56 protein-coding genes (2 of these 56 running past the window's edge) are annotated in these 56,375 nt (G+C 60.7%); 26 read left to right on the top strand and 30 right to left on the bottom strand.

Going from position 1 to position 56,375, the window contains the following annotated elements; all coding sequences use genetic code 11:
• The 9 genes from OH720_RS21135 to OH720_RS21095 form a co-directional block, all read right to left on the bottom strand.
• A protein-coding gene (locus tag OH720_RS21135) for a ChaN family lipoprotein (protein ID WP_272602783.1) crosses the window boundary here: on the bottom strand, positions 1-463 show its 5' portion. It extends 422 nt beyond the left edge of the window; 463 of the gene's 885 nt are visible here — the first part of the coding sequence; the start codon lies at positions 461-463; the stop codon falls past the left edge of the window.
• Between the two features lie 25 nt (positions 464-488).
• Entirely contained in the window at positions 489-1,256 is a 768-nt protein-coding gene (locus OH720_RS21130) for a heme ABC transporter ATP-binding protein (protein ID WP_272602782.1), read from the bottom strand.
• Positions 1,256-2,239: a FecCD family ABC transporter permease gene (locus tag OH720_RS21125; RefSeq protein ID WP_180205430.1), complete on the bottom strand. Its 984-nt coding sequence runs from the start codon at positions 2,237-2,239 to the stop codon at positions 1,256-1,258. The genes OH720_RS21130 and OH720_RS21125 overlap by 1 nt, the downstream gene beginning before the upstream one ends.
• 50 nt (positions 2,240-2,289) lie before the next feature.
• Complete coding sequence (locus OH720_RS21120; RefSeq protein ID WP_272602781.1) at positions 2,290-3,189, bottom strand: heme/hemin ABC transporter substrate-binding protein; 900 nt, start codon at positions 3,187-3,189, stop codon at positions 2,290-2,292.
• Positions 3,190-3,548: 359 nt separating this feature from the next.
• On the bottom strand, positions 3,549-4,751 hold the full coding sequence (locus OH720_RS21115; RefSeq protein WP_272602780.1) for an NAD(P)/FAD-dependent oxidoreductase: 1,203 nt from the start codon (positions 4,749-4,751) through the stop codon (positions 3,549-3,551).
• Positions 4,752-4,881: 130 nt separating this feature from the next.
• Complete coding sequence (locus tag OH720_RS21110; protein ID WP_272602779.1) at positions 4,882-5,247, bottom strand: response regulator transcription factor; 366 nt, start codon at positions 5,245-5,247, stop codon at positions 4,882-4,884.
• A 98-nt stretch (positions 5,248-5,345) separates the two neighbouring features.
• Complete coding sequence (locus OH720_RS21105; protein ID WP_272602778.1) at positions 5,346-5,999, bottom strand: response regulator transcription factor; 654 nt, start codon at positions 5,997-5,999, stop codon at positions 5,346-5,348.
• Positions 5,996-6,973, bottom strand: a complete 978-nt coding sequence (locus tag OH720_RS21100) for a sensor histidine kinase (RefSeq protein ID WP_336299055.1) — start codon at positions 6,971-6,973, stop codon at positions 5,996-5,998. The genes OH720_RS21105 and OH720_RS21100 overlap by 4 nt, the downstream gene beginning before the upstream one ends.
• 162 nt (positions 6,974-7,135) lie before the next feature.
• The gene (locus tag OH720_RS21095; protein ID WP_272606498.1) at positions 7,136-8,455 is read right to left on the bottom strand and encodes an NAD(P)/FAD-dependent oxidoreductase; all 1,320 of its coding nucleotides are present in this window, start codon (positions 8,453-8,455) and stop codon (positions 7,136-7,138) included.
• 520 nt (positions 8,456-8,975) lie between these two features.
• On the opposite strand from OH720_RS21095, the gene OH720_RS21090 reads away from it, so the two are divergent.
• The 6 genes from OH720_RS21090 (at position 8,976) to OH720_RS21065 (ending at position 17,833) form a co-directional block, all read left to right on the top strand.
• Positions 8,976-10,280, top strand: coding sequence for an ABC transporter substrate-binding protein (locus OH720_RS21090; RefSeq protein ID WP_272602777.1), 1,305 nt, complete (start codon positions 8,976-8,978; stop codon positions 10,278-10,280).
• An 83-nt stretch (positions 10,281-10,363) separates the two neighbouring features.
• On the top strand, positions 10,364-12,247 hold the full coding sequence (locus OH720_RS21085; RefSeq protein WP_272602776.1) for a hydantoinase B/oxoprolinase family protein: 1,884 nt from the start codon (positions 10,364-10,366) through the stop codon (positions 12,245-12,247).
• A 19-nt stretch (positions 12,248-12,266) separates the two neighbouring features.
• Positions 12,267-14,396 (top strand): hydantoinase/oxoprolinase family protein, encoded by a 2,130-nt coding sequence (locus tag OH720_RS21080; protein ID WP_272602775.1) that lies wholly within the window; start codon positions 12,267-12,269, stop codon positions 14,394-14,396.
• Positions 14,397-14,467: 71 nt separating this feature from the next.
• Positions 14,468-16,384 (top strand): ABC transporter permease, encoded by a 1,917-nt coding sequence (locus OH720_RS21075; RefSeq protein ID WP_272602774.1) that lies wholly within the window; start codon positions 14,468-14,470, stop codon positions 16,382-16,384.
• Positions 16,368-17,126 (top strand): ABC transporter ATP-binding protein, encoded by a 759-nt coding sequence (locus tag OH720_RS21070; protein ID WP_272602773.1) that lies wholly within the window; start codon positions 16,368-16,370, stop codon positions 17,124-17,126. Before OH720_RS21075 ends, OH720_RS21070 begins: the two co-directional genes overlap by 17 nt.
• Complete coding sequence (locus tag OH720_RS21065; protein ID WP_272602772.1) at positions 17,126-17,833, top strand: ABC transporter ATP-binding protein; 708 nt, start codon at positions 17,126-17,128, stop codon at positions 17,831-17,833. Before OH720_RS21070 ends, OH720_RS21065 begins: the two co-directional genes overlap by 1 nt.
• Positions 17,834-17,888: 55 nt before the next feature.
• Here the strand turns inward: OH720_RS21065 and OH720_RS21060 are convergent, their stop codons facing one another.
• From OH720_RS21060 to OH720_RS21030, 7 genes are all read right to left on the bottom strand, one after another.
• Positions 17,889-19,022 carry an ABC transporter ATP-binding protein gene (locus OH720_RS21060; RefSeq protein WP_272602771.1) on the bottom strand — a complete coding sequence of 378 codons (1,134 nt, stop codon included), beginning with the start codon at positions 19,020-19,022 and terminating at the stop codon, positions 17,889-17,891.
• Between the two features lie 18 nt (positions 19,023-19,040).
• Positions 19,041-19,838 (bottom strand): ABC transporter permease, encoded by a 798-nt coding sequence (locus OH720_RS21055; protein ID WP_272602770.1) that lies wholly within the window; start codon positions 19,836-19,838, stop codon positions 19,041-19,043.
• A 3-nt stretch (positions 19,839-19,841) separates the two neighbouring features.
• Positions 19,842-20,762 carry an ABC transporter permease gene (locus OH720_RS21050; protein WP_272602769.1) on the bottom strand — a complete coding sequence of 307 codons (921 nt, stop codon included), beginning with the start codon at positions 20,760-20,762 and terminating at the stop codon, positions 19,842-19,844.
• Positions 20,747-21,775 (bottom strand): ABC transporter substrate-binding protein, encoded by a 1,029-nt coding sequence (locus OH720_RS21045; protein WP_272602768.1) that lies wholly within the window; start codon positions 21,773-21,775, stop codon positions 20,747-20,749. Before OH720_RS21045 ends, OH720_RS21050 begins: the two co-directional genes overlap by 16 nt.
• Before the next feature lie 155 nt (positions 21,776-21,930).
• Entirely contained in the window at positions 21,931-22,362 is a 432-nt protein-coding gene (locus OH720_RS21040; protein WP_272602767.1) for an acyl-CoA thioesterase, read from the bottom strand.
• Between the two features lie 2 nt (positions 22,363-22,364).
• Entirely contained in the window at positions 22,365-23,270 is a 906-nt protein-coding gene (locus tag OH720_RS21035; protein WP_272602766.1) for a 3-keto-5-aminohexanoate cleavage protein, read from the bottom strand.
• Between the two features lie 53 nt (positions 23,271-23,323).
• Positions 23,324-24,307, bottom strand: coding sequence for a 3-hydroxyacyl-CoA dehydrogenase family protein (locus OH720_RS21030; RefSeq protein ID WP_272602765.1), 984 nt, complete (start codon positions 24,305-24,307; stop codon positions 23,324-23,326).
• A gap of 190 nt (positions 24,308-24,497) precedes the next feature.
• Here OH720_RS21030 and OH720_RS21025 point away from each other — a divergent pair, with 190 nt between their 5' ends.
• From OH720_RS21025 to gabP, 8 genes are all read left to right on the top strand, one after another.
• Complete coding sequence (locus tag OH720_RS21025) at positions 24,498-25,187, top strand: GntR family transcriptional regulator (RefSeq protein ID WP_272602764.1); 690 nt, start codon at positions 24,498-24,500, stop codon at positions 25,185-25,187.
• A gap of 262 nt (positions 25,188-25,449) precedes the next feature.
• Positions 25,450-26,172: a GntR family transcriptional regulator gene (locus OH720_RS21020; protein WP_272602763.1), complete on the top strand. Its 723-nt coding sequence runs from the start codon at positions 25,450-25,452 to the stop codon at positions 26,170-26,172.
• 106 nt (positions 26,173-26,278) lie between these two features.
• Positions 26,279-27,598, top strand: a complete 1,320-nt coding sequence (locus tag OH720_RS21015; protein WP_272602762.1) for an NAD(P)/FAD-dependent oxidoreductase — start codon at positions 26,279-26,281, stop codon at positions 27,596-27,598.
• A gap of 169 nt (positions 27,599-27,767) precedes the next feature.
• Positions 27,768-29,099, top strand: a complete 1,332-nt coding sequence (locus tag OH720_RS21010; protein ID WP_272602761.1) for an MFS transporter — start codon at positions 27,768-27,770, stop codon at positions 29,097-29,099.
• 79 nt (positions 29,100-29,178) lie between these two features.
• Positions 29,179-30,084: a dihydrodipicolinate synthase family protein gene (locus OH720_RS21005; RefSeq protein ID WP_272602760.1), complete on the top strand. Its 906-nt coding sequence runs from the start codon at positions 29,179-29,181 to the stop codon at positions 30,082-30,084.
• Positions 30,081-31,574: an aldehyde dehydrogenase gene (locus OH720_RS21000; RefSeq protein WP_272602759.1), complete on the top strand. Its 1,494-nt coding sequence runs from the start codon at positions 30,081-30,083 to the stop codon at positions 31,572-31,574. Before OH720_RS21005 ends, OH720_RS21000 begins: the two co-directional genes overlap by 4 nt.
• A 333-nt stretch (positions 31,575-31,907) precedes the next feature.
• Positions 31,908-32,786, top strand: coding sequence for a DMT family transporter (locus OH720_RS20995; RefSeq protein WP_272602758.1), 879 nt, complete (start codon positions 31,908-31,910; stop codon positions 32,784-32,786).
• 370 nt (positions 32,787-33,156) lie between these two features.
• Positions 33,157-34,566, top strand: coding sequence for a GABA permease (gabP, locus tag OH720_RS20990; protein ID WP_008066441.1), 1,410 nt, complete (start codon positions 33,157-33,159; stop codon positions 34,564-34,566).
• 66 nt (positions 34,567-34,632) lie between these two features.
• Here gabP and OH720_RS20985 read toward each other — a convergent pair whose 3' ends face one another.
• The 7 genes from OH720_RS20985 to OH720_RS20955 all read right to left on the bottom strand — a co-directional run bounded on the left by OH720_RS20985 (position 34,633) and on the right by OH720_RS20955 (position 38,130).
• Positions 34,633-35,061: a nuclear transport factor 2 family protein gene (locus tag OH720_RS20985; RefSeq protein WP_272602757.1), complete on the bottom strand. Its 429-nt coding sequence runs from the start codon at positions 35,059-35,061 to the stop codon at positions 34,633-34,635.
• 54 nt (positions 35,062-35,115) lie between these two features.
• Positions 35,116-35,316: a helix-turn-helix transcriptional regulator gene (locus OH720_RS20980; RefSeq protein ID WP_272602756.1), complete on the bottom strand. Its 201-nt coding sequence runs from the start codon at positions 35,314-35,316 to the stop codon at positions 35,116-35,118.
• On the bottom strand, positions 35,313-35,687 hold the full coding sequence (locus OH720_RS20975) for a hypothetical protein (RefSeq protein WP_180203327.1): 375 nt from the start codon (positions 35,685-35,687) through the stop codon (positions 35,313-35,315). The genes OH720_RS20980 and OH720_RS20975 overlap by 4 nt, the downstream gene beginning before the upstream one ends.
• Positions 35,688-36,186: 499 nt before the next feature.
• The gene (locus OH720_RS20970; RefSeq protein WP_272602755.1) at positions 36,187-36,540 is read right to left on the bottom strand and encodes a hypothetical protein; all 354 of its coding nucleotides are present in this window, start codon (positions 36,538-36,540) and stop codon (positions 36,187-36,189) included.
• Between the two features lie 112 nt (positions 36,541-36,652).
• Complete coding sequence (locus tag OH720_RS20965; RefSeq protein ID WP_272602754.1) at positions 36,653-37,222, bottom strand: chorismate mutase; 570 nt, start codon at positions 37,220-37,222, stop codon at positions 36,653-36,655.
• A 69-nt stretch (positions 37,223-37,291) separates the two neighbouring features.
• On the bottom strand, positions 37,292-37,591 hold the full coding sequence (locus OH720_RS20960) for a DUF7693 family protein (protein ID WP_272602753.1): 300 nt from the start codon (positions 37,589-37,591) through the stop codon (positions 37,292-37,294).
• A gap of 137 nt (positions 37,592-37,728) precedes the next feature.
• Positions 37,729-38,130: a hypothetical protein gene (locus tag OH720_RS20955; protein WP_083349355.1), complete on the bottom strand. Its 402-nt coding sequence runs from the start codon at positions 38,128-38,130 to the stop codon at positions 37,729-37,731.
• Positions 38,131-38,366: 236 nt separating this feature from the next.
• Between OH720_RS20955 and OH720_RS20950 the strand changes: the two genes are divergently transcribed.
• The 3 genes from OH720_RS20950 to OH720_RS20940 all read left to right on the top strand — a co-directional run bounded on the left by OH720_RS20950 (position 38,367) and on the right by OH720_RS20940 (position 41,911).
• Positions 38,367-40,040: a tetratricopeptide repeat protein gene (locus tag OH720_RS20950; protein ID WP_272602752.1), complete on the top strand. Its 1,674-nt coding sequence runs from the start codon at positions 38,367-38,369 to the stop codon at positions 40,038-40,040.
• Positions 40,041-40,197: 157 nt separating this feature from the next.
• A complete protein-coding gene (locus OH720_RS20945) occupies positions 40,198-41,133 on the top strand; it encodes a Ppx/GppA family phosphatase (RefSeq protein WP_272602751.1) in 936 nt (311 codons plus the stop codon).
• A gap of 334 nt (positions 41,134-41,467) precedes the next feature.
• A complete protein-coding gene (locus OH720_RS20940; RefSeq protein WP_272602750.1) occupies positions 41,468-41,911 on the top strand; it encodes a hypothetical protein in 444 nt (147 codons plus the stop codon).
• 67 nt (positions 41,912-41,978) lie between these two features.
• On the opposite strand, the gene OH720_RS20935 is transcribed toward OH720_RS20940, so the two are convergent.
• Together OH720_RS20935 and OH720_RS20930 are read right to left on the bottom strand one after the other, a co-directional pair.
• Positions 41,979-42,401: an MAPEG family protein gene (locus OH720_RS20935; protein ID WP_272602749.1), complete on the bottom strand. Its 423-nt coding sequence runs from the start codon at positions 42,399-42,401 to the stop codon at positions 41,979-41,981.
• Between the two features lie 15 nt (positions 42,402-42,416).
• Positions 42,417-43,370: a diiron oxygenase gene (locus OH720_RS20930; RefSeq protein ID WP_272602748.1), complete on the bottom strand. Its 954-nt coding sequence runs from the start codon at positions 43,368-43,370 to the stop codon at positions 42,417-42,419.
• Between the two features lie 183 nt (positions 43,371-43,553).
• On the opposite strand from OH720_RS20930, the gene OH720_RS20925 reads away from it, so the two are divergent.
• Both OH720_RS20925 and OH720_RS20920 read left to right on the top strand, forming a co-directional pair.
• Positions 43,554-44,510, top strand: a complete 957-nt coding sequence (locus tag OH720_RS20925) for an AraC family transcriptional regulator (protein WP_272602747.1) — start codon at positions 43,554-43,556, stop codon at positions 44,508-44,510.
• Between the two features lie 70 nt (positions 44,511-44,580).
• Positions 44,581-45,444: a sensor domain-containing diguanylate cyclase gene (locus tag OH720_RS20920; RefSeq protein ID WP_272602746.1), complete on the top strand. Its 864-nt coding sequence runs from the start codon at positions 44,581-44,583 to the stop codon at positions 45,442-45,444.
• A 1-nt stretch (position 45,445) separates the two neighbouring features.
• On the opposite strand, the gene OH720_RS20915 is transcribed toward OH720_RS20920, so the two are convergent.
• Complete coding sequence (locus tag OH720_RS20915) at positions 45,446-46,363, bottom strand: LysR family transcriptional regulator (protein WP_272602745.1); 918 nt, start codon at positions 46,361-46,363, stop codon at positions 45,446-45,448.
• 125 nt (positions 46,364-46,488) lie between these two features.
• Between OH720_RS20915 and OH720_RS20910 the strand changes: the two genes are divergently transcribed.
• From OH720_RS20910 to OH720_RS20885, 6 genes are all read left to right on the top strand, one after another.
• Complete coding sequence (locus OH720_RS20910) at positions 46,489-47,247, top strand: 5-oxoprolinase subunit PxpA (RefSeq protein ID WP_272602744.1); 759 nt, start codon at positions 46,489-46,491, stop codon at positions 47,245-47,247.
• A gap of 102 nt (positions 47,248-47,349) precedes the next feature.
• A complete protein-coding gene (locus tag OH720_RS20905; protein WP_008059700.1) occupies positions 47,350-47,595 on the top strand; it encodes an acetyl-CoA carboxylase in 246 nt (81 codons plus the stop codon).
• Positions 47,596-47,605: 10 nt separating this feature from the next.
• Complete coding sequence (locus tag OH720_RS20900) at positions 47,606-48,979, top strand: acetyl-CoA carboxylase biotin carboxylase subunit (protein WP_272602743.1); 1,374 nt, start codon at positions 47,606-47,608, stop codon at positions 48,977-48,979.
• A complete protein-coding gene (locus OH720_RS20895) occupies positions 48,976-49,848 on the top strand; it encodes a 5-oxoprolinase subunit B family protein (RefSeq protein WP_272602742.1) in 873 nt (290 codons plus the stop codon). The genes OH720_RS20900 and OH720_RS20895 overlap by 4 nt, the downstream gene beginning before the upstream one ends.
• The gene (locus OH720_RS20890) at positions 49,845-50,819 is read left to right on the top strand and encodes a biotin-dependent carboxyltransferase family protein (protein ID WP_272602741.1); all 975 of its coding nucleotides are present in this window, start codon (positions 49,845-49,847) and stop codon (positions 50,817-50,819) included. The genes OH720_RS20895 and OH720_RS20890 overlap by 4 nt, the downstream gene beginning before the upstream one ends.
• A gap of 111 nt (positions 50,820-50,930) precedes the next feature.
• On the top strand, positions 50,931-52,253 hold the full coding sequence (locus OH720_RS20885) for a purine-cytosine permease family protein (protein WP_272602740.1): 1,323 nt from the start codon (positions 50,931-50,933) through the stop codon (positions 52,251-52,253).
• Positions 52,254-52,315: 62 nt separating this feature from the next.
• Here the strand turns inward: OH720_RS20885 and OH720_RS20880 are convergent, their stop codons facing one another.
• Positions 52,316-52,741 carry a hypothetical protein gene (locus tag OH720_RS20880; RefSeq protein ID WP_272602739.1) on the bottom strand — a complete coding sequence of 142 codons (426 nt, stop codon included), beginning with the start codon at positions 52,739-52,741 and terminating at the stop codon, positions 52,316-52,318.
• 158 nt (positions 52,742-52,899) lie between these two features.
• On the opposite strand from OH720_RS20880, the gene OH720_RS20875 reads away from it, so the two are divergent.
• Entirely contained in the window at positions 52,900-53,538 is a 639-nt protein-coding gene (locus tag OH720_RS20875; protein WP_272602738.1) for a TetR/AcrR family transcriptional regulator, read from the top strand.
• A 97-nt stretch (positions 53,539-53,635) separates the two neighbouring features.
• Here the strand turns inward: OH720_RS20875 and OH720_RS20870 are convergent, their stop codons facing one another.
• From OH720_RS20870 to OH720_RS20860, 3 genes are all read right to left on the bottom strand, one after another.
• Positions 53,636-54,478 carry a DUF2950 domain-containing protein gene (locus tag OH720_RS20870; protein ID WP_272606497.1) on the bottom strand — a complete coding sequence of 281 codons (843 nt, stop codon included), beginning with the start codon at positions 54,476-54,478 and terminating at the stop codon, positions 53,636-53,638.
• Between the two features lie 80 nt (positions 54,479-54,558).
• Positions 54,559-56,079, bottom strand: coding sequence for a DUF3300 domain-containing protein (locus tag OH720_RS20865; protein ID WP_272602737.1), 1,521 nt, complete (start codon positions 56,077-56,079; stop codon positions 54,559-54,561).
• Positions 56,080-56,326: 247 nt separating this feature from the next.
• Positions 56,327-56,375 carry the final stretch of a hypothetical protein gene (locus tag OH720_RS20860; RefSeq protein WP_272602736.1) on the bottom strand. It continues 431 nt past the right edge of the window, so the window shows 49 of its 480 coding nt (coding positions 432-480); its start codon lies off the right edge, out of view; it ends in the stop codon at positions 56,327-56,329.

Here is a 56,375-nt window from a genome sequence, read left to right as displayed (position 1 = left end):
ACAGCAGCGGGTAGGGTTGGCGCAGGGCGTAGGTCATCAGTGCGCCGTAGACACCCCAATCCCAATTGGCTTGCCAGGACAGTGCCTGATACGGGTCGGCCGGCGGTTGGCCGGCCCGGCTGGCGGCCTGGGCTGCATCGACGCTTGCCTGTTGGTCGGGGTTGAGCATTTCCATCAGCAGGCTGCCTTGCGGACGTTGCGCCGCCAGCTGGCGCAGCAGCCACAGTTGCAAGGCATGGTGATCGGGATTGTCGTGTTGCTCGCCGACCAGCACCCGCGGCGCAACGGCCAGGCGCTCTACCAGCTCTTTCGGGGTCAGGGTGCGCCCGCTGGCGAGCTCGCGGATCACGCCCAGGTCGGCATGATCGCGGCCTTGCGGAGAAATCACTGCCGGGGGCGGCGATACGGAGTGGGATTGGCACGCAGCCAGCAGGCTGATCAGGCATAACAGCACAATGCGCATCGGTTTTCCTCTTAGACGGCGGGTATCAACGCGCGATGATCAACGGATGACCGCGCTCCGGGTGCCGGTGAATCAACACTTGCAGTCCGTACACCGCTTCCACGGCCTGGGCAGTCAGGACTTCATCCGGCGGACCGTAGGCGTGCGGGCGACCCTCTTGCAACAGCAACAACTGATCGCAGTAACGGGCGGCCAGGTTCAGGTCGTGCAGGATCACCAGCACCGCCGCACCGCGCCCGGCGAAATCGCGCACCGCTTGCAGGATGGTGTGCTGGTGCAGCGGATCGAGCATCGAGGTCGGCTCGTCGAGCAACAGGGTCTGCCCCTCGGCCCCCGGCCACAATTGCGCGAGCACCCGCGCCAGGTGCACGCGCTGACGTTCGCCACCGGACAAGGCCAGATAACTGCGCCCCGCCAGGTGCAGGGCGTCGGCGGCACTCAGCGCCTCGGCGACGATTTCGGTATCGCGCACGCGACCACTGGCATGGGGCAGGCGGCCCATGCCCACCACATCATTGACCGAGAAGGCAAAATTCAGGCTCGAGCTCTGCGGCAACACCGCCAGGCGCCGCGCCCGCTCCTGGCCCGGCCAGTCGGCCAGGGGGCGTTCGTCGAGGCTGACCGTGCCTTGGTTGGCCGGCAACTCATCGCACAAGGCGGCGAGCAGGGTGCTTTTACCCGCGCCGTTGGGCCCCAGCACGCCGAGGACCTGGCCCGGATGCAACTGGATATCGATGTCCGCCAGCACGGTGCGACTGCCGCGCCGCACCAGCAAATTATTGGCCCGCAGCATCAGGAGCGCCCCCGTACCAGCAGATAAAGGAAGAAGGGTGCGCCGATGAGCGCGGTGACGATGCCGATCGGTAACTCGGCCGGTGCCAGCAGCAAACGGGCGACCAGATCGGCCAGCAACAACAGGCTGGCACCGGCCAGCAATGAAGCCGGCAGCAACACCCGATGATCCGGGCCGACCAGCAGCCGCATCAGGTGCGGCACCACCAGGCCGATGAAACCGATCAGGCCGGCCGCCGCCACTGCGGCCCCGACACCCAGCGCGGTGCACAGCACCAGTTCAAGCTTGATCCGCTCGACATTGAAGCCCAGGTGACGGGCTTCGGACTCCCCCAGCAGCATCGCATTGAGCGCCGCCGCGCGCCGCGGCAACCACAGCGCCACGCCCACCGCCACGATCAGCAACGGCCACAGGCGCGGGTAGCTGGCGCCGTTGAGGCTGCCCAGGTTCCAGAAGGTCAGGGTGCGCAGGGTGGCGTCATCGGCCAGGTAAGTGAACAGGCCAACCCCGGCCCCGGCCATGGCCGTCATCGCGACGCCTGCCAGGAGCATGGTGGCGACGTTGGTCTGGCCGTCGCTGCGGCCGAAGCGATAGACCACCGCCGTGACGATCAGTCCACCGGCGAAGGCGCACACCGACAACAGGTACGGTTCGATGGCAGGCGGCAAACCACCCAGCAGGCTGCCACCGACAATGGCCACCGCCGCGCCCAGTGCCGCGCCGCCGGACACGCCGACCAGCCCCGGGTCCGCCAGCGGATTGCGAAACAACCCTTGCATGGCCACCCCGGACAACGCGAGCACCGAGCCGACCGCGATCCCCAGCAAACTGCGCGGCAGGCGGATCTGACCGAGGATCAGCTGCGCCTGTTGGTTGTCGCCACCATCCACCGGCAATCCAAGCAGCCGCAGCCCGGCCAGCAGCGTATCGCCCAGCGGCAGGCTGACCGGCCCCAGGGCCAGGGACAGCCAGAACACCAGCAGCAATAACAGGCCCAGGGTAATCAGCATCGGCCGTGGCCGAACGATGGCCGTCATCGGGTGCTCTCTGTTGCCTGAAGCTCGGCAGTCTGCAGCGGTGCCGACGGATAGAACGCCTTCGACAGCGTGCCCAGGGCATCCGGCAGTCGCGGACCCAGGCCGCCGACCAGCAGCGTCGGGTCGATCACCAGCACCCGGCCTTCGCGACCGGCCGCGGTTTGCGCCAGGATCGGATTCTGCTCGAGCAGCGCTGCCCGCGCGGCATCGCCTTCCAGCTTGCTACTGGCGAAAACGATCACCTGTGGGTCCAGGGCCAACATCGCCTCGTTGGACACCGGCTTGTAGCCATTGTGTTCGGTAAGGTTTTTCCCGCCGGCCTGATCGATCATCCAGGCGGCCAGGGTGTCCTTGCCGGCGGCCTGGAGGTTGGCGCCGGCATGGTTGAGCAGCATCAACACCCGAGGAGCGGGGGTGTGCTGTTGCACCTGCCGGACCCACGCCGCCTGTTGTTCCAGGCGCTGCTGATAACCGGCCATCAGCGCCTGTGCTTGCGCCGGTTTGCCGAGCAGTTGCCCGAGCTCGGTCAGGTTATGTTGCAACGAGGGCAAGTCGGCCCTGGCCGACAGCAGCTCGATGCGCACCCCGGCAGCCTTGAGTTGCGCCAGAACCGGCGGCGGGCCCATTTCATCGCTGCCCACCAGGATGTCCGGCTTCAACGCCAGGATGCCTTCGGCGGCCAGCGCCCGCTGGTAGCCGATGCTTGGCAGGCTGTGCAATGAGCGCGGGTGCTGGCTGGTGCTGTCGACACCCACCAGCTTGCTTTCGCCACCGAGGGCGACCACCCATTCGCTGAACGCGCCACCGGCGCTGACCCAGCGCTGGGGCAGGGAGTCGGCCACGGCCATTTGGCTCAGGAGCACGCCAGCGCAGGCCAGCAATGATTTGATACGCATCAGGACGCTTCCTTAGTCGATCAGGACGGTGGTGGTTTCGGCCAGGGCACGTCGAACAGCGGGATGATCCGTTCACCGTCGACATCGAAACCTTCGAAGCGGGTGATGATGCCATCGACGTCCGGTTTGCGCACACGCCACTGTTAAGTTCTGCGCCGTGAACCTGAGATGACGAGGGGTAGCAGATAGACCGTGGCGCCTGATTCGCCGGCAAGCTCGGCTCCTACAGGGCTGGAGAAAAAACGCCCGCCAGAAAACCAGTGGCGGGCGCTTGGGAAAGGCCCCGGTCAGCAAGGAGGGGGCTGGCCGGGATGAGGATGAATGGTGAGGGCCGTGCGCGCCACGGCCGTCGATCGTCTTCAGGCCACCGGGATCAACGGGTCGGCCGCCGCCAGTGCCACGGCACGATCAGCCGCCGGCGGATAGATCCACAGGGTGTTGATCTGGGTCTTGAGTTCCTTGGCTTCGTGCCGGATCAGCTTGACCTGGCGATCCCAGCCCTCGGTGAACACCGCGCCCCAAGCGCCCAGGTCCAGGCAGGTCACGTATTTGGGTTGGCTGTAGGGCATCGGCTCCACACCCAGCAGCTCGGCGGCGACGTTGTTGCCCGCATAGCGCCCCAGGGCGATGGCGTGCTGGCAGGACATTGCCGCGAAGTTGCCCAGGTCATCGGTGGCGGCATAGGCCACGTCGCCGCTGGCGTACACATCGGCGTGACCGCGCACCTTGAGGTGCTGATCGACATGCAGGCGGCCCTGATGATCGCGGGTGCCTTGCACTTGCTCGGTCAGTGAGTGGGCACGGAAACCGACAGTCCAGATCACCGTGTTGGACTCGATGCGCTGGCCATCGGCGAGGGTGACGCCGTTGGCATCCACCGCGGCAACGGTGGCGTTGAGCACCCACTCGATGCCCAGGTGCTGCGAAGCTTCGACGATCGAGGGGCGAATGCCATCGCCCAGGGCGGCGGCCACTTGCGGGGCACGGTCAACCACGATGACCCGGATGTCGGCGTTTTCTCCGAGCACGGCACGCAGGCGCGCCGGCATTTCGGTCGCGGTTTCGATCCCGGTGAAACCACCGCCGGCCACCACCACGGTGTTGCGGGCGGCACTCACCGGCTTGTCTTTCAGGGATTTGATGTGAGCTTCCAGGCGCGTGGCGGATTCGATCTCGTCGACATCGAAAGCGTGCTCCAGCATGCCATCCACCGGCGGACGCATCAGCTTGCTGCCGGCGGCCAGCACCAGGCGGTCGTAGCTCAGCGTGCCCCGGATGCCCGCGGCGTTGGTGTAGCGGACCTGTTTGCTGTTTTCGTCGATGACCTCGGCCGAACCCTTGACGAATTTCACCCCCACGGCGTCGAACAGATCGTTCAGCGGTGCCTTCATGGTGTGCACGTCAGGCTCGTAGAAGCGCGGACGAATCCGCAGCTCGGCCTGAGGCGCCAACACGGTGATCTCGACGTCGTTTCGATCGTGCTTGTCCAGCAGGCGGGCCGCGCTCAATGCGCTCCAGACCCCACCGAACCCTGCACCAATAATCAAGATTTGCTGTTTCATTGTTTAGCTCCTGAAGAACAATCGAGGGCGGCTTGATCAGGCACTGATGTTATTCGAGGGGTTAAACGCTGGCACTGCTACATAGGGTCAGTTCGGGTATGACCAGGTATTAACGGGCTATACCAAGGTGTTAGCTGAGCACCGTTTCGATACAGGCGAGCAACTTTTCGATGGAGTAGGGCTTGGGGAAAAAGGCAATCGGCTTCATGGCTTGATGGCCCGGCATGCGCTGCGCAGAGGGGTTGCCGGTGATGAAGATGACCGGGATATGCATGCCCCTGGCCGCCAGTTCTTCATACATCGTGATTCCGTCCATTTCCGGCATTTGTATATCGCAGATCAGACACGAGGTAATAAGCGGGCCATCGGAATTGAGATATTCATGCGTCCCCGAATAAGTTCGCACTGTGTATCCACTGGATCGCAATAAACTGTCCAGGGCCAATCGAACCGACTCATCGTTATCGACTACGGCAATCATTGCCTCGTTGTGCATGGTGATGTCCTGCGTCGTCACGCAGAGCACTTAGAGGCACTGCGCCATTATTGCAAGATACGCCGTCCTCGAAGGCTGCACAGTATACGTGGGTATGGTTATCGGCTGGCGGGCCGGGCCGAGATTGCCTCGGCCATGCGCACCAGATCGGCAAAGGAACGCGCGCCCATCTTGCGCATGGCCTGGCCGCGGTGGATCTTCACGGTGATTTCGCTCAGGCCGATTTCCCCAGCGATCTGCTTGTTCATCAAGCCCGAGGTCGCCAGCGCCATCACCGTTTGTTCCCGCGGGGTCAACGTCTGGTGTCGCGCCTGCAATTGTTCGGCCTGGCGCTCGGACTCGCGACGCTGTTTGTCCCGGCCATGGGCGGCACACACCGCATCGATCAGGTCCTGCTCACGAAACGGCTTGGTCAGGAAATCCACCGCGCCGGCTTTCATCGCCCGCACCGTCATGGCGATGTCGCCGTAGCCGGTGATGAACACGATGGGCACCTTGATGCCGGCGGCGGCCAGTTCGTTTTGAAAGTCCAGGCCGCTGCTGCCTTGCAATCGCACATCCAGCACCAGGCAACTGGCCGTGTCCGGGCGCGTGTGCTTCATGAAGTCGGCGACCGAGCCGAACAGCTCGACCCGCAGGCCGATGGAGCGCAGCAGGCTGCCGAGGGATTCGCGTAGCGGCGCATCGTCGTCGACGATGAACACCATGCACTCGGTGTGATTGATCTGGTTGAGCGGGTGTCGTTCGTTCATGGTGGGTTCCCAGGGGGCTGGATGGCGACCCGGATCGGTAGGGCAAACACAAACGAACTGCCCTGGCCCGCTGTGCTGGTGGCCCAGATCCGGCCATCGTGGAAATCGATGATCGAACGGCAAATGCAAAGCCCCATGCCCAGGCCGTTTTCCTTGGTGGTGAAGAACGGCGTGAACAACTGCGGCAAGACCTCGGCGGCAATGCCTGGGCCCTGGTCGGCCACTTCCAGCACGGCCTCGTTGTCCTTCACCCAGGTGCGGATCAGCAGAAACCGTTGTGCAGGGTCGACGGCGTCCATGGCCTGGCAGGCGTTGATGATCAGGTTGATGATGACTTGCTGCAGTTGCACGCGATCGGCACTGACCTGACCGCCGAATGCGCCGAGCTCGATTTTCGGATTGATCCTGTGATGGGCAAGTTCGCAGCGGAGCAGGCTCAAGGTCTCGCTGACGATATCGTTGAGCGATTCGTCCTGGCGCAGCGGGTCGCATTTGCGCGACAAGGCCCAGACATGGCGGGTGATCTCGCTGGCTCGATGGGCGCTAGCGATGATGCGCTGCAGTGCCTGGTGTGCTTCGACCAGATCGGGCTGCGGGCGGCTGAGCCAGTTGCGACAGGCTTCGCCATTGCTGACGATCGCCGCCAGCGGTTGATTGACTTCATGGGCGATGGACGCCGCCAGTTCACCCAGGGTGGTCACGCGGGTGACATGGGCCAGTTGGGCCTGGGCGCGGCACAGTGCTTCTTCGGCCTGTTTGCTGCGCAGTACCACAAAGATGATCGCCGCCAGCACAGTCAGGCTGTGCAGCAAGTCCGCGGTCGATTCCCCGCGGTAAAAGCCACCCTGGTGCAGGCACATCGACGTCAGCACCAGCAGGCAGAACAGCGCGACTACGATCTTGCTGCCGGTGAATGTTAGAAGGGGATGCGGGCTACGGGCGTGGGCAGGATTGTTTGTCCGGGGATCGGGCATGCGCGCCTCGGTTTTTTGGTCGGGCTGGGAACGGAGAATCGGTGCGGTATCCTAGAAGCACGCGATCTCATTCCGTTAGGACAAAAAACACGAGAAAACGGCCAAGGCGTCAGCCTTGGCGTTTGTCGCAAACAGGTGGAACTGGTTCCGGTTGTCGGCGCTTCAGGCTTCGAGGCCGGCAGCGTACTGACCTTTTCGCAGAGTGAAGTTCACGCCGATCGACAGCATCGGCTGGGGCGGATTCCAGTTTGGCTTCGGTGCGGCCAGGAGGTACTCGGTCAGGCTTTCGCGTTTGCCTGCCAACAGGTTGGCCAGCAGCGTTCCGGTGGCGGTGCCGCGCACTGTCCCCAGTCCATTGCAGCCCAGTGCGCCGTAGACGTTGGGCCTTAGCTCACCGAAGAAGCCCGCACCGTTGCGCGTCATTGCCAATCCACCGCCCCACGTATGCTCGAACTCGACGTTTACCAGTGTCGGGAAGCGTCGCTCGAACGAAAGCCGGTGGGCCGGGCGAACTTTGTTGGTGTAGTTGGTCTTGGCGCGCCCATCGGGGTTGAAGCTGAAGCTGTTGCGCACGAGGATCCGGTTGTCATGGGTACGGCGCAGTGTCGTGCCAAACGGGTCGGCCGGGATCACGCCCCAGAACTCCTTGCCGCCGATGCTGGCCTGCTCGGCTTGCGTCAAGGGTCGGGTCAGGCTGCCATAGGTGAAGATCGGCAACATCTTCCCTTGCAGGAAGCCGAAGTAGGCGCCGAAGGCGTTGTTCGCCAACACGAGCCTGTCAGCCGTGATTCGGCCGGTAGGATGATGCAGGACGGTTTTTTCGCCATAGTCGACCGCTGTGATCGGCGTATCTTCGTACAGTTTCACATTCTCGGGCAGGGAATCGGCCAGGCCTTTCACCAGCGCCGACGGCTGCACCAGTATGGTGTTGGGGGTGTATAGCGCCTTGCGATAGAAGGAGGTGCCAATGTGATCTCGCAGCTCCGAACCCTCGATCAACTCACAAGGTTGCCCCAGCTTTTCCAGGCCGCCACGGTAGGCATTGAGCACGGCAATGCCTTTGTCCTCGACTGCCGCCTGGTACTTGCCCGAGTGACGAAGCTGGGCGTCGACGATGTGGTGTTGTTCAACCAGGTCACGAAGTATGCCTTGCCCCCGTTGATTGAGCGCCAGGACATTCCTGGCATTTGTCGGATCCCCGATGTAGTCCGGTGCGCCGATGTCATGGGGCACGTCGATAAGGAAGCCGGCATTACGACCGGAGGTACCGAAACCGACCTGTTGCGCCTCCACGAGAATGACTGTGTCGTCAGGGAAGTTCAGCGCCAGCTGACGGGCTGCCGCCAACCCGGTGAACCCGGCACCGACCACCACCCAGGGGGCCTTGGCATCACCGACCAGGGGCGGTTGTGGTTGACGAAGGCGGCTCGTGTGGAACCAGCCAGGCGTTGCATCATCCAAAGGAAGCGAGCCGATTCGCAGTAATGAATCAGGTTCTTTCGGCACGCCGTCGCGCAGCAATGCTGTCGCGCCTCCGGCAGCAATGATTCCAGCACCTGCACCTGCACCAATGAGTACGTTTCTTCTTGAAACTGCCATGCAAACTCAACTCTTTTCAACGGGTGTTTGAATAAGACACAAGCTGGACATCCCCGCTCGACCTCTTCGGTGATGCACTAAAACTTAGCGTCTTCATTTGAAATAATTTATGTATACACAATGTATAATTGTTTCTGCGCATCGTCAATTTGCTTCCTACGAGTGATTTGGCGGTCATGAGGCTCCTCTTTTGGTAAAAAATGTTTGATCAAATATCAGCTATGACCTAAGGTTGATTTCAGATCTCTGATCAGATGTCAAAAAGTGACTCTTAATAACAACAATACAGGTGGCCGGTACGCCACCGGCTGCACTCCCCGTGACTGATCGATTCCGGCTCGCGCCTTTTCAGGTGATGGCGAGGAATCGGCAGCAGGCAAGTGCGGCTACCAGGGAGCACCAAATGAGTGAATTTTCTGATGTGAGGCTGAGCCGGCGGCAAATTCTCAAGGCCGGTGCCGTTGCAGCGGTGGGTGCCGTGGCCCCCGCGTTCATTTCGTCGCGCGGCATGGCCGCCGAGGCGAGCAAAATCACGCTCGGAATGGTCACCCCCCTGGAAGGCGAATGTGCGCAGTGGGGTGTTCCGATCATGCGTGCGGGGCAGATCTGGGCTGATGAGCACAACAGCCAAGGCGGAATTCTGTGTGGCGACGGGGCACGGCACCTGATCGATTACAAGGCCTACACCAACGTGTGCTTTTACCCCAAGGAAGAGTTGCGCGCGTTTCGCAGTGCCATCCAGCAGGATGACTGCAAATACATGTTCCAGACCTACACGCCAGCCTCGCGCAAGGCGATTGCGCGTATTGCCAGCGAAAGCCAGGTGCTGACCAATTCATATGGCGGCGGCTTCATGAGCAGTGATTACCCGTACCTGATGGGAGGGCTGACAGGATCGCCCACGGCATTTCTCGGGCTGGTTTCACATGTCATGAGCCAGCATCCGACAATCAAGCGTGTCGCGCTGCTGTTCACGGACAACTCCTTCGGCCATTCCGGGCGCGCCTACAGTGAGGCCGGATGCGCGCCGTTCATGGGGCAGGGTGGTCTGGAGATTGTCTATAACGAAGTATTCGATCCCAGTACCACTGACTATTTTCCGTTGCTCGGCGCCGTATTGAAAAACCGGCCCGACGCGATCTTCTTCTCGGATCTACCACCCGGCAAACAGGCCATTCTTCTGGAAACCGCGCAGGCGCTGAAGTTCGACGGAGTGTGGATGTCCCACTCCTGGGACCTTCCGCAGATCGGTCAGAGGGTGAACCTGAACGACCTGGAAGGGCGCCTGTATTGCGGCTTTGGCGTGGATGCCTCGGAGCCGACCTTTTCGCCCAAGGCCCACGCCATGTACCAGACATACGTGCAACGCCACGGCAAGGACGAATGGATCGGTTTTGCCGGGCTCACCTACTCGGCAATGGCCACCCTTGACCAGGCATTCCGGGAAAGCCCCTCGATAGAACCGCAAGCGGTGATGAACACGCTTTATGGCATTCGCGCCATGGACCATCCCATCTACGGCACATCGGCCTGGTCGGGCAAGGACATCTTCGGTGCCGACCATCACTTGCTGACGCCTACCCCCAAGTACGTGCTCAAGCAGGGAAGTTTCGCGCTCTCTGGCGTGGTCAACGACCACGACTGGTGGGCGCAGCACCGCGACATCGCCCTGCCGGTACTGAAAAAGTATTCGATGACCCAAGCCTGATAGTTGTTCTTTTCGCATGCCCGCAAAAGTCAGTGCGTGTTAATCGGCGCGCCTGGCCCTTTTGAAAAACGTGGAGAAAAACGATGACGAGAGACGATATCCTGATTCCGCCCTTCAAGCCCGAGCTATACGCTTCGCCGATTCGTGACGAGGAAATCGCCGGACTGCCCGGTGCACTCGACACAGGCGCGGAACAGGTCGACCCGGTCACCTTCTCGGTGGTCCATGCCCGCGTCGAGGGCATCATGACCGAGATGACCGAGACTATCCTGGCCACGGCCCGCAACCCGATCCTGCATGGGGCCAAAGACTTTACCTGCTGTCTGCTCGACACCCATGGCGCGTCCATCCTGTCGATGGTCGATTGTATCCCGGTACACGTCGGCACCATGAGCCCGCCGCTGCGTTTCGTTATCCGGGCATTCGGCAATGACATCAAGGAAGGTGACGTCTTCGTCAATAACGCCCCCTATGCCGGCAACTCGCACGTGGGTGATTTCACCATGTTCGCGCCGATCTTCTATGAGGGAAAACTGGTGGCGTGGGCTTGTTCCAAATGTCACTTGCTCGACATTGGCGCGCATATCCCCACCAGCATGGACCCCTTCGCCAAGGACATTTACGAAGAGGGCTTCCACTTTCCCGGCGTGCGTCTTTGCCGTGATCACAAGCCCATCGATGACCTGGTGCGCTTCATTGCCTACAACTTCCGTTACTCCCAGCAATGGCACGGCGACTTCCTGGCGCAACTGAGTTCCCTGTGGGTGGCTGAGGCGCGCATGATCGAGCTGTGCAAGCGCTTCGGCTACGAGACATTCAAGGGCTGCCTGAGTGAATGCCTGCGCCATGGCGAACGGGCCATGCGCGAGGAAATCGCCAAGCTGCCGAAGATCACCGTCACCGAAACGCTCATGTCCGAATGCTTCAAGGGTTATATCGACGAGCCGCTGGAACTGAAGATGACGCTGAGCATCGATCCGGAGGAGGGCACGATCGATTTCGACTACACCGAAATGCCCGACCAGATCGACTTCAGCTACAACCTCAGTTACGCCACCTGCCTGTGCACTGCCATTCAGGGCACGCTGCCGGTGCTGTCGCCCGACCTTCCTTATAACAGTGGCGCGCTGGAGCGCATTCGCGTCAAGCAACGCGTGGGTTCGATTGCCGGTATTCCGCAATGGCCGGTCGGTACTGAAGTGGCCACGGTCGGCCTGAGCGACGAAGTGACCAACCTGGTGTTCAAGACCTGGGCCAAGGTGTTGCCGCACCGTGCCCTGGCGGGGATGGGGGAGCACCCGGCAGCCAACCATACCGGCACCGGCGTGGACCCGCGTAAAAACAACGAACCCTATGGTCACCTGCATTACCTGGCGGCCAGTGCCGCGGGAGCGACGGAAGGGTTTGACGGCCTGCCTCACATGTTCGGCCACTGCATCATGGGCAACATGGGTTACGAATCGATCGAGATCCACGAGCAATCCTTGCCGCACATTGTCTGGGAAGTGAAGGCCGAGCCCAATTCCGGTGGCGCCGGCAAGTGGCGTGGCGGGATATCCATGTCGCACCGCCAGCAGCCGATCGGTCATGACATGCAATTGATCTATTGCGGGACGGGCCACACCCATCCGGCGTTCGGCCTGTTCGGCGGCGAGGGCGGCACCGTGGCCGATCACTGGTTGGTCAACGCCCAGAGCCAGGCGATCGAAGAACATCTGGAAAACATGGGAGAGGCCATCTGCCGGCATGACCAGCACTGGTACGCCAAGACCGGGGGTGGAGGTGGCTTCGGCAACCCGCTTGAGCGGGATCCGCAAAAGGTCCGTGACGACGCCCGCGATGGGTTCATTACGCTCGATGCCGCGCGTGAGCTGTACGGCGTCGTGCTCGACACCGTGCCGGAGCTTTTCGCCGTCGACACGCAGGCCACCGCGGCCCTGCGCGCACAGATGAGTCGCCCATCCTGAGACCACGAGGTTAGCAAACATGACATTTCGCATCAGTGTTGACGTAGGCGGCACCTTTACCGACTTGACCATCGCCGAGTCCGAGACTTTCAGCCAATTGGGCCGGCACAAGTCGCCGACCACACCGCAGGACCGTTCCATCGGCATCCTCAATGCCATGACCCTGGCGGCCGACGAGCTTGGTCTGACCCTGGAGCAGTTGCTCGCAAAGACCTCGGTGTTCTGCCATGGCTCGACCACGGCGACCAACACCATCCTGGAAATGAGCGGCGCCAAGACCGGGCTGATCTGTACGCGCGGCACCAAATACAATCTGTGGCGCGGCGAAGGCCGTCGCCAGACGATGTTCGACTACAAGATGGACGCCAATACCCCGTTGCTGCGCCCTTACCTGTGCCGCGAAGTGACCGAGCGGATCAACGCCGAAGGTGAGGTCCTGCTGGCCTTGGACGAAGACGAAGTGCGCGCGGAAATTCGCCAGCTCAAGGCCTGGGGTGTCGAAGCCATCGCCGTGTGCACCCTCTGGTCGATCGTCAATGAGGTTCACGAACGGCGCATCGGCCAGATCATCGAAGAAGAGTGGCCCGGTGTGGATTACTGCCTGAGCTGCGACATCCAGCCGATCATTCGCGAATACCATCGCACCAGCTGCGTGGTACTCAATGCGATGCTGCAACCGAAGGTCAGCCGCTACCTCAACAACCTGCAAGGTGAGCTCGAAGCACGTGGCTTTACCGGTGAAACACTGATCGTGGTGTCCAACGGGGGCGTGGTGCCGATTTCGGAAGTGGCCAAAAAGCCCGTGTTCATGCTGTTCTCCGGCCCGTCCATGGCGCCGGCGGCCGGGTATTACTTCAGCAGGATCGAAGGTGTCGACAACTGCATTACTGTTGATATGGGCGGTACCAGCTTCGATGTGTCCACCGTGCTCGAAGGACAGATCACCACGACCAAGGACGGCCGCATCCTCAACTACCCCACGGGCGTGGCTTCTATCGAGATTGCCACCCTGGGTGCCGGCGGCGGTTCGATCGCCAGCATTGCCAGCGGCTTGATCAGCGTTGGCCCGCGCAGCGCCGAAGCGATCCCGGGCCCTGCGTGCTACATGCGCGGCGGTGTGGAGCCGACGGTGACCGACGCCTATGTGGTACTGGGCTACATCAGCCCGAAATACTTCCTCAACGGGCGCATGGAAATTGACCGCGACCTGGCCTACAAGGCCGTGAAGGACTATATCGCCGACCCGCTGGGCATCAGTGTCGAAGAAGCCGCGTTCGGCATCACCCAGGTGGTCAACGAGAACATGATCGGCGGGATCCTCGACATGACGATCCGCCGCGGCGTCGACCCGCGCGAATTCGCCCTGGTCACCGGCGGCGGTGCCACCTCCATTCCGGTCTCGTTCCTGGCGCGGGAAATGGACATCAAGAAAATCGTGATCCCGCGCGAGACGTCCGTGCTGTGCGCCTTCGGTGCCAACAATGCGCCGATTGCCATGAGCGACGTGGTGACCAAGTACAGCGACACCGGCAATTTCGATTACGAGGGGGTCAACCAGGCCATTGCCGGCATCACCCGCAAGGGCACTGCCTTCCTTACCCGCATGGGTGTCGCAGAGCAGGACCAGTGCTTCGAGCTGTTCGTTTCGGCACGCTATCCGCTGCAGACCACCGAGCTAGAAATTCCCTTCACGCTCGACGAGGGCAAGATCAGCGCGGCCACCATCGAGCAGATTACCCAACAGTTCCACGAGGCTTACCTGGCTCGCTATAAAACCAACGATCCCGCTTCGGCCATCGAGTTCGTCATGTGGCGCAACATGGCCACCTTCAATCGTCCTGAAATCCAGCTCACCGTACAGCCGCGCGCTACCGACTGTTCCCTGGACGCCGCGCTGCTGAGCACCGGCCAGGCCTATTTTGGTGACTACGGTAGCGTCGAAACCCCGGTGTATTCCGGTGACAGGCTGCAGTTCGGCATGAGCGTGCCGGGGCCGGCTCTGGTGGTGTTGCCCGACACTACGATTCTGGTGCCGCCGTTTGCCTCGCTGGAGACCCGCGAAAATGGCTACTTCGTGATGAACGTCGACACCAGTGGCAAGCAGAGCAAACCCAAGGCCAGGGCCAGGGAAGTGGCTGTAGCCCCTTAACTGCCTGCGATGCCTCGCGCCGGGACGAGCCTGGCGCGAGGTAGCCCTGTTGTCCGGACTTCGAGGTGCTCATGCTCGACATCAACGTATCTCAATTGCTGATCAACTTCTTTTCCTTGAGCGCCTTCTACGGCTTGTTTGCGGTAGGCCTGGCGCTGGTCTTCGGCGTGATGAAAACCGTGAACTTCGCTCACGGAGAGTTCTTCATGCTCGGTGGTTATGCCCTGTGGTTGATGCTGGCGACCTTTGCCGGGCTGCCACCTTGGGCGATATTCGTGCTGGCCCTGGTCGTGGGGCCGATACTGGTCAGCTTGTTCGGCGCGCTGCTGGAACGGTTGATCTTCGGCCCGACTGCCCACGATGCATTTGCCGGTTTCATTGCCTCGCTCGGGCTTTCCTACGTACTGCAGGCCTTGGCAGCCCTGACGTTCGGGGTGGTCGCCAAGAGCCTGCCAGTGTTGATTCCCGGCGCGCTGCACATCGGTGCCGGGGTGCTCACGTATCAGCGCCTGCTGATCATCGGCGGCGCGGTGTTGATGCTCGCCGGCCTCTGGTATTTCCTCAATCGCACGCGCGCGGGCCGCTCGCTGCGAGCCGCCTCGCAAGATCGCAATGCCGCGCAGCTGCAGGGCATCAACCTGCGTCGTGTGCGCTGGGTCACCATGGGCATCGGCGCAGGCATGGCCGCGGTGGCGGGCGTGCTGATGGCCAGTGTGATCAACGTCGGCCCGTACATGGGGCTGGAAGCCATCTGGAAAGCCTTCATCGTGGTCATTGTCGGCGGGCTGGGCAGCGTGCCAGGCGCGATTGTCGCGGCCTTGCTGTTCGGGTTGATCGACAGCGTGGTGAACACGCTGGGCCTGGGGCAGTACCTGATCATCGTCGACACATTGATCATGCTCGCGGTGTTGTCGTTTTTCCCTCGCGGATTGCTCGGGCGCGAAGCACCAGCTTTGGAGCAGGGCACGGTAAAACACGCCATCCATGCCACCGGCAGGTTATCAAGTGGTGCGCGCACGGCACTGGCGTTGCTCTGCGCGGGGGCGCTGGTGTTGTATCCGTTCCTGAGCAGCAAGTACTACGTAGGGGTGGGCGTGCTGTTTCTGATCAACGTGCTGTTGGTCATCAGCTATCGCACTGTCACCACCATGGGGGGCTGGTCGTTCGCGCACATCACCATGCTGGCGATCGGTGCCTACACCACCGCGCTATTGCAAAGCCACTTCGAGTGGTCGTTCTGGGCTGTTTTGCCGCTCTCGGGCCTGGTTGCAGCGCTGGCCGCGTTGCTGATCGCCTTCCCGGTGATGCGCACCCGGCAGTTCTACTTCTTCCTCAGTACCTTTGCCGCCGGCGAGGCCATTCGCCAATGCTTCATCCAGTTCGAGCAGCCCTTTGGCGGTATCTCCGGGATCGCCTTCCTGTCACCCCCGGGCAAGCTGTTCGGGATCAGTTTTTATGACACGACCCACTACTACCTGCTGGTCCTGCTGATATTGCTGGGCTGCGGCGGGCTGCTCTACCGTTTCAATCTCAGCCGAACCGGGCGGACCATCCAGGCCATGGCCGAGAACGAAAACCTGTCGGCCGCCATCGGGGTCAACGCCTGGGCGCTCAAGACCCTGGCGTTCTGCATCGGCTCGTTCTTTGCCGGTGTGGCCGGGACACTCTATGCCGCCTACAACGGCATCGTTGCGCCGACGGACTTCACCAGCCAGTTCATGTTCAAGATCATCGCTGCGGTGATTATCGGCGGGCATCGCACCTTCTGGGGGCCGGTTATTGGCCTGCTGGTGCTGACCATCATGGAAGAAGCCCTGCGCGGAATGGCGCAATGGGTCCCGTTGATCTGGGGCATGACGCTGATCCTGACTGTGCTTTTCATACCGCAAGGCCTCGAAGGGCTTGTGCAGCGGCTGATTAATCGTAGGGGCACTCGCCGGCCACAGACCGTGCTGGCGAAGGGAGGTTTGAATGCTACGCGTCCATGAACTCACCAAGCGTTTCGGCCGTCTGGCGGCCCTGGATAACGTCAGTTTCGAAATCGAGAAGGGGTGCCTGCATGGCTTGATCGGGCCCAATGGTTCGGGCAAGACCACGTTCTTCAACCTGGTCACGGGCTTTTTGCGGCCCAGTGCCGGCCAGGTGTTCTGGGAGGGACACGACATTATCGGTTGCCAACCTCATGAAGTCAGCCGTATGGGGGTGGCCCGAACATTTCAGAACACCAGCAATTTTGGCAATCTCACCGCGCGGGAAAACCTGGTGATGGCCTGCAGGAATCAGGTTCGCAGCAGCGCGGTATCGCGCCTGCTGCACCTGGGTGCCGCACGCAATGAAGAACGTCAGCATCTGCTGTTGGCCGATGCACTTCTGGAACGGTTCGGCTTGCGCGCGCTTGCCGACGTGCCGGCGGTCGACTTGCCGGGCGGAACGCAAAAAATCCTCGGCGTGGCCATTGCACTGTGTACCGGGCCACGGCTGCTGATGCTCGATGAGCCCCTGGCCGGTCTGAACCCCGGTGAAAAAGCCCAGCTTATGCAAGTGTTGCGCGGTGTCCGCGACGATGGCATCACGCTGCTGCTGATCGAGCACGATATGAAGGCGATCATGCAAGCGTGTGATCGCATCACCGTCCTGTGCTACGGCCACTTGTTGACTGAAGGCGATCCGGCCCATGTGAGCCGGCATCCGGAAACCATTCGTGCGTACCTGGGAGAGGAGGTGGCCTGATGCTGGAAATCAATCAACTGAGTGTCGACTATGCCGGTGTCATGGCGTTGGACAATGTGTCGCTGACCGCTCGGGAGGGGGTGGTCACTGCCCTGGTCGGGGCCAATGGTGCGGGCAAGTCAACGTTGCTCAAGGCCATCTCGGGGCTGCTGTCGCCGCGCAGCGGCGGGATCAGCTTTGGCGGCGGCTCGCTGCTTGCGCTGTCACCGCAGGCGGTGGTGCGCCGTGGCATTTGCCATGTTCCGGAAGGCCGGGGGTTGTTCCCTTACATGTCTGTGCTCGACAACCTGCTGGTGGGCGCTTACCTGCGCAAGGACAAGGCTGCGATCAGCGATGACCTGGACAAGGTTTTTCATTACTTCCCGGTGCTCAAGGAGCATCGCCATCGCCTTGCGCGCAATTTCAGCGGAGGGCAGCAACAGATGATCGCCATTGGCCGGGGCATCATGTCACGGCCGCAGTTTTACCTGTTCGACGAGCCCTCGATCGGCTTGGCGCCGTTGATAACACGCGAGGTGTTGGGGACCATTGCGACGTTGGCCCGTGATGAGAAGTGCGGCGTGTTACTGGTCGAGCAGAATGCCAACCTGGCGCTGGACATCGCCGAGGATGCGTATGTGCTTGAACTGGGTCGCACCTTGCTGGCGGGGAAGGCTTGCGCATTGAAAGCCGATGAGGGGGTTCGTCGGGCGTACCTGGGACTTTAGTGGCGGTGAGGTACTCATGACAGCGGCCTGGCTTGCACCAGGCCGCTGTGATGGATCAGCCTTTCTTCAGGTCTTCCGCTTGCCAATGTGTGAATACGCAGGCATCTGCAATCGCCCAGCGTACGCGCACTTCACCACCGGGAACGAAGGCAAGTCCGATGGCCGATAACGCCTTGACGTTCATCGTTGTTCCGCCTGGGGTAATGACGCTGCAGGTTTGGCTCTCGCCCAGGAACAGCACTTCCGTGACCTTGGCGCTGATTTCGTTCCAGCCGGGTGGAAGCGGGGTGCAGGCAGCTTGCGCCGGGCTCAGGGCCAATGCTTTCTCCGGGCGGATCATCAACATCAGTGCCTGGTCTGCGCGTACGTCAGCTGGCGAGCGAATGCCCAGCGCCTGCCCTTCGAAACTGGCGACGCCATTGCCTTGCGCGGTCAGGGCAAGGAAATTCGAGTTGCCCAGGAACGAAGCCACGAAGGCATTCGGCGGGTTCTGATAAAGCTCATAACCTGTGCCCAGGCCAACGATTTTGCCGTGACTGAAGATGGCGATACGCTGGGACAGGCGCATCGCTTCTTCCTGGTCGTGGGTGACGTAGATGATGTTCAAGCCCAGCCGTCTATGCAGATGGCGCAGTTCGTCCTGCAGTTCTTCACGTAACTTTTTATCCAGTGCACCGAGCGGTTCGTCCATCAGCAACATGCTGGGTTCATACACCAGCGCCCGGGCGATCGCGACGCGTTGTTGCTGGCCACCGGAAAGTTGCGAAGGGCGGCGATGGGCAAAAGGTTCCAGTTGCACCAGTTTGAGCATGGCATCGATACGGCGATTGCGCTCGGCTTGCGGCAGGTTGCGAATGGCCAGGGGGAAACCAATGTTGTCCCTGACCGACAAATGCGGAAACAGGGAGTAGCGCTGGAAGACCATGCCGATGTCACGCTTGTGTGGCGGCACGTTGACCAGTGAACGCCCACCCAGGAGGATCTCTCCGGAACTGGGCGTTTCAAATCCGGCGAGCATGGACAACGTGGTGCTTTTGCCCGAACCGCTGGAGCCCAGGAACGTCAGGAATTCCCCTTCGGGTATTTCCAGTGACAGGTTATCCACGGCGGTGAAGTTGCCATAGTGTTTGTTCAGCTGGCGCAGGCTGACCAGAGGCCGCTGCGTCGATTCATTCAAGACTGCACTCATGGTGGGTTCCCGACAGGGTTAATGACGTTGGCGCAAGCGACTGGCGATCAACATGATCAGCAGCGACAGACCGATCAACAGCGAGGAAGCGACGGCAATGACGGGGGTGAGATCCTGGCGCAGGGTCGTCCACATTTTCACCGGCAAGGTTTGCAACGTTGGGCTGGCCATCATCACGCTCATGACCACTTCATCCCACGACACCAGGAAGGCGAACAGTGCGCCGGCTACCAGCCCTGGCCGAATGGCCGGGAAGGTCACCTTGTAGATGGCCTGCCAGCGAGAGGCGCCGCAGATCACGGCAGCATCCTCGATCGAACGGTCGAACAGTTTCAGTGAGTTGATGATCGAAATCATGGTGAACGGCAGCGCGACGATCACATGGCTGACCACGAACGAGAACAGCGTGCCGGTCAGCCCCAGCTTGAGAAACAGCGCATACACCGCCACGGCGATGATCACCAGCGGCACGATCATCGGCAGGGTAAACAACCCGTAGAGCAGTTCGCGCCCGGGAAACCGCCCACGCACCAGCGCGAACGCTGTCGGCAACCCCAGTGCCACCGCGAACAGCGTGGTCAACATGGCAACCTTCAGGCTGGACCAGGCAGCGTCCATCCACTGCGCGTTGGAAAAAAACTGCACGTACCATTTGGTGCTCCAGGCGGGTGGAGGGAATACCAGCCATTGGGACGAACCAAACGACAACAGTACGATGAAGACGATGGGCACCAGCAGGACCGAGGAGATCAGGCCGGTGCCCAGGTAGAGGCCCCACCGCAGCCTCGGGCTCATGGCATTGGGAGTCAGCAGCATGGTTTATCTCTCGTTGATCGAGCCGACCGGGGATTCCGGTTGCAGCTTGAGATAGAAGTAGAACAGCACCAGCGTGATCAGGATCAGCAGCGCCGCGGCGGCACTGGCCAGGCCCCAGTTGAGGAAGGTCTGCACCTGCTGGACGATGAACTCCGGCAGCATCATGTTCTGCGCCCCACCCAGCAGCGCCGGGGTCACGTAATACCCCAGCGACATGACGAACACCATCAGCGCGCCGGAGAACAACCCGGGCCTGCACAACGGCAGCATCACCCGGTAAAAGTTGGTCCACGGGCTGGCCCCGCAGATCGAACCGGCCTGCAGTACCATCGGGTCGATAGCCTGCAGGGTGGCCTGCAGGGGCAGAACGATGAACGGGATCATGATGTAAGTCATACCGATCACTACACCGGTCAGGTTGTGCACCATTTCCAGCGGTTGATCGATCAAGCCCAGGGCCATCAGCACCTTGTTCACCACCCCCGAAGACTGCAATAGCACCAACCATGAATAGGTACGTGCCAGCAGGCTGGTCCACATCGACAACAGGACGATGTTCATCAGCCATCGGCCCCAGCCTCGGGGCACCAGGGTGATCACCCAGGCCAGCGGGAAGCCCAGGACCAGACTGAACAGGGTTACCAGGCCCGCCACCGAAAAGGTATTGAGCAGCACACGGGTATAGGCTGAGTTGTCGAACAGTTGTGAGTAATTGCCAATGCCCGGGACGGGTTCGAGCACACCTCGCAGCAACAGACCGATCAACGGGGCAAGGAAAAACACGCCGAGAAACAGCGCTGCCGGTCCGAGGTTGCCGAACCCTGTCCAGCGTCGGAGACTGTGCGCGGTGGTCGTGCTCGTCACCGCGCTCTGTCGGGTGGTGCCGGCCCCCGCCGGCACGCTGAGTTTCACTTCACTAGCCATTCGTTCCACCGGGTCGCGATCGATGGTCCGTTCTTGGCCCAATAGCTCAGGTCAAGGGTGATCTGCTCGTCCGCGTAGGAGGTCGGCATGTTGGGTGCCTGAACCTTGTCCAGCAGCGCAGTGCTGTCGAGGTTCACCGGCCCATAGGCGGTGCGGTCAGAGAAGTCGGCCTGAGCCCTGGCGCTGGTGGCCACCGCCAGGAACTTCATCGCCGCCTCCTTGTTTTTGGAGCCTTTGGGGATGACCAGCATGTCCGACATCACCAGGTTCTGCTTCCAGTTCACGCCCACCGGGGCCCCGTCTTTCTGCAGTGCGCTGATCCGCCCGTTCCAGAATTGACCAAGACTTGCCTCGCCCGACGCCAGCAGTTGCTGTGACTGGGCACCACCGCTCCACCAGACGATATCGCGCTTGATGGTGTCAAGCTTCTTGAAGGCGCGGTCCAGATCCAGTGGGTAGAGTTTGTCGGCGGGGACGCCATCGGCCAGCAGCGCCAATTCCAGGGTGCCCGGGCTTGGCCATCGGTAGAGGGCACGTTTCCCGGGGTATTTGCTGGTGTCGAACAGGGCTGTCCAGTCTTGCGGGGTTTTGGCGCCTGACAGTTTGCCTTGGTTGTAACCGAGCACGAAGGAATAGTAGAAAGCACCCACACCATGCTCGGAAACAAAACGCGGAGCGATCTTGTCGCGATTCACCACGCTGTAGTCGATGGGCTCGAGCAAGCCCTCGGCGGCGGCGCGCAATGCAAAATCGCCCTCCACGTCGACCACGTCCCATTCCACATTTCCACTGTCGACCATGGCCTTGAGCTTGCCATAATCGGTGGGGCCATCCATGACGGCCTTGACCCCTGTCTGCTCACTGAAGGGTTTGGCCCAGACGTCGTTTTGCGCCTCCTGGGTGCCGCCGCCCCAACCGACGAAGCTGATGGTTTGAGCCATCGCCACGTTATCGAACCCGATTGCCAGAATGCCTGCGGTCAGTGCCGCGACAACGCGTTTGTTGAACACCATGATTACGCCCTCGTTTGTTTTGTTGGCGGGCTAAGCGCCCATTTAGTCGGGGTGCAGTGGTCCAATGGACAAAAAATGTGATCGGTCAAATGCGCTTATCAGTATTTTTTGGCTTACGTTTGACCTGGCGTGGTAAGGCCCTTTTTTAAAGCTGCTCAAGAGGGAAGGGGAGTGAATACCTCCTGAAGCTGTTGTCGAATAGGGTCCGGGATCGGTTGGCTGCTTCGCGTATGCGTGTCAAAGAACACTTCCACGACATCGCAGGTGGCCAACAGCCTGTTGGCACCTGACTCTGTCATTTCAAAGCGCAGACTCACGGATTTTGATCCGACTCTGATCACCTGTGCATTCAGCGCGACGATGGTTCCGGCTTGAGCTTCGGCGATGAAGCCGGTTTTCATTTCAGCGGTCACCGGCACGATCCGGGCCTTGTCGGTGGAGTGTGAATCCCTGCCCAGGCGACCCCAGAAAAGAAAGATGGCATCGTCAAACAACGCCGCGTAGTGGCGAGTGTTCATGTGTCCGTAATGGTCGCAATGCCAATGATGAACGACTGCCGAACTGAGGGAGATGTTCAGGGGCGACATGTTCATGTTCTTGCGCCGCTCAAACCGAAAATTTCGCGGGCTTCATCCGGGCTCGCCACCTCGCAACCCAGGTCGCGGATGATTCGGCTGGCGCGCTCGACCAGTTGAGCGTTGGTGGCAAACACGCCGCGCTCCAGATAAATGTTGTCTTCAAGACCCACCCGGCAATGGCCCCCCATCATGGTCGAGAGGGCGACCATCTGCATCTGGAAGCGCGACACGCCAAAGGCGCTCCAGATGGCGTTGTCCGGCAGCAGGTCTTTCATGTAGACGAGTGATTTGACGTCGGCCGGCGCTGACCATTTCACCCCCAGGCACAGTTGGAACAGGGGAGGGGAATCGATGTAGCCGTCTTCTATAAGTTTGCGGGCCAGCAGAATGTCACCCGGATTGAACGCCTCGATTTCCACTCGCGTGCCCGCTTCGCGGATCAGCATGGCCATGTCACGCAGCTTGCCGGGCGTATTCATGAACACGCAGTCTGGCGCGCCGGCGATGCCACCTTCGAGGTTCATGGTGGTCGCGTCGAGCGTGCAGATTTCAGGGCGGTTGTCGAAGACATGCCGCACCCGTTCCGCGGCATTGGCCACGTCGGTGGTCGGGTGCGCCAGTGCTTCGTTGTTCGGCTCAGGCACAAAGGTACCGCCCATGCCCGTGGTGAGATTGATCACCACATCCTGGTTTTCGGCGCGCACACGCTCGACGATCTCGCGAAAGACGGCTGCAGAGCGGTCGCCTTCGCCTGTTTCGGCATTGCGGCCATGGATATGCACGATCGCGGCGCCAGCCTCGGCGGCTTGCAGGCAGGAGCGCGCGATTTGCTCGGGGGTGATCGGGTAGTCGGGGTATTTCGGATTGAGCGGCCCATCTCCGGTCACGGCACAGGTCAGCACGACTTTACGTTTCATGGACATCCTCACTGTTGATCACGTTGGTTTTGTCATTGAGTGGTTGCAGCGTGTTACGCGACGTCGTCAGCCTTCAGGTGTTTGGCTTCGACGTCCTTCATGGCGCCGAGAATGGCGACCAGCTTGTTGTCGCGTTCACTGCGCAGCTGGTTGTAATCGCGGCCGGCGATTTCCTCGCCCAGCGCTTGCACCAGCTTGTCGATGTTCTGTGCTGTCAATTGCGGAGTGCCCAGGTCATCCCACCATTGGTGGTAGCTGTCCTTGAACTGCTCGCAGTAGGCGCGCAAGCCGCCTTCACCACCGCCCAGGTTGAGCAACAGGTGAGGCCCCATGACCGCCCAGCGCAAGCCCGGCCCCGCACTGACGGCGGTGTCAACGTCCTTGAGGCTGGCCACGTCTTCGATCACCAGGTGGATGGCTTCGCGCCAGAGGGCGGCTTGCAGGCGGTTCGCAACATGGGCCAGCACTTCGCGTTTGAGCGTGATCACGACTTTGCCGCAACGCTCGTACAGGGCCGTTGAGCGCTGCAGCACGCCCTCGGCGGTACGTTCGTTGCCGTAGAGCTCTACCAGCGGAATCAGGTGCGGGGGGTTGAAGGGGTGGGCGATGATGATGCGCCCCGGGTCTTGCCATTGCGCTTGCAGATCCGAGAGTTTCAGGCCAGAAGAGCTGGTCGCCACGATGGCCTGGGGCTTGAGTACGGGCTCCATTTCGGCGTAAAGCGCTTGCTTGGCGTCGAGCCGCTCCGGGATGCACTCCTGAATGAAGTCGGCATCCCGTATCGCGTCCGCGAGCGTTGTGAAGACTTCAAGTTTTGGCACGGTCTCGGCCGTCGCCATGCCGAGCTTGATCAGCGTCGGTTTGACGGATGTCCAGAAATCAGACATCAACCGCGCCGCCTCCGGACGGCTGTCATACAGGTTCACCTGATTGCCGGCTGCAGCGAAAAGCGCTGCCCAGCTGCACCCGATAAGTCCCGCGCCAACAACGGCGATCGTGTTTACCTCGTCTTTGAATCCTTGAGTGTGCAGCGGCATTGGACGCTCCTTTTCTGACATCTGATCAGATATTTTTATTCAACCTACTCTCGTGGTGATATCTGATCAAGAAGTTTTTTCGGGTGGCGATCACCTGATATGCTTGCGCTTATGCTTCGCTTGGCAGGGCAATCCATGCTTACGTCCGATTGACGAGCGCGGGGCGAAATTTCATCAAGGAACACGGCATATGGCAGAACGTAAAAATGAGCTACCGCTGTTTGAAGCCCGGCGGCCGATATCGGATCTGGAATACGTGTACGGCGCGTTGAAGCAGTCGTTCATGATCGGTGAGTTCGAACCTGGGCAACGTGTGACGCTGCCATTGCTGGCTGAGGCGTTTGGCACAAGCCAGATGCCTATCCGCGAAGCAATGAACCGGCTGGTGGTCGCCAGGGCGATGGAAGCTTTGCCACGTCGATCGATGCGTGTGCCGGAAGCGACCACGGCCAAGCTGGATGCGCTGCTGCCACTGCGCTTGATGCTGGAAGGCGAGGCCACCCGGTTGGCGGTGTCGGCCTGCGCCAAATCCCTGGCTGACGAATTGCAGGCCATCAATCTGGAGATGGATGCCAAGGTGGAATCGGACGACCGCAAAGGTTATCTGCGCCTGAACCAGCAGTTCCACTTCGCCATCTATCGACAGTGCCGAAACGATGAGTTGATCGACATGATCGAGTTGCTGTGGATGCGCTATGGCCCGCTGATGAACATTGTGCGCAGCCAGGTGTTATCCAATACCGGGCACAACCTTCATGCCGCGGTCATCAATGGAATTCTCAACAACGACCCTGAGGTGGCGGCCGACGCCATTCGAGCCGACATCGAGGACGCGGCAAAAGCCATCAGGACGGCGATCGCGTCAAAGCAGCTCAATTGACAGACGACGGCTTCAGCCCTGGCGTCCCGCTGCAGATTCCCATGGTCATTCAAGGCTTTGGTTCGCAGTAGAAGGGACGCTTTTTCTTTAGGGCTCCAGCGTCACACCACTCCCCCAAAAAATCCCCACACCGCCATTCGTCGATTGCGCGGGGCGTCGTTATTTTCTTTGTATTTTAATTGTAGACACAAAGAATAATGCTGTCATATAGTCTGGGCACAGGCAGCAGACCACCCTCACGCACCCGTATGAAGGATTCTAAATGGCCACAATTGAACGCGATCAGCAGGCCCCCGTCGTGTTGCCAATTGATCGTAAAGCCGTGCTGGGAGAAGCGCTGCGCCGGCGGATCCTCAATATGGAGCTGACGCCAGGCGCGGTGGTGGATGAGCAGGCCTTGTGTGACGAGTTCGGTCTGTCTCGCCCTCCGGTGCGGGAACTCATGCGCCAGCTGGCGGCAGAGGGTTACATCGATCTCGAAGCCAACCGGGCCGCCCGCGTGTCGTCCATGAGTCATGAATCGTTGCGCAGCTTTTTCCTGGCGGCCCCTCTGATTTACATCGCTACCACCCAGTTGGCGGCTGTCCACGCAAGCTCTTCCGAGATCGCAAAGTTGAAACGTATCCAGGCGTTTTTCCGTACAGCCATTGAGGAAAAGGATGTCGAGAAACGGGTGCTGTTCAATGACAAATTCCATTTGCAGATCGGCAGGATGGCGCACAACGCCTATCTGATGCCGAGCTTGCAACGCCTGCTGATCGACCATGCGCGGCTGGGCAAGATCTTCTATCGCCACCCCACGACGGTGGACATGCAGGAAGACCTGGAGCTGGCAGCCCAGCAGCATGACGACATGATCAGTGCCATTGAAAACCATGATCCGGTTGTGGCCGGGGAGACTGCGCGCGCACATCTGGAACTGTCCCGTCGCCGGATGTCCGAATACGCCGCGCCGGAAGGCCTGGATGTGGCGCTGACGTTTTAACAGGCAACACCGATGTCAATCGCATGAGCACGCCATGAGGCTTGATGACATCGAGCGCAAGGGATGCTTTTGGCAAGTACAAATATAAGAGAACCAGGTCGCGAAAATGACTAAAGTCAAAAACACACCGGCAGATGACGCTACATGTGGCTGGTTTCACCTCAGCCAACCCAGGGTCGCTCGTCCAGCGCTCCAGGGTTCCCGTACCGCCCGTTGGGTTGTAGTGGGGGCGGGATTCACGGGACTTGCGGCAGCGCGTCAGCTGGCGCTGAATTTTCCTGATGACGAGATTGTGCTGATCGAGGCCCAGGAAGTGGGCTATGGCGCATCCGGAAGAAACGCCGGCTTCGCCATTGACCTGCCACACGATATCGGCGCTGACGACTATATCGGTGATATCAAGACGGCGAAGATCAGCATGGAGTTGAACCTGACGGGTCAATCCATCCTGAAAGATCTCGTTGAAAAACACCGCATCGAGTGTCAATTCCGCCTGTGTGGAAAGTACCAGGCTGCCATTGAAGATCGCGGCATCGGGGTATTGGATGCTTACCGTCGCGGCCTGGACAAGCTCGGTCAGGAATACCAGATGATCGAAGAGAAGGACTTGCCGAGTCATATCGGCACGCACTTCTATCGCAAAGCCTTGTTTACCCCAGGCACTGCACTGATACAGCCGGCCGCGCTGGTTAAAGGTCTGGCCGATACACTGCCGGCCAACGTCACGCTTTATGAAAATACGCCCATCACTGAAGTGGAATATGGGGAAAAGACCGTCCTTATCCATAAGACGGGACGGATCGTTGCTGACAAATTACTGCTGACCAATAACGCGTTCGCCATGAGCTTCGGCTTCTTGACGGGTCGGATGCTGCCGATCTTTACCTACGGGAGCCTCACTCGCCCGCTCACGCCAGATGAGCAAGCGCGCTTGGGCGGCAAGCCTTATTGGGGCGTGATTCCCGCCGACCCTTTCGGCACCACGTTGCGCCGTACGACCGACAATCGCCTGCTGGTGCGTAACAGCTTCAGCTTCAACGCCGACGGACGCAGTCAGCAGAAATACCTGCAGCGGTTCAAGGAGCGGCACAAAGAGTCGTTCGAGCGCCGGTTCCCAATGCTCCCCGAGGTCAACTTCGAGTACACCTGGGGTGGGTCGCTGGCGCTGTCCAGAAACCACATGGCGCATTTTGGCCAGCTGGCCAATAACGTTTATGGCGCCCTGTGCTGCAATGGGTTGGGTGTCACTCGAGGCACCGTCACGGGTACGTTGCTGGCCGACTGGCTGGCGGGCAAGAAGAGTCATCTGATCGATTTTCTATTGGCCTCTCCCGGGCCCAATAAAAACCCGCCTGAGCCGATACTTTCAGCGGGCGTCAATATGAACTTGCTGTGGGGCCAATGTCGCGCGGGTAAAGAAAGCTAAATCCAGAGTAGTTGTTTAAAGCGTTAGAGTTAAATCTGTTGGTAGCAGGCGTTAGTTCAGTGGGTGATCCCATTGGGCTGACACATTCTGCCGCAACGGTTTCTGTTTGTTCGGATTTTGGGCTTACGCTTCAGTCCATCGAATTAACGAGGCGAAATAGGAGACAATAATGACAAGTCCTAATGCATCTGTTGAAGATGTTCCGCTCAATAACTTTCATCGTTTACTGACAGCCCGTTCGGGGGGTGGGTCATTTGTCGATGGGTATGTATTGAGTATTATCGGCATCGCGATGATGCAAATTACCGCTGCCTTGAATCTCTCGGAGTTCTGGCAGGGCATGATCGCTGCGTCGGCGTTGATGGGCGTGTTTTTTGGTGGTTTTCTCGGCGGTTGGCTGACTGACAGGCTGGGTCGCAAGAAAGTTTATTTTATCGGGCCATCGCTGTTCATCATGTGCTCGTTGGCGCAATTCTGGGTGGAGTCGGCGCCTGCATTGTTCGCCTTGCGATTCATCATCGGTCTGGCGGTGGGCATCGAATACCCGGTGGCGACGTCGCTGCTGGTGGAGTTCTTGCCGAAGAAACAACGCGGCCCAAGGCTCGCCGCCCTGACGATCCTGTGGTTTGCCGGCGCGGCATTCGCGTATGTCGTGGGCAACGCGATTCTCAATTCGGGCGGTGACGATGCCTGGCGCTATGCGTTGGCCAGCGCCGCTGTGGTCGGGTTGATCTTGTTGGTGCTGCGCATCGGTACGCCGGAATCCGCGCGCTGGCTGTTGAGCAAAGGCCGCGACGGTGAGGCCGAGGGCGTGATCAAGCGGGTTTATGGCCAGCACTATTCGCTACGGGACCTGCCTGAAGAACCCCACGCAAAGAAAATGTCATTTCGCGATTTGCTGCATTCCGGTTATGGCAAGCGTTTGTTCTTTGTCTCGGTGTTCTGGTCGTGTTCGATTATTCCGGTGTTCGCTGTTTATGCCTTCGCGCCGAAAGTTCTGCTGGCACTTAATCTGAAAGGCGAGTGGGCGTCCTATGGCTCCATGGTCATTACTTTGTTGTTCGTCGTCGGTTGCATTCTTGCAACGTGGCTGATCAACGTCATCGGTCGACGCAGCATGTTGATCCACAGTTTTCTCTGGTCGGGATTGTCGTTGTTGTTACTGGCGACTTTCTCGGGTGGTAACGCACTTCTTGTTTTGTTCCTGTTTGGTGCCTATGCCTTGTTTATTGGTGGCGCACAGGTACTACAGTTGGTGTATCCGAACGAACTATTCCCAACAGAGATTCGCGCTTTTGCGGTGGGGATTGGTACGTCGCTTTCACGTATTGGTGCAGCAGTCGGCACTTATCTGGTGCCGGTTTCGCTGCAGACACTGGGCATTGGCAACACCATGTATGTGGCAGCAGTTGTCACCTTTATCGGGCTTGCGGCGGCATGGGCCATGGCACCTGAAACACGCTCGCTGAGTTTGCGCGACGCGGCGGCATTGAGCAGTTGAATCGAAGTGGTGAGTTGTCCCCACCTCAGAGTGGTGGACACACGATTGAAATTATTCCCTTAGTGATGGAGAAGTAATCATGAAATTCGAAGGCATCTACACCCCGGCAATCACGCCCCTGACCGCCAGCGGTGACATCGACAAAGCGGCATTCGCCGAAGTGCTCGAGTACCTGATCGAGTCCAAGGTGCACGGCATCATCATCGGTGGTTCCACCGGTGAGTACTACGCCCATACCTCACAGGAACGCATCGAACTGGCGACCCAGGCCAAGGACGTGATCGGCACACGCTTGCCCTTGGTGATCGGCACCGGCGCCATCCGCACCGAAGACTCGGTCGAATATGCCAAGGCCGCCCGCGCCATCAAGGCCGATGCCATCCTGGTGGGTTCGCCGCCGTACGCGCTGCCGACCGAGAAGGAAAACGCCATCCACGCGTTGACCGTCGACCGTGCCGCCGACCTGCCGATCATGCTCTACAACTACCCGGCGCGCATGGGCGTGAGCATGGGCCCGGAGTATTTCGCCGCGGTGGCCGAGAGCAAGAACATCGTCGCCATCAAGGAAAGCTCGGGCGACATGGCCCAGGTGCATCGCCTGGCGCGGGACTACCCGAACATCAGCCTGTCCTGCGGCTGGGATGACCAGGCCCTGGAGTTCTTCGCCTGGGGCGCGCGCAGCTGGGTGTGCGCCGGCTCGAACTTCATCCCGCGCGAACACGTGGCCTTGTATGAAGCCTGCGTGGTGGAAAAGGACTTCGATAAAGGCCGCAAGATCATGAGCGCCTTCATGCCCCTGATGGACTTCCTGGAAAGCGGCAAGTTTGTCCAGTCGATCAAGGTGGGTTGCGAGCTGAACGGCCTGCGCACCGGCAGTGTGCGTTCGCCGCTGCAGCCGATGTACGAGCACGAGAAACAGGCCTTGCAGGAGATCATCACCACGCTGAAACGTGAGGTCGCCCAGGTGACCGGGAGCGCAAAATGACTGGCCTTCTCAGCGCGGCTGAATACGCCGCCATTGCCCGGGAATTGAAGTTCCCGACCCGCTCCTTCGTCAATGGCGAAGCCTACACCTCGTTGTCGGGCAACACCTTCACCACGACCAATCCGGCGACCGATGAAGTGCTGGCCGAGATCACCGCCTGCAATGCCCAGGACGTTGACTTCGCCGTGGCCAAGGCCAAGGCGGCCTTCGAAGACGGTCGCTGGCACAAGCTGAGCCCCGGCGAGCGCAAGAAAGTGCTGCTGCGCTTTGCCGAGCTGGTGGAGCAGAACGCCCACGAGCTGGCGGTGCTGGAAAGCCTGGACAGCGGCAAGCCGGTGCGCGAATGCCAACTCACGGATGTGCCGGAAACCATTCACACCCTGCGCTGGCATGCCGAGCTGATCGACAAGATCTACGACAACACGGCACCGGTCGGTAACGGCGCCTTGACCTTGGTGGTGCGTGAAGCCATCGGTGTGGTCGGCCTGGTGCTGCCGTGGAACTTCCCGCTGCTGATGCTGGCCTGGAAGATCGGCCCGTCCCTGGCCGCCGGCTGCTCGATCATCGTCAAGCCGGCCAAGGAAACCACCCTGACCGCGCTGCGGGTCGCCGAACTGGCGTTCGAAGCCGGTGTACCGGCCGGTGTGTTCAACGTGCTGTCCGGCGGTGGCGGTGAAGTCGGGGAGCCGCTGGGCCGGCACATGGACGTGTCGATGGTCAGCTTCACCGGTTCCACGGCGACCGGGCGGCGCTTCCTCAACTATGCGGCGGATTCCAACCTCAAGCGCATCGTGCTGGAGTGCGGCGGCAAGAACCCGGCCGTGGTCATGAAGGACGTGGCAGACCTCGACTCGGTCGCCAGCCACGTGGTCAACGGCGCGTTCTGGAACATGGGCGAAAACTGCTCCGCCTCCTCGCGCCTGATCGTGCATGCCGACATCAAGGACGAACTGCTCAAGCGCATCGGCGTGCAGATGCTGGAATGGAAAATGGGCAGCCCCCTGGACCCGGAAAACCGCCTGGGCGCCATGGTCAGCCGGGCGCATTACGAAAAAGTCCGCTCTTACCTCGAGCAGGCTGGCCTCGAGAAACTGCGGGTGGTGTTCGGCGGCAACACCCAGGGCAATATCTTCGTCGAACCTACCGTGGTCGATGGCGTGGGCACCGACAGCAAGCTGTTCCAGGAGGAGATCTTCGGCCCGGTACTCGCCGTCACGACCTTCACCACCCTCGACGAAGCCATCGCCCTGGCCAATGACTCGGTGTATGGCCTGGCGGCCTCGGTCTACACCGACAACCTGCGCCACGCCATCAAGCTGTCGCGTGAAATCCGCGCCGGCATCGTGACGGTCAACTGCTTCGGTGAAGGCGATGCCTCGACACCGTTTGGCGGCTACAAGGAGTCCGGGTTTGGCGGGCGCGACAAGTCCATCTGGGCGCACGATCAGTACACCGAGATCAAGACGATCTGGATTGACGCGTCTGAGTAATCATCCAACCGGATGACCGCGATACGCACACTCATCCCGAATACCACGAATGTCGGGATGAGTGCTGCACTTAGAGTATATGCAGCGTAAGCCGCATAAAAATGGCAAGAATAAAAAACCAACTCTGTCTGTTGCAATCATAAATACAACAGCTTGACGGGATCAGGTGCATGCTATTACTCCGTGCGAAAAGAGCTTTGATGCGAATTCTGAAAATACGGCTAATCCCTGACGGCGAGAGGAGAGCAGCACTTTGAAACAAGGCTGTAAAATAACAAGCTCCCAACCAAGAGAATAGCTGCGGATATAACCTATATTCTCGACACCAAATAAATGACGACTCATCGTACTGCCTTAACATCTGCCCATGTCACCGCAATATTGTTCGGCTTAACCGGAATTTTTGGCGCCTTGATCCATGCCAATGCCAGTGTCATAACATTTGGCAGGGCTGCGTTTGCAATGATCGCTCTGTTTGTGTTTGCCCTGGTGCAACGACGGCCAATATTTCGCGAGTTAAGTGCATTCAAACTCGGTTTTTTCATCCTTTCCGGCCTGCTTCTGGCTGCGCATTGGATTACATTTTTCATAGCGATAAAAATTGGCGGCGTTGCAGTAGCGACATTAGGCTTTGCCAGTTTTCCAGCATTCATTGCAGTGTTGGATGTTGTAATCTTTCGTGATCGAATCCATCTATCAGAGTCGATTCTGTTGATTCTTATTAGCCTGGGCCTGATCCTTGTCACGCCTTCATTCGGCTTGGGGAACCAGGGAACCGTTGGACTTCTCTGGGGCCTGGGGTCTGGGTTGTCCTTTGCTTTACTGGCAATCGCTAACCGCAGAGCCGCCAAAGGCGTGGACGCCGTACAAGTGGCATTTTGGCAAAATGCCACAGTGGCGTTGGTGATGGTTCCTTTTTCTGCATTCAGTCTTGTCGAGCTTGGTGCATTCGACTGGCTCAATCTTGCGTTGTTAGGGATATTTTGCACTGGGCTTTCACAATATCTTTTCGTGAAAAGCCTTGAGGGTTTGAATGCTCGAAGTGCAGGAATGATCATTTCGCTGGAACCCATCTATGCGATTGCCTGTGCATGGTGGTTGTTTAATGAGGCGCCGTCTTATCGCATGCTCGCGGGTGCGACCATTATTGTCCTGGCGATTGTTTTTTCTCCCCAGGGGCACTCAGGGCAAAACAAGACAGTCACTCAGTAATCTCCCGTTCAACCTGTTCGCTGCCGAAATCGCCTTGTTGGGTTTATTTTTAAACGCTTGGCGGATGGCTGGTCGTGTCGCAAACGGATAAGCGAGCGACGTACCGGGTCATCTCGGCGGCACAGGTCAGGCCGTAGCATCCTGTTTGCCATAAGGAGTTAGATGGTTCATGTACTTGAAATAACAGGAGCTGCAATATGCAAGACAATAAAATCTCACACCCCTCAAACGCTCGGTTTTCTATCTCTTCCTGACGCTCTGCCGCATTAGAAATACGTGGTCATTAATGTTCGGATTTGTTCTTCGCAACTTGTTTGCGAATCGCTGAACTGTGGCCGCTCGCCTTCAAAAAAATAACAAGGGCTCACTAATGTCAAATAACAGCACACTCTCGACGGATGACAATCTGGCTGCGGGATTCAAGCAGCGGCATGTCACGATGCTTTCAATTGCCGGCATCATCGGCGCCGGTCTTTTCATCGGTTCTGGCCACGCCATTGCAGCGGCCGGACCATCAGCTATCGTGGCCTACGCCCTGGCGGGATTGCTGGTGGTACTGGTCATGCGCATGCTTGGCGAGATGGCGGTTGCAAGTCCTGATACCGGCTCCTTTTCCACCTACGCCGATCGCGCCATCGGGCCTTGGGCCGGCTTTACCATTGGTTGGTTGTACTGGTGGTTCTGGGTATTGGTGATTCCGCTCGAGGCCATTGCCGCCGGCGTAGTGCTGAACAGCTGGTTCCCTCAGGTCGAGACATGGATGTTCGCGGTGGGCGTCACGGCTCTGCTGACCCTCACCAACCTGTTCAGCGTCGCCAAATACGGTGAATTTGAATTCTGGTTCGCCATGGTCAAAGTGGTGGCAATCGTCTCGTTCATTGCCTTGGGGGCCTGTGCCATTGCAGGCGTTCTGCCGGGTCGGGAAGTCAGCGGCGTCAGTCGCCTGGTGACTGAGTTCGGTGGCTTCATGCCTAACGGTTGGGAAGCGATCATCGGCGCGCTGCTGACCACCATGTTCAGTTTTGTCGGCACGGAAGCTGTCACTATCGCAGCGGCAGAATCGAAGGATCCGGCTAAAAATATCGCCAGGGCGACCAAGTCGGTGATCTGGCGAATCTGTATTTTTTACCTGCTTTCCATTTTCGTGATCATTTCCGTGGTGTCGTGGAATGACCCGCTGCTGCCGGTACAAGGGTCGTATCAGCGAGCGCTGGAAATCATGAACGTACCCTATGCGAAAACCATCGTCGATATCGTGGTGCTGTTTGCCGTTGCCAGCTGCTTGAACTCCGCGATCTACATTTCCTCGCGAATGGTCTACTCGCTGAGCAAACGCAACGAAGCCCCTGGTTTTCTGCAGCGCACCTCATCCGCTGGCGTACCTCGGGGGGCTGTGATCGCCAGTACGGTGATCGGTATCGCCACAACAGCCTTGAACTTCTTTGCCCCGGCGCAGGTGTTCGCGTTTTTGCTCGCCAGTTCCGGTGCCATTGCCTTGCTGGTGTATCTGGTGATTGCGTTCTCGCAATTGCGCATGCGAGCGAAGCTGGACAAGACCAATGCCAGGATTGAATTCAAGATGTGGTTGTTCCCTTGGCTGACCTGGCTGGTCATCGCTTTTATCGTCTTCGCCCTGGGCACCATGGTCATGATGCCTGCGCACCGTAGCGAGGTGCTTTCTACCGGAGCCTTGACTGTCGTGATCGTGGCATTGGGACTGTTGAATACCCGTCGTCACTCCCACAAGACGGCCTATTCGCCCGCACCAGCAAAGCTGTAATTGATTAACGATTGATCCCGCGGATTGAGCAGCGACTGCATGCCAGCAGTCGCTGCTCTATTTTTATCAGGCTTTGCTGGCGGCCAGGTAGGCGCCCAGGCGCCGGCCCATTTCCTCCCCCAGGGCTTGCAAGCCACTCAATGGCCGGACCATGACCTCGAAGTCGACGATTTTTCCCTGTTCGTTGAAGCGGATCATGTCGATGCCCTTGAGCTGTTTCTCGCCAACCTTGGCGCTGAATTCGAGGATCACATTCAAGCCATCGGCGCTCGCCAGTTCGCGGTGATAGGTGAAGTCTTCGAACACCTTGCACACGGTATTGAGAATCATCGAAACCACCGGCGCACCCGGATACGGCGTGTGCGCCATCGGCGAACGAAACACCGCTTGCGGGTCCAGCAGCGCAGGCAACTCCTTCAAATCACCGGTGCGGATCATTGCGTGCCACAGGCTCAAGGACTCTGCGGCCTTGGGGTGCAGTTGCAGTTCAGACATGGTCAACTCCTGTTTTTTGTTGTTGTTCAAACTTTGCCTTACGGGCGCCATGGATCAGCCGGTGAACTCATCGTCGAAAATGCTTTCGATGGGCAATGCAAAGGTCCGGGCGATCTGGAACGCCAGTGGCAGGCTTGGATCATAGCGGCCATTTTCGATGGCGTTGATGGTCTGTCGCGAGACATTGAGCATCGCCGCCAGATCCACCTGCGACCACTTGCGTTCGGCGCGCAGTGCCTTGAGTCGGTTTTTCATTGGTAGCGACGTCGGGCGAGGGCGAGCCCGATGATCCACATCAAGCCCATCACCGGCCATACGCAGGTCCAGGAGATGTGGGGGAAGCCGACATTCTCCAGAAAACCGTAGCTGAAGGTCAGCAACGCGGAAGCGGCAAAGGCAAACCCGAGTGCCTCGAATTGAATGCGCAGGTGCATTTCATCCAGCGTACGCATCATCCGCACGATCGCCCAGCACATCAGCGCCGCCGGAATCACCGGCAACAAGGTGATGACGATACGCAAACCGGTACCCAGGTCTTGCGGATTCTTGAGCAGGGTCAGCGACAGGATCAAGAACAGCATGTACAGCGCCAGCGCGGCGCCCATTTCCATGTAGTAGCGTTTCATTGCATCGTCCTGATGTAAAAGTACCTTTACATATTCGCCGGGGTTTCGGTGAATGTAAAGGGTGTTTTACATCGGGGGGCTTCCGGATGCTCGCCCATGGTTGTTGATTACGACCTTGCGGCGATCCGGCTTGCCCCTCAACCCTGAGCCTATCCGTCAACCTGTGACGACCTCCATCGGAGCCTCTAGCAACGTTGATCCATGCCGCGTCGAAGCTTGTGGGAGATTGTTGTCTGAGTACATATCCATTGCTGCGGTAACGGCGGCTTATGGTTTCGCCCTTACGGCGACTCACTTTTTCAAACGCCAAAAAGTAAGCAAAAGGCTTTGCCCCACCACTCGGTGCCTCGCTTCGGCTCGGCATGCCCTCACTCCGGCATTGCTCCGTGGGTCGCCGCGATGGGCCATCCATGGCCCAGCGCAGCTAAACCGGCGTCCTGCCGGTTTCCCCACTGCGCAATACCTGCGTTCGGCCAGCGTGGTTAACGGGGCACCCAGATCAAAAACAAAAGCGAGGCGGCCTGACAGCCGACCTGACTTTTACTGCTGCACCTGATTCCCTGTGGGAGCCAGCCTGCTGGCGATGGTCGCCAACGATAACGCGCCCTGTCTGGATGAACGCGTCGCCTGGAAGTCCATCGCCAGCAGGCTGGCTCCCACAGGGGAATGCGGACAGACCTGCAATCAGGTCGGCTTTAAGGCCGCCTTGCTTTGGCTTTTGATCTTGCTCTGGCTTTTGATTTTCTTGCCCCATCGCGGCGGGCCCTGTAGGAGCGAGCATGCTCGCGAAAAACGCCAGAACAACACGGGCATTCAGATAGCCCTCGTCATCGTTGACGACCATCGCGAGCATGCTCGCTCCTACAGGCCGGGCGGCGTTCCGTTTTTCCAAGTGACTCGCCGTAAGGGCGAAACCATAGGTGGCCGTTACCGCAGGAATGGATATGTACTCCGAAAGAAAAGGATCATAGATCCGTGATGCACAATTCCCCCGTAGCGCGGATCAGCGCCTGGCCATGCAAAACATCCTTGATCAGCCCCGAGCGTTGTTCCGCCAGCCATTGCGGGCATTCCGGATCGACGCGATAGGGCACGAATGCGGCGTATTGCTGCAACAGGCGAACTTGCAGTTCGTCCTGCTTGGCCCGCAGTTGATTGAGGTCCGGCCGTGGCAAGTCGGGTGCCTTGTGCGCCGCCTGCCATTGCGCGATCAGACCGTACTGCACCAGTTTGTTGGCTTCGATCTGTGCGGCGATCAACTCGGCGGCTTCGTCCGGGTTCACGTTGCTACCGGTTGCCTGCTTCCTCGCGTTATTGATGAGCAGGGTTTCCCGGGCGGTATCCTGGATCGGTTTGCCACTGTCCCACTTGGTCAGCGCCACCAGATCGGAAATGTTCAGGCGCTCGTTGATGGTGTCCAGCAGTGGCTGCAGCGTTTCGGGTGCCGGGGAGGGCGCGGCAGCATTGGCGACGCTGGCGAGTAAGCCGAACAGCGAGCAGGCCAGGACTTGCGGCAAGCGTGGGCAGTGGAACATAAGCAACCTCTCGGGCACGGGATGCGCATCAAGTCTTATGTATCACAGCTGAGTCAGATGAACGATAGTTCAAGGAGCACTTTGGCAATCGCCCGCCAGCAACCGCTCGATCTGCGCCAGCTCCCAGGTGCTGAGCAAACTCACCGGGTCAGTACCGAAACGCGGCCCACCATCGAACGCGCGGCCATCCGGGCTCTGGCAATGCAGGCAGTGGCGCAGGTGAGTGTGGTCGACATCGAGGCTCAAGCGCCAACCCTCGATGTCGACCAGTACCGGACCCGCTTGCCAATCAAGGAGCTTGAGCGGGCGCAGGCCCAGGGCGGCGTCGCGCAGTTGCTGGTAAATCTCTCGGGCGGTGAGGGGCGGCACAGGTGTCTCCGGCGGGATGGCGGCATGGCTGGAATCGGGCCCACAGGATAGACGATCACGATCCAGGGGAAGAACCCTGCGACAAAAAGCCCGGCTGATCAGGCCGGGCTTTTTGTGGATACGGTGAAGCGGTGGGTTCAGGCGACGGTGTTGCCTTGCAGACGATCCGAGCCATCGGCGGCGACAGTGTTGCCTTGCAGGCGGTCGGAGCCATCGGCGGCAACGGTGTTGCCCTGCAGACGATCAGAACCATCGGCAGCGACAGTGTTGCCTTGCAGGCGATCCGAGCCATCGGCGGCGACGGTGTTGCCTTGCAGACGGTCAGAACCATCGGCGGCGACAGTGTTGCCTTGCAAGCGATCCGAACCATCAGCAGCCACACGATTCTCGATCAACCGATCCGAACCACCCTCGGCCACGCGGCTTTCAATCAGACGATCCGAGCCACCTTCAGCGACAACAGGCTGAACAGAAGTAGCGGCAAAAGCGTTAACTGCGAAAACCGAGAAAGCGATGCTGAGGAGGGTTTGGCGTTTCATGATCGTGTGCTCCGGGGTGTTGTTGGTTGGTATGGAGCTGATGTTACGCCGCGGATTTTTTAAGAGAACTTCATTGACGTGATGGTGAACATCGATGCGATTGATAGGGGCGCTGGCTTACCCCTCGTGGGCATGATGACAGGGCGCAGCCTGTCGTCGGCTGTGGCGCCCGGCCAGGTGCGTAGGGGTATGCTGGTTTTTTGCAGGGTCCACACTCTGATCGAGAGGATAAACCGATGCACGACTATTACGATCTGGGCACCTATAGCCGCCCCGTGACAACCGGTTCACCCCAGGCCCAACTCTGGTTCGACCGTGGCCTGATGTGGTGCTACGGCTACAACCACGACGAAGCCATCCGCTGTTTCCAGAAGGCCCTGGAACACGACCGTAACTGCGCGATGGCTTACTGGGGCATCGCCTACGCCTCGGGGCCCAACTACAACAAGCGCTGGGACGCCTTCATCGAGCAAGAGCTTAAGGAGGCCGTGGCCCAGGCGCGACTGGCAACGCAAATCGCGCTGGTACACCTCGAAGGCGCGACGCCGGTGGAGCAGGCCCTGATCCACGCGCTGCAGCAACGCTACCAGGCCGAGCAGGCGAACAGCGTTGACGAGCTCTTCACCTGGAACGATGCCTATGCAGCGTCCATGCGCGATGTCTACCACAGCTTTACCGACGATCCCGACGTGGTGGCGCTGTTCGCCGAAGCGCTGATCGACCGCACGCCCTGGCAGTTGTGGGACCTGAAAACCGGCCAGCCGGCAGCCGGCGCCGATACCCTTGAGACGGTGGCCGTGCTTGAGCGCGCCCTGCAACGCATGGAGCAACACGGCGAGGCACCGCACCCCGGCGTGCTGCACATGTATGTCCACACTCTGGAAATGTCGCCATATCCGGAACGGGCCCTGCGCGCGGGCGATATCCTGCGCGACCTGGTGCCGGATGCCGGGCACCTTCGCCACATGCCATCGCACATCGACGTGCTCTGCGGCGATTACCGCGGGGCAATGATCACCAATCACCGGGCAATCCAGGCTGACAGCCGCTATCTGGCGGAGGAAGGGCCGATCAACTTCTACACCCTGTACCGCAGCCACAATTACCATTTCAAACTCTACTCGGCGATGTTCCTTGGCCAGTACCAGCCAGCCCTGGAAGCCGCGGTACAACTGGCCGATACCATCAAGGAAGACCTTTTGCGGGTGGAAAAACCGCCCATGGCCGACTGGCTGGAAAGCTTCGTGTCGATGAAGCTCCATGTGCAGATCCGCTTCGGCAAATGGCAAGACATCCTCGCCACACCGCTGCCCGAGGACCAGGCGCTGTACTGCGTGACCACGGCCATGCTGCACTACGCCAAAGGCGTGGCCTTTGCAGCCTGCGGGCAAGTCGCCAGCGCCGAAAGCGAGCATCACCTGTTCCTCGAGGCCTGGGCCCGGGTACCGGACACGCGCTACCTCTTCAACAACCAATGCAACGATATCCTGGCGGTGGCCGCAGGCATGCTGCGCGGCGAAATCGAGTACCGCAAAGGTAACGTCGACGAAGCGTTTGCCCACCTGCGCGAGGCACAATCGCTGGACGATCACCTGCCGTACGACGAGCCCTGGGGCTGGATGCAACCGGTGCGCCACGCCCTGGGCGCGTTGTTGCTGGAACAGGGCAGGGTGGAAGAAGCCCTGCACGCCTACCGTGCCGACCTGGGCCTGGACAACACCCTCAGTCGCGCCTCATGGCACCTGGACAATGTGTGGAGCCTGCACGGCTACGTGGAGTGCTTGAAGCGCCTGGGTCGCGATGCCGAAGCGGCCGTTGCGCAGGTTCGCCTCAACCTGGCCATGGCCCGGGCGGATGTGGAGATTTCGGCATCGTGTTTTTGCCGGGTCGGCAAGGGTTGTTGCCAGTGAGTCCTCTGCGACGATATGACGAAACCATGACCCACAAAAGGCAGCACAATTAATCCCAGTGTCATCCGGCTGTCACTGAACCCATGGCAACATCCGCGCAACCGCCATGGGCGATCAGACTCGTCCACGGGCCGATGAATTTGCCGGGAACCCCACCATGAAAGGCGACGCCTCGCTATTTGCGGCCATTGACCTGGGCTCCAACGCGTTTCGCATGATGATTGGCCAGCAAGTCAGGCGCAGCCAGCAGATCCAGATCCAGGAAGTGAAAACCTTGCGTGAACCCGTCCGTCTTGCGGAGGGATTGCAGGGCGGCGCGCTCGACGAACTGGCGCTGGACCGTGGCTGGCAGGCCCTGGCGCGCTTCGGCAAAAAACTGCGCGGTTTCGAAGCCGGTCGCGTGCGGGCGGTGGCCACCAGTGCCGTGCGCGAAGCCGAGAATGCGCAACTGTTCCTAGCCAGCGCCGAGCGGCACCTGGGGTTTCGGATCGATGTCATCTCCGGGCAAGAAGAGGCCCGGCTGGTGTACGCCGGTGTGGCCCATACGATTCCTGATCCCGAGCGCATGCGGCTGGTGGTAGACATTGGCGGTGGCTCCACCGAATTGATCCTGGGCAAGGGCGCACAGCCCCTCGTCACCGAAAGTATTGCCATCGGCAGCGGCACGCTGGGGGCGCGGTATTTTGCCGGGGGTGTGATTACCGCCAAGGCGCTGCTCGAAGCCGAGCGGGTCGCCACCCTGCAGTTCGAAAAGGTCGCACGGCGTTATCGAGCGCTGGGTTGGCAGCAGGCGATTGGCTCTTCCGGCACCGCACGCATGCTGGCTAAAGTGCTCAAGGCCAACGGGCTGAACGACGACGGCCAAAGCGGTATCACCTACAGTGGCCTGCTGCGCCTGTCATTGCGCCTGCTGGAAGTCGGGCATGTCAGGCAGCTCAAGCTGGCGGGCTTGCAAGCCCATCGACTGAGCATCCTGCCGGGTGGCCTGGTGGCAATGCTGGCGGCGTTCAAGGTCTTCGGCGTGTTGCACATGACGCCCTCCGAACCGGGATTGAGGCTGGGCGTGCTGCATGGGTTGATGTCGCGGCACTGACAGGGCGGCAGGTGCGTTGCTCAGGCGAACCAGGCGTCGCGGTGTATCTGCTGCACCGCGTTATCGTTCTTCGCTTGTAGGAGCCAGGCTTGCCGGCGAACCAGGCGCCGCGGTTTATCTGTTGCACCGCGTTACCGTTCTTCGCGGGCAAGCCTCGCTCCTACAGGCGAACCAGGCGCCGCGGTCTGTCAGTTGCACCGCGTTAGGCAAGTCGGGTCGCCGCATCGCTCGCTCCTACAGATGACCACCCATCAGCCAGATCCCGCGCCTGAAGCGGGCCACTAGACTTCACAGGGGGGATGAAGTCTACGCAACTCAACTCAGGAGACCTGTGATGAACAGTGCATCTTGGCTGGCGTTGGTAGTGGCGGCAGGGGCGATTTCAGGCTGCGCGAGCAGAACCGAAATCGTCGATGTCCCCCTCGATGCTACCCCGCAAAACGCAGAGCATATCGCTCGAGCCACCCTCAGCCCGGTGGGCAATCAAACCAGCATCTGGCTCACCGTCGGTGGAGTCCCCCACGACATGGCGGTGTCCAGCCGTCTCGACACGGCCATCTACGCAGGCTCGTGCCAGCAGTTGGGTGCACAACCGACGTACAGGACCCGTCAGGCCAACAGCGTCGACTACCCGTCGCTGGCCCCGCGCACCCAACATTGGGCCCAGGCGCCGGTGGCGCTGAGCGAACTGACCAAGGGCAGCTATGCCTTGCTGGTTCGCAGCAGCCCGGCAGACGGTAGCCGCGCACTTTTCTGCGGCAACATCAGCGCTGGCTAGGGGCGCATCAGGCAAGCGGTTCGGCACTGTGGCCTGCGCAACGTGCGCAGGCCATGGCCGAGAGGCTTCATGCGCCGTACCAGGCGGCCATCACCATGAGCGTGAGGAAACAGGCCAGCTGAACGAAAAAGAAGCTGAATCGAACGGCCACGAAGCTGTTGGTCTGCACATGGCAGACATGCACCAGCGACTGACAAACCCGGGCAACCAGGATGAGTATGGACAAATAGTTTACGGCAGGGCCGTCGAGACCAAGGGCTGAAATCACGACCACGATCGCGCCGAAGACAGGCAGATTCTCCACACAGTTCGCGTGCGCCCTGGTTGCGCGCCGATACCAATCCTCGCCTTCGAGCCGATCGCTTCGGAAAGAGGCGATCGGCACATTCGAGAACAGTATCCTGGCCCAGCGATAGACCCCGACGGTTGCCATCAACAGCAGCAACGTCCAGGTCGCGAATCCAAGCAACATCCACATCGGTATCGTCATGGCGGCCAGCCTCGGTCAATGGCTCATGATGGGTGCCAGTGCGGTCTGGATCCTCGACATCTGGGCAGGCGTTGTCATGCGCGTCAGCAGCCGGCCAAAGTGTGGATGCTGCACGCCCGAGACAATGTATTGCCAGCGGTAGGCGCCCAGCACACAGGCTTTGATGCGTGCGGTCTGGTCGACACTCAATGATCGTGAAGCATGGCGCATGAAGTACTCGGCATCGGCCGCCGATTGTGCCTGCAGGATGGCGTCGACGGCCGCCACCAGCGCTATCAGATCATCCACTGCCCGGTCGCACTCGGCGGGCGAAAGTTTTGCGTGCTCGGCCTTCCACTCCAGTTCATCGAGCACGACGTGCCGGCTCTCATCCATCCAGTGAAACTTGAAGACGTCCTTGAACAGCGGGCACAACTCCTCGCGCGGGGCGATGCTTTGGGCGTAGTGGCTTTGAACGAACAGCTCGATATGGCAGGTCAGCGCGAGCACCGACCAGGTGCTGGACGCCAGTACCGCGCGCGCCACATCGTTCGGATCGGCCACTTGCCGATAGCCCGCCGGCAGTTGCGCGCCAATCATCGCCTCCATGCGCCGGAATAGCTCCTGGTGCTTGATTTCGTCGTTGGAAAAACGCACCAGCGCTTCGAGTGCGAGCTGATCGTCAAAGACATGGGCGCGACCCTGATCGAGCATTTTGGCACTGATGAAGCGCTCGACCAGGCCGAAGAGGTACGCATAGGTTCGGCCCTGGATCTGGCTGAGCTGGCGCGCCTCGTGCGTGGTGAGAAAGCTCAGGCGGTCGACCAGTGACAGTGAGTCAGGCAGGAATTTGCGCGAGAAGTCGAAATGCCGGTCCTGCAGCAGATCGCGATCGATCTGCCATTCGGCCTTCTTCGATGATCTGACCAGTTGAGCGTATCGGGCGGCGTTGCGCGAATCAGGGGCGGGGAGGGTCGTGAAGTTGTTCATGTCGATCTCCAGCTTTCCAGGTTGAGGGCGGTTGCCGTCGGAGCCAATGACCCTGATGAAGCCTCTGGGGAGAGTCCTGATCGCTGAGTCCGCGTTGGTGCTAATCTAGGCCTCGCCGTCCGGGTGAAGAATGACCACTGCGCCTGATTACTTGCTCCAGGCTCCGTAGAGGAGGGGTGGCAATTGCTGGATGCGCTTTCTGATGTCTTGCGTGTGATCCGGCTGTCTGGAGGGGTGTTCCTCGAGGCGGAGTTCACTGCGCCCTGGTGCATGAGCGGGAGAATTTCTGCCGACGATTGCAAACCGTTCCTGGCGGCGCCTCGACATATCATTGCCTCGCATTTTGTCGCGGCGGGGCACATGCAATTGCGCATCGGCGATGGCGCCCCCCTCGACGTGCGCGCAGGCGAACTGATTCTGCTGGCCCGCAACGACGTTCATACGTTTGGCAGTGACCTGGGCATTGCGCCCCTGTCGGCGCGCGACGTCATTGCGCCGCCGCAAGCCGGTGGCATTTCACGCATCAAGTGCGGCGGGGGTGGGGAGGCCACACAGTTGCTGTGTGGCTTCCTTGGCTCTGAAACCCCCTTCAATCCGCTGCTGTCGTCGCTGCCGTCGGTATTGAAGCTGGACATGCGCGCGACGGCGTCGGGGGCCTGGATTGAAAGCTCGTTCCGTTTCGCCGTGAGCGAGACTGCGGCCGGTCGCGTCGGCTCGACGGCGGTCATCGCCAAACTCTCGGAATTGCTCTTCGTCGAAGCCGTCAGCCAGTACGTCGCGAGCCTCCCGGCCGAACGGCGCGGATGGTTGGCCGGTTTGCGCGATCCGCAGATCGGGCGCGCACTGGCGCTGCTCCATGCACGTCCGACCGAGGGCTGGACTGCGGAAACCCTGGCGCTTGAGGTGGGCATGTCGCGCTCGGTATTCGCCCAGCGCTTCACGGCATTGGTCGGACAGCCACCGATGCAATACCTGACGCTGTGGCGGATGCACGTGGCGGCTCAGCAGTTGCGTGAAGGTCGCGCGAATGTGGCGCAAATTGGTTTTTCAGTCGGCTACGAATCCGAAGCGGCGTTCAGTCGCGCCTTCAAGCGCCAGTTTGGTGCATCTCCAGGCACCTGGCGCAGACAATCGGCATGAGAAGGTCCTAGCCCCCTCCCTTCGCGATCAGGCATGATCAGCGTCACATGAACCGGGACTTTCCTGACCTATGCCCGTCGACTTGCAAGCGCTCTACCCCAAATTGATCCATCTGATGCTGGACACGGTCTTCGTGGTCGACAGGGATAACCAGATCGTATTTGTCAGTGATGCCTGTCAGGCGCTGCTTGGTTACCGTGCCGAAGAGCTGACCGGCACCCCGATCACCGACTACATGCATCCTGACGACCTGGCGAAAACACGCGCCTCGATTGTCCGGGTCATGAGTGGCCAGCCGCACTTCGATTTCCGCAACCGCTATATCCGCAAGGATGGCGGTGTCGTGCACATCCTGTGGGCCGCCTTCTGGTCCGAGGAGGTGGGGGCGCGGATCGGTGTGGCGCGCAACGTCACGGCCCTTTGGCAGGCGGAGGAGGAACTGCGCTTCCTCGCCCATCATGATCCGCTGACGGGGCTGGCCAACCGCGCGCTGTTCAATGATCGCCTGGATACGGCCCTGCGCACGGCCAACCGTCACGACAGCAGCCTGGCCTTGCTGTTTCTGGATCTCAATGACTTCAAGGGCATCAACGATGTCCATGGCCATGCCGTTGGCGATCAGGTGCTCTGCATGATCGCCCAACGGCTGCAACGCTGCGTTCGCGAGACGGACACGGTGGCCCGGATGGGCGGCGATGAATTCACTGTGCTGTTGACGGATATCCAGTCCCAGGGCGACGTGTGCGAGAAAGTCGCGCAGATTCTCGCCGTCATGGCCGAGCCACCGGATGCGGGCTCTGGCGCACTCACAATGCCGTCCTGCAGCATCGGTATCGCCTGTTATCCAGCGGACGGGGAGGATGCCGATGCGCTGCTCAGCCATGCGGACGACGACATGTACCGGATAAAACGGCAACGTACCGCAGCCGGGTGAACTAGCGCCGTGCCGACAGTTGTTGCGGCGCCAGGAAGGCATCGTGGAAATAATTACGAAACGCGTGCATGGCCGGGCTGAAATCGCGCTCGCGATGCCAGGCCAGGCCGACGCTCATGGGGGTGACCTTGTCGGTGACAGTCAGGGTTTCGATGCGTTTGCCTTCCAGCGACCAGGGGCGGTGCACCAGGTCCGAGAGGATCGCCACGCCGCTGCCATTGGCGACCATGCTGCGCACAGCTTCGACCGAACTGGTGCGCACCCGCACGTTGGGCTGCTGGTGCGCGTGTTCCCAGTAACGCATGGCGCTCTGTTCGGCTTCGTCGACGGTCAACAGGATGTAGGGCTCCTGCGCAACGTCAGCCAGGCTGACGGCGGAGCGTTCGAGCAGGGGATGGTGGCTGGGCAGCCACAGCCGGCGTTCGGAGTTGAAGAGGGTTTCCGAGACGATGTCGGGGTGCGTGAGGTTCGCGGTCAGCACCACCGCCATGTCGAATTTCCCTTCCAGCAGGCCTTGTTCGATGGCCGTGCGTTCTTGCTCGTGGACCTCGATGGCCACGTCCGGGTGCCAGTGTTCCAGCCGTTGCAGATGGTGCGGCAGAAAGTAGCCGATCACCGTGTAGCTCGCTGCCAGACGTAACAGGCCACTGGCCCGGACGTCCGGCAGCGGGCTGTTCAACGCATCGTCGACGCTGCGCAAAATCACGTAGGCACGATTGAGAAAATGCCGCCCGGCATCGGTCAGGCTCATGCCCTGGGCCGAGCGCTGGAACAACAGCGTGCCGAGCATGGCTTCCAGTTCCTTGATCGCAGTGGTCACCGCTGACTGGGAGATGTTCAGGTGAATGGCCGCCTGGGAGATTTGCCCGATCTCCGCGGTGGCGACGAAATAGCGGACCTGGCGCAGGGTCAGTGACATGAAAGCTCCGGCTGACGGAATATCTGTTTTTCAGAAGATGACCCCTCTGATAATAGATCTTCCCAAGGGGTTGGCGGGAATTTAACGTGGCCTGCATGAAGTCACAAGCGTCAGGAGCAAGCGTCATGCAGGCAGTAGATTTCAACTCGGACATGGGCGAAGGCTTTGGCCCGTGGACCATCGGCGATGGCGTCGACAACGAACTGATGGGTTTCATCAGCACCGCCAACATCGCCACCGGTTTCCATGCCGGCGACCCAAGCACCATGCGCCGCACCGTCGAGCGGGCGAAGCAGCTGGGCGTGGCCATCGGCGCGCATCCGGGGTTTCGCGACCTGGTCGGCTTCGGTCGCCGGCACATCAATGCCCCGGCCCAGGAACTGGTCGACGACATGCTTTACCAGCTGGGCGCCCTGCGTGAACTCGCCCGGGTTCAAGGCGTGGCGCTGCAACACATCAAACCCCACGGCGCCCTGTACATGCACCTGGCCCGGGACGAAGAAGCCGCGCGTTTGCTGGTGGAAAACCTTCAGCGCCTGGAGCCCGAATTGCTGCTGTATTGCATGCCCAACTCAGTGATCTGGCGTGTCGCCAAGGAACTCGGCCAACCGGTGATCCGCGAGTTCTACGCCGACCGCGAGTACGACCTCAGCGGCTCCATCGTCTTTACCCGCAACGTACGTGCCTACGACCCGACCCAAGTGGCGGCGCGGGTGCTGCGTGCCTGCCAGGAAGGCGTGGTGCGCACCGTCGAAGGCGAAGACCTGGCCATCGAATTCGATTCCATCTGTTTGCACAGCGATACACCGGGCGCCCTGGCGTTGGTCCAGGCCACACGCCAAGCGCTGGATCACGCCGGGATCAAGGTTCGCGCGCCGCGCTAAGCCCGCAAATCACAACGAAACACCAGGCACAGAGACGCCAGGGTTCAAACACCGATCAATTTTTATGCCTGCCTTTCTACAACTATTCCAAGAGGAACAGACATGGCCGAACAAACCGTTATTACCCCATTGCCGGGCACCTTCTACCGTAAAGCCACACCGGACTCGCCGAACTACGTCGAGCCGGGCGCAGAGGTCAGCGCCGACACCGTGATCGGCCTGATCGAAGTCATGAAGCAGTTTTCCGAACTGACCGCCGGGACAGCCGGTCGCCTCAGCGCCTTCCTGGTCGAAGACGGTGATCCGGTGGAGCCGGGTCAGGTCATCGCCACACTCGACGACGCGTGAGGGCGACACCATGACTCAAGGCATTCGTAAATTACTCATCGCCAACCGTGGCGAAATCGCCGTGCGGATTATCCGCGCCGCCAAAGAACTGGGGATTCCCACCGTTGCCGCCTGCAGCGAAGCGGACGTCGACTCCCAGGCCGCGCGCATGGCCGAGGAGGTGCACATTCTCGGCCCGGCCCGCGCTGACAAAAGTTATCTGAACGTCGAGGCATTGCTCGGTGCCTTGAAAGCCACCGGCGCCAATGCGGTACACCCCGGTTACGGCTTTCTCTCGGAGAACGCCGATTTTGCTGAAGCTGTTGTCGCCGCCGGAGCAATTTTCGTCGGGCCCAGCGCCGAGACGATCCGGCGCATGGGCGACAAGGCCGAAGCCCGGCGCACTGCGCAAGCGGCTGGCGTGCCGGTGGTGCCGGGTTCGCCCGGTGAGCTGTTCGACGTCGAGTCGGCGCTCAAGGCGGCCGAATCCGTCGGCTTCCCATTGCTGATCAAGGCCTCGGCCGGTGGTGGTGGACGTGGCATTCGCCTGGCGGAAAACGCCGAGCAACTGAGCGAAGAATTTCCCCGTTCCCAGCGCGAAGCCCAGGCCGCATTCGGCAACGGTGCGGTGTACCTGGAGCGGTTTATCGGCAAGGCCCGGCACATCGAAGTGCAGGTGTTGGGCGATGGTCAGCACGCGGTGCACCTGTTCGAGCGTGAGTGCTCGCTGCAACGTCGGCGTCAGAAAATCTTCGAAGAAGCGCCATCGCCGGTCCTCAACCCGCAACAGCGCGAGACGCTTTGCTCTAGCGCCGTGCGCCTGACCGAGGCCCTTGGGTACAAGGGTGCCGGCACCCTGGAGTATCTGTACGACGACGCCACCGGTGAGTTTTTCTTTATCGAGATGAACACGCGGATTCAGGTGGAGCACCCGGTCAGCGAACTCATCACCGGTATCGATCTGGTCCAGGCCATGCTGCGCATTGCCGGTGGCGAGCCGCTGGGCTTGCAGCAAAGCGATATCCAGCTCAACGGCGCCGCGCTGCAAATGCGCTTGAACGCCGAAGACCCGGCACGGGATTTCTTCCCAAGCCCAGGTTTGGTCGAATCGCTGGTCTGGCCGCAGGGGGAGGGTGTGCGGGTCGACAGTCATCTCTATCAAGGCTACCGCGTGCCGCCTTACTATGACTCGTTGCTGGCCAAGCTGATCGTGCATGGCCGCGACCGCAACGAAGCGCTGGCCCGTGCCCGAGTGGCGGTCGAACAGACCACGCTCACGGGCATGGCCAGCACCCTGTCGCTGCACGGTGAGCTGCTGGAACAACCGTGGCTGCACAGCGCCGACTTCCACACCGGCACCCTGGAAACCTGGCTGGCCGCGCGCCGCAGCGGAGGTGAAGCATGAGCAGTCCAATCCGCTACAGCTTTGGCGCCGACGAGCATTTGTTCGCCGAAGTCAGCGACAGCATGTCCCTTGAAGCCTTCTTCAAGGGCATGGCCGTGACCCGCGCCGTGGAGCGCCTGGCGCTGGATGGCGTGCTCGATGTGTGCCTGGCCAATGCCTCGTTCCAGATCCGTTTCGACCCGGACCGCATCGCGCCTCATACCTTGCTCGAAGCGGTAAAAGGCGCAGAAGCCGAGGCCGTGGCCGAGCGCACCTTGCAGACCCGGATCATTGAGATTCCGGTGCTCTATAACGATCCCTGGACCCACGAAACCCTGATGCGCTTTCGCGACCGTCACCAGGACCCGAGCGCGACGGACCTGGAGTACGCCGCGCGGATCAACGGCCTGGCGGACGTCGAGGCGTTCATCGCCGCCCACAGTGGCGCGCCATGGTTTGTCTCGATGGTTGGCTTCGTCGCGGGCCTGCCGTTCATGTTCCAGATGGTCGAACGCGAGCGTCAGTTGCAGGTGCCCAAATACCTGCGGCCGCGCACCGATACGCCGAAATTGACCCTGGGTCATGGCGGTTGCTTCGGCTGTATTTACTCGGTGCGTGGAGCCGGTGGCTATCAAATGTTCGGCGTCACGCCGGCCCCGATCTACGACCCGCAGCAGAACCTGGCCTATCTCAAAGAGCACATGGTGTTCTTCCGCCCCGGTGACATCGTGCAGTTCAAGCCGATGGACCGTGAGGAATACGACTTTGCTGTGGCCGAAGTCGAAGCCGGGCGCTTCGATCTGCGGATCCGCTCGGTGGAGTTTTCACTGGACGCGTTCCTGGCCGATCCCGTCGGCTATCCCAAGTCGCTGCAGGAGGTGCTGGCATGATCAAGGTACTCAAACCCGGTCTCGCCACCTCGGTTCAGGACCTCGGCCGCGAAGGTTACTACCACTTGGGCATCCCGCCATCGGGTGCGCTCGACCAATACGCGTTGAGCGCAGCCAACCAGTTGGTCGGCAATCCGGCAGGGGCGGCGGCGCTTGAATGCACGTTGCTCGGCCCGGAACTGGAATTTGCCCAAGACGCGTTGGTGGCCGTGTGCGGGGCGCACATGACGCCAAAGGTCGACGGCGTAGACATGCACCTCGACACCGCCTTCACGGTCAAGGCCGGGCAAGTGCTGCGCTTTGACTTTCCGAAGGCCGGTGCGCGTGCCTATCTGGCGGTCGCCGGCGGGATCGATGTGCCAGTGGTGCTCGGCAGCCGTTCGACCTATGCGCTGGGTGCGCTCGGCGGTTTCCAAGGGCGTCGGCTGATCGCCGGCGATGAACTGCCCGTGGGTATCGCCAGTGGCAAAGGCCGCGCTGGCGCCAGTTTACCGATGGCCCTGCGCCAATCCCTGGGGGGCGAAATCACCCTGCGCGTGGTGCCAGGGCTGTACTACGACCGCTTGACCCCAGCGGCGGCGGACAGCTTTTTTGCTGAGGCCTGGACCGTCGGTTCGGAAGCGGATCGCATCGGTTATCGCTTCAAGGGCGGCAGCCCGCTGACTTTCCAGCCGCGTGAGCAACCCTTCGGCGCCGGTTCCGATCCGTCGAACATCGTCGACAGTTGCTACCCGATCGGCTCGATCCAGGTCCCCGCCGGGCTCGAACCCATCGTGCTGCACCGCGATGCGGTGTCCGGTGGCGGCTACGCGATGATCGGCACGGTGATCAGCGCCGACCTCGACCTGATCGGCCAGATGCAACCTAACCAGAAAGCCCGTTTCGTGGCGGTGACCCTCGAAGAAGCGCTGGAAGCGCGACGCTCCTATAAGAAAAAACTCAGCTGCCTGAGCAAGCTGTTCCCTTCCTGACGCTGCCCGTCGCACTGCGCGGGTAAAGCCAAACGGCAAGCCAACGCCGCACTACGGTGCGGTGGCGGCTGCCCGCGCTTCAACCTTTGACTGGTTCTGGAGTTCACGCATATGGCTGCTTTATCGCAATCGAGTCAAACCGGGCAGGACCCGGCCAATCACCCCGTTCCACCGCAAGCGCGCATGGGCCGACTGTCCCTGACCATGGCCTGGTGGGCGGTGTGCAGTGCGATGTTCTACATCGTGGTGGGCGCTTCCCTGGCGCTGTCCTACGGCGCGCGCAATGCGCTGATCGGCATGCTGTTGTCGGTGATCAGCTACGGGCTGGTCAACAGTGTGCTCAGCCGCTTCGCGATCCGCAGCGGCTTGTCGGTGGCGTTGTTCTCGCGGCTGTTGTTCGGCAGCACCGGGGCCTGCCTGGCCACCTTGATCTTCTTTTCCACGGCCATCTATTACGCGGTGTTCGAAGGTTCCGTGATCGCCGTGGCGCTCAATCACCTGTACCCGGAACTGGTCTATCCACTGGCCGCGTTGCTGGTGGTGATGTACAGCGTGCCGATGATCCTGGGCAGCGTGCAGCACTGGCTGGACAAGCTCAATGGCGTGCTGCTGCCGGTCTACCTGGGTGGCTTGCTGGTGGCGGTAGGGCTGTCGATCAGCCACTATGGCTACCAGCCGCAATGGCTGGATTTCGGCCCGGCAACCCCCAGTGCGTCTGGCTGGTGGGATTGCTTCGTCGCCTACATGGGCGTTTGGGTACTGATGCTGTTCACCTTCGATTACGCACGTTTCGGCAAGCCTGAGGACGCTGAGTATCACGGTCGCTGGAACTTCGGCATGCCGTTCTACGCGGTGACCTTTCTGCTCAACGGCGCAGCGGGCATCTATCTGGTCAGCAGCATTCCCCATGAAGGCGCGTTGAACGAAGTGTCGGTGGTCATGGCGATCCTGCAGTTGATGGGCCTGTGGGGCTTGTTGTTTGTCTGGGCCACGCAAACCCGCATCAATACCGCCAATTACTACCTGGCGACGCTCAACATGCAGGCGTTCTTCGCCCGTTTCGGTGTGCGCGGTTCGTACTGGGCATGGGCCCTGGCGGTTGGGGTGATCGTGTACGGCCTGATGCTCGCCGATGTGTTTGCCTATTTGCTCAAGGCGTTGGCCTACCAGGGCATTTTCGTGGTGGCCTGGGTCGGCGTGGCGTTGGCGCAGATTCTTTACGGGCGCAGTGACGTGGCGGCGCTGGAACGGGTGGCGGCCTTCAACCCGGCGGGCCTGGCGGCCTGGTTTGGCGCCACGGCAGCGGGCCTCGCCCTGATGTACAGCGGTGGCGGCCTGGGCAGCTTTTCGGCGCCCTCGACCGTGGTCCTGGCGTTTGCCCTGCAGGCCGGTTTGTCACGTCGAAGCCGGTTGCGCCTGCAGGTGGCGCAGTAGGAAGCAGTCGTACATCTCGCTGCGGGTGCCTTGTCCATTCGGCACCCGCAGCAGCTACCGGGTCATGACAGGCGTGATTCGCCTGTCGTACGGCTCAAGTACCCGGCAGCAACGCCGATGCGCGAGAACACCAGCCAGGCAAACAGCAGCACGCTCATGCCAATCAGGATCGATGCGACGCCAATCAGTGGCTCGATCGACGCAAAGCCCTTCAGGCGCAGGGTCAGCGCGCCGAGCATCACCGGAACCCCCAGGTTGTACGTCCAGAACTGCACGGCAGCCGCGCGACCTTCGGTCATGCCCGGGTGCACTGTGCCGATGACGCCGAACAGCGCCATCGACACCCATCCCAACAGATTGATGTGGGCATGTACGGCGAAGAGCGAGTGGTCGCCGGACGCGCCCATCGTCACCCCCAGTATCACACCAATGGCAAAGTAGAGGGCAGCGAGCCGAAACCAGGTCCGCGAACGGGGAGTGTGATTCATGGCATTTACCTCAAGCGCCCTGAGGCGCGCTCAGTTGCTGGAAAATCCCTGAAATCGTGATGCCCGCAAGTGCCGCGCACAGGGGCGGTGGCAGATCCCGTGCCGTGTGTCTAATATGAGACTCGTGTCTCATTACAAGACAAGGTATCATTTATTCCATGTCGAACTCCAAGTCAAGCCCGTCGATCGGCGAGGGCCGAATCAACCAGAAGCTGCGCACCCGCCAGGCGCTGATCGAGGCCGCCGTCGCCTTGCGCGACGAGGGCCAGCAGCCCACGGTGGCGCAGGCGGCCGAGCGCGCCAGGGTGTCACGCGCCACGGCCTATCGCTACTTTCCCACGGTCGAGGCGCTACTCAGCGAGACGGCAGCCGATCGCGACATGCCGCCGCTGGAACGCATCTGGCGCCCGGGTGACGATCCGGTAAAGGGCATGGGCCTGGCGGCGAACGCGTTGAACAAACTGCTGATCGACGACGAGATCGGTCTGCACGTGATGGAGCGTTCGTTCATGACCGTGTGGCTCGAAAACGAGTCTCACGAGCCCTTGCGACCGGGCCGACGCCTGAGCTACATCGAGCCGATTGTCGATTCGATGAAGGACGTGCTGTCACCCAGGGCGCGTAAACGCCTGAAGCAGGCGCTGTCGATCGTCATGGGTACCGAGGCGTTGATTGCCGTGCGCGATATCGGTGGCGCGAGTATCGAAGAGTCACTCGCCACTACCGCCTGGGCGGCGCGGGCGCTGGTTCGCCAGGCGCTGGATGAGGAGGAGAAAAAACGTCGAAAGCGTGGCTAACGAGCGTTGTGGATTTCCCAGGTCGCAACCGCCGTGCGCCGCTGATCGTTCCCACGCAGAGCGTGGGAACGATCAACGCAACGGGAGGGAACGCCCGTCAGTCCGCCTTCTCGTCATCGGCCGGCACTTCTGCCCAGCTGTCATCCGGATCAAAGCGCTTCATCGCCTGCGCCAGCTTTTCACTCCCGGGTCCCAGGTCTTTCTCGAAGACCTGTCCTTCATGGCTGATCATGAAGCTCATCACCCCGGTTTCACCGTATTTCGCCGGCCAGGCGATCAGTGCAAAGCCGCGGCTCATCTTGTCCCCGATGAGGTAGCTGTAGGCCCCGCCCGGTGCGGAAGGCCCCTGGCCCAACAGGATGCGGAAGCGGTAACCATGCCAGGGCTCGCCGGCAATGGTTTTGCCGAACTCGGGCCCCAACGGGCTGATCTGCCCGCTATCGTCGTCCGCCCAATAGAGTCCGTCGTGCTTGCCGGGGGTACTGAAGATTTTCTGCGCGTATTCGAGGGCGCCGTCACCGTCACGATCCACCGAGGCATAGTCCATCTGGGCATCGTGATAGGCCAGCGCCGATTGCACCGCGGCCAGCTCGTTGCGGCCAATTTGCCGTGTACGGAGTTCGGCACTGCCGGCCTTGATGTCGAAGCGCCAACCCTTTGCGCCTTTGACGATGGGAATCGGCAGTGTCCAGTGCTCCTTGCCCACCGACAGGATCGCCTTGTTGTCGCCGGTTTTTTCAATCTGATGCTGCTCGTGGTATTGCTTCAAGAACGCCTCCACGTCTTCGCGTTCCGCGCCGTCGCGAGGGATGAAACTGCGCCAGTCTTCACCCAGCAACTCGGCCAGGCGTTTCTGATCGGCGTTTTTCGTACCCAATGCTTCGACGAACGCTTGGGCGGCCTTTTCCGGCGTTGCAAATTCCTGCTGCGCCGTGGCCATGCACGACCAGGCCAGGGCGACCGTGATCGCCAAGGCATGCACAAACACGCTCTTGCGTGCCTTTACTCGAGGATGGTTATTCAACGGCGGCCCCCCCTTGAACGCGCTGCGCCGGACGGCCGACTGATCTGATGCCCGGCTGCCCGCGAGGCGTTGGGGCGCTGGAAGGAAGCCTGGCTGGCCCGGCCACGGTTGGCTTGCAGGTTGGCCTGGGACGGCGAACGCGCGCCGGCGAAGGCATTGTTGCGGGCACTGCCTCTATTGACGGCCGGTGCGGCCTGGCGGTTTTGCGCCGCCTGGCGCGTTTGGGCGCGTTGATTCGCCTGGTTCTGGTTCCTGGGTTGCTGAACTCTCGATTGCTGATTCTCCCGGGTATTTCTGGCGGTACCCTGGTTCCGGTCAGCCGTCCTCGGTCTATCAGCCGCTTTCGGCCTGTCTGCGCCGGCCTGCAGCCGATTGCCGGCCGCGGCCCGGGACTGGGCGTCGCGCGCCCGATCACGGGCCTCCAGGTTGCTGGTGGCAGGTCGTTCTATGCCGTGCCGGTCCATTGAGCTACGAGCTCTATCACGCGCCTGGGCGCGCTGGGCATTGTCCCCTCGATAGGCCTGGCGCTGACTGGCGCCGTCCAGCTGCCGGCCAAACTGTTCGCGGCTCCTGTTGTCTCGATAGGGCACGCCATTGCGATGGGCGGCGTTATGCTGCCACTTGTTCTGGTTGTTGGTGATCCGGTTGTTGGCATTGATGTTGTTGTAGCGATTGACGTCGATGTCGACGTCGTTATTGCCCCAGTCACATTCACCCCACAACGCACCGACGATGGCCACCCCAGTACCAAACGCCAGCCCGGCCATCAGCGCCTGGCCAGGGTAATAGGCGGGCGGTGGTGGGTAGTAGGCAGGCGGTGAGGCGGGATAGGCCCAGGTGCCGTAGGTGGTTGTCGGGTTATAGGTGGGGACGTACACCACCTGCGGATCGGCCGGCTGAATGATGATGGTCGAGCTGCTGCTGGCAGGGGCCGGAGCCTCCGTCGTGGTCGTGGTCGTGGCGGCCGGTGCGGGGGCCGGTGCCGCGTTCTGGATCGTCACGTTCTGATACTGGTTGCTCTGCAGGTTGCCGGCGGCCTGGGCCTGGCGACGCAAGCGTTGCACGGCATTCATGAGATCGTCGGGCTGCGCCAGGAAGGCATCCCCCAGGCGTTGTACCCAGACCGGATCCTGCCCCAGCGTTGCCAGGACCTGCGGGAAGGCAACCAGCGCCTGCACACTCGGGTCCCAGGGCTGGTTCGCCACCTGTTTGACCGCGTCATCGCCCTTGGCGTCCGGGTGAGCCTTCGACCAAGTGACCGCCTCGGCGACTTCCCCGGGATAAGTGGACGCCATCAGTAGCTGTGCCAGCAATGGGTCCGGGTAGAGCGCGATGGGCGCCAGCATTTGATCCAGCTGTTCCTGGGTAAACACCGGGTCTTTGGCAGGCACCGTGGCCGCTGCCGTATTGGCAGGGCTGGCTGTCGGGGCGGGGGCTGGATCCGCGGCCTGCACCACGCAGGGAGCGCCGCTGAGAAAAAACATCGCTGACAACACGTAGAAAAATGGGGTACGCATCACCGCTCCCTGTGGTCAGGCAGATATGAAATGAGTGGATCAATGCCAGGTAAATGCAAGCCGATTGTGCAAACCCCTGGCCTCAACTTCGACGCCGTCCATTGATAGTAGCAAACATAAAAATTCTGCCCGAAATACCTTCGGTTCCCGGACCAATAGCAGTCGATTTGTCCCGCTCGGAATAACGAACACGAAAAAGCCCGGCTGATCAGGCCGGGCTTTTTGTGGGTGCGGTGCAGCGATGGGTTCAGGCGACGGTGTTGCCTTGCAGACGGTCGGAGCCATCAGCGGCGACG

Origin of the sequence: Pseudomonas sp. WJP1 (genome assembly GCF_028471945.1) — a bacterium.
Taxonomy (GTDB): Bacteria; Pseudomonadota; Gammaproteobacteria; order Pseudomonadales; family Pseudomonadaceae; genus Aquipseudomonas.
This window is presented reverse-complemented; position numbering and strand designations above follow the sequence as displayed.

Excerpts from the sequence above, each read along its gene's own strand:
- OH720_RS21130 (WP_272602782.1), bottom strand. The coding sequence starts at position 1,256 with ATGCTGCGGGCCAATAATTTGCTGGTGCGGCGCGGCAGTCGCACCGTG.
- OH720_RS21120 (WP_272602781.1), bottom strand. The coding sequence starts at position 3,189 with ATGCGTATCAAATCATTGCTGGCCTGCGCTGGCGTGCTCCTGAGCCAA.
- OH720_RS21115 (WP_272602780.1), bottom strand. The coding sequence starts at position 4,751 with ATGAAACAGCAAATCTTGATTATTGGTGCAGGGTTCGGTGGGGTCTGG.
- OH720_RS21110 (WP_272602779.1), bottom strand. The coding sequence starts at position 5,247 with ATGCACAACGAGGCAATGATTGCCGTAGTCGATAACGATGAGTCGGTT.
- OH720_RS21105 (WP_272602778.1), bottom strand. The coding sequence starts at position 5,999 with ATGAACGAACGACACCCGCTCAACCAGATCAATCACACCGAGTGCATG.
- OH720_RS21100 (WP_336299055.1), bottom strand. The coding sequence starts at position 6,973 with ATGCCCGATCCCCGGACAAACAATCCTGCCCACGCCCGTAGCCCGCAT.
- OH720_RS21090 (WP_272602777.1), top strand. The coding sequence starts at position 8,976 with ATGAGTGAATTTTCTGATGTGAGGCTGAGCCGGCGGCAAATTCTCAAG.
- OH720_RS21085 (WP_272602776.1), top strand. The coding sequence starts at position 10,364 with ATGACGAGAGACGATATCCTGATTCCGCCCTTCAAGCCCGAGCTATAC.
- OH720_RS21080 (WP_272602775.1), top strand. The coding sequence starts at position 12,267 with ATGACATTTCGCATCAGTGTTGACGTAGGCGGCACCTTTACCGACTTG.
- OH720_RS21075 (WP_272602774.1), top strand. The coding sequence starts at position 14,468 with ATGCTCGACATCAACGTATCTCAATTGCTGATCAACTTCTTTTCCTTG.
- OH720_RS21070 (WP_272602773.1), top strand. The coding sequence starts at position 16,368 with ATGCTACGCGTCCATGAACTCACCAAGCGTTTCGGCCGTCTGGCGGCC.
- OH720_RS21065 (WP_272602772.1), top strand. The coding sequence starts at position 17,126 with ATGCTGGAAATCAATCAACTGAGTGTCGACTATGCCGGTGTCATGGCG.
- OH720_RS21060 (WP_272602771.1), bottom strand. The coding sequence starts at position 19,022 with ATGAGTGCAGTCTTGAATGAATCGACGCAGCGGCCTCTGGTCAGCCTG.
- OH720_RS21055 (WP_272602770.1), bottom strand. The coding sequence starts at position 19,838 with ATGCTGCTGACTCCCAATGCCATGAGCCCGAGGCTGCGGTGGGGCCTC.
- OH720_RS21050 (WP_272602769.1), bottom strand. The coding sequence starts at position 20,762 with ATGGCTAGTGAAGTGAAACTCAGCGTGCCGGCGGGGGCCGGCACCACC.
- OH720_RS21045 (WP_272602768.1), bottom strand. The coding sequence starts at position 21,775 with ATGGTGTTCAACAAACGCGTTGTCGCGGCACTGACCGCAGGCATTCTG.
- OH720_RS21040 (WP_272602767.1), bottom strand. The coding sequence starts at position 22,362 with ATGTCGCCCCTGAACATCTCCCTCAGTTCGGCAGTCGTTCATCATTGG.
- OH720_RS21035 (WP_272602766.1), bottom strand. The coding sequence starts at position 23,270 with ATGAAACGTAAAGTCGTGCTGACCTGTGCCGTGACCGGAGATGGGCCG.
- OH720_RS21030 (WP_272602765.1), bottom strand. The coding sequence starts at position 24,307 with ATGCCGCTGCACACTCAAGGATTCAAAGACGAGGTAAACACGATCGCC.
- OH720_RS21025 (WP_272602764.1), top strand. The coding sequence starts at position 24,498 with ATGGCAGAACGTAAAAATGAGCTACCGCTGTTTGAAGCCCGGCGGCCG.
- OH720_RS21020 (WP_272602763.1), top strand. The coding sequence starts at position 25,450 with ATGGCCACAATTGAACGCGATCAGCAGGCCCCCGTCGTGTTGCCAATT.
- OH720_RS21015 (WP_272602762.1), top strand. The coding sequence starts at position 26,279 with ATGACTAAAGTCAAAAACACACCGGCAGATGACGCTACATGTGGCTGG.
- OH720_RS21010 (WP_272602761.1), top strand. The coding sequence starts at position 27,768 with ATGACAAGTCCTAATGCATCTGTTGAAGATGTTCCGCTCAATAACTTT.
- OH720_RS21005 (WP_272602760.1), top strand. The coding sequence starts at position 29,179 with ATGAAATTCGAAGGCATCTACACCCCGGCAATCACGCCCCTGACCGCC.
- OH720_RS21000 (WP_272602759.1), top strand. The coding sequence starts at position 30,081 with ATGACTGGCCTTCTCAGCGCGGCTGAATACGCCGCCATTGCCCGGGAA.
- OH720_RS20995 (WP_272602758.1), top strand. The coding sequence starts at position 31,908 with ATGACGACTCATCGTACTGCCTTAACATCTGCCCATGTCACCGCAATA.
- gabP (WP_008066441.1), top strand. The coding sequence starts at position 33,157 with ATGTCAAATAACAGCACACTCTCGACGGATGACAATCTGGCTGCGGGA.
- OH720_RS20985 (WP_272602757.1), bottom strand. The coding sequence starts at position 35,061 with ATGTCTGAACTGCAACTGCACCCCAAGGCCGCAGAGTCCTTGAGCCTG.
- OH720_RS20980 (WP_272602756.1), bottom strand. The coding sequence starts at position 35,316 with ATGAAAAACCGACTCAAGGCACTGCGCGCCGAACGCAAGTGGTCGCAG.
- OH720_RS20975 (WP_180203327.1), bottom strand. The coding sequence starts at position 35,687 with ATGAAACGCTACTACATGGAAATGGGCGCCGCGCTGGCGCTGTACATG.
- OH720_RS20970 (WP_272602755.1), bottom strand. The coding sequence starts at position 36,540 with ATGCTCGCGATGGTCGTCAACGATGACGAGGGCTATCTGAATGCCCGT.
- OH720_RS20965 (WP_272602754.1), bottom strand. The coding sequence starts at position 37,222 with ATGTTCCACTGCCCACGCTTGCCGCAAGTCCTGGCCTGCTCGCTGTTC.
- OH720_RS20955 (WP_083349355.1), bottom strand. The coding sequence starts at position 38,130 with ATGAAACGCCAAACCCTCCTCAGCATCGCTTTCTCGGTTTTCGCAGTT.
- OH720_RS20950 (WP_272602752.1), top strand. The coding sequence starts at position 38,367 with ATGCACGACTATTACGATCTGGGCACCTATAGCCGCCCCGTGACAACC.
- OH720_RS20945 (WP_272602751.1), top strand. The coding sequence starts at position 40,198 with ATGAAAGGCGACGCCTCGCTATTTGCGGCCATTGACCTGGGCTCCAAC.
- OH720_RS20940 (WP_272602750.1), top strand. The coding sequence starts at position 41,468 with ATGAACAGTGCATCTTGGCTGGCGTTGGTAGTGGCGGCAGGGGCGATT.
- OH720_RS20935 (WP_272602749.1), bottom strand. The coding sequence starts at position 42,401 with ATGACGATACCGATGTGGATGTTGCTTGGATTCGCGACCTGGACGTTG.
- OH720_RS20930 (WP_272602748.1), bottom strand. The coding sequence starts at position 43,370 with ATGAACAACTTCACGACCCTCCCCGCCCCTGATTCGCGCAACGCCGCC.
- OH720_RS20920 (WP_272602746.1), top strand. The coding sequence starts at position 44,581 with ATGCCCGTCGACTTGCAAGCGCTCTACCCCAAATTGATCCATCTGATG.
- OH720_RS20915 (WP_272602745.1), bottom strand. The coding sequence starts at position 46,363 with ATGTCACTGACCCTGCGCCAGGTCCGCTATTTCGTCGCCACCGCGGAG.
- OH720_RS20910 (WP_272602744.1), top strand. The coding sequence starts at position 46,489 with ATGCAGGCAGTAGATTTCAACTCGGACATGGGCGAAGGCTTTGGCCCG.
- OH720_RS20905 (WP_008059700.1), top strand. The coding sequence starts at position 47,350 with ATGGCCGAACAAACCGTTATTACCCCATTGCCGGGCACCTTCTACCGT.
- OH720_RS20900 (WP_272602743.1), top strand. The coding sequence starts at position 47,606 with ATGACTCAAGGCATTCGTAAATTACTCATCGCCAACCGTGGCGAAATC.
- OH720_RS20895 (WP_272602742.1), top strand. The coding sequence starts at position 48,976 with ATGAGCAGTCCAATCCGCTACAGCTTTGGCGCCGACGAGCATTTGTTC.
- OH720_RS20890 (WP_272602741.1), top strand. The coding sequence starts at position 49,845 with ATGATCAAGGTACTCAAACCCGGTCTCGCCACCTCGGTTCAGGACCTC.
- OH720_RS20885 (WP_272602740.1), top strand. The coding sequence starts at position 50,931 with ATGGCTGCTTTATCGCAATCGAGTCAAACCGGGCAGGACCCGGCCAAT.
- OH720_RS20880 (WP_272602739.1), bottom strand. The coding sequence starts at position 52,741 with ATGAATCACACTCCCCGTTCGCGGACCTGGTTTCGGCTCGCTGCCCTC.
- OH720_RS20875 (WP_272602738.1), top strand. The coding sequence starts at position 52,900 with ATGTCGAACTCCAAGTCAAGCCCGTCGATCGGCGAGGGCCGAATCAAC.
- OH720_RS20870 (WP_272606497.1), bottom strand. The coding sequence starts at position 54,478 with ATGGCCACGGCGCAGCAGGAATTTGCAACGCCGGAAAAGGCCGCCCAA.
- OH720_RS20865 (WP_272602737.1), bottom strand. The coding sequence starts at position 56,079 with ATGCGTACCCCATTTTTCTACGTGTTGTCAGCGATGTTTTTTCTCAGC.